At 32.3% G+C, this 51482-nt stretch carries 53 protein-coding genes and 1 pseudogene (1 of these 54 cut by a window edge); 21 read left to right on the plus strand and 33 right to left on the minus strand.

What is annotated here, in order from left to right:
• The 6 genes in view from ACQYZ7_RS07835 to ACQYZ7_RS07860 are tightly spaced (at most 29 nt apart) and all read left to right on the plus strand, a layout consistent with a single transcriptional unit that may run on beyond the window.
• Nucleotides 1-275, plus strand: the 3' end of a protein-coding gene (locus tag ACQYZ7_RS07835) for a hypothetical protein (RefSeq protein ID WP_430729214.1). It extends 907 nt beyond the left edge of the window; the window shows 275 of its 1182 coding nt (coding positions 908-1182); its start codon lies off the left edge, out of view; it ends in the stop codon at nucleotides 273-275.
• Nucleotides 272-628: a hypothetical protein gene (locus tag ACQYZ7_RS07840; RefSeq protein WP_430729215.1), complete on the plus strand. Its 357-nt coding sequence runs from the start codon at nucleotides 272-274 to the stop codon at nucleotides 626-628. Before ACQYZ7_RS07835 ends, ACQYZ7_RS07840 begins: the two co-directional genes overlap by 4 nt.
• Before the next feature lie 27 nt (nucleotides 629-655).
• Nucleotides 656-991, plus strand: a complete 336-nt coding sequence (locus ACQYZ7_RS07845; protein WP_430729216.1) for a hypothetical protein — start codon at nucleotides 656-658, stop codon at nucleotides 989-991.
• 29 nt (nucleotides 992-1020) lie between these two features.
• Complete coding sequence (locus tag ACQYZ7_RS07850) at nucleotides 1021-1353, plus strand: carboxypeptidase-like regulatory domain-containing protein (RefSeq protein WP_430729217.1); 333 nt, start codon at nucleotides 1021-1023, stop codon at nucleotides 1351-1353.
• Between the two features lie 28 nt (nucleotides 1354-1381).
• A complete protein-coding gene (locus ACQYZ7_RS07855; RefSeq protein ID WP_430729218.1) occupies nucleotides 1382-1705 on the plus strand; it encodes a carboxypeptidase-like regulatory domain-containing protein in 324 nt (107 codons plus the stop codon).
• Between the two features lie 23 nt (nucleotides 1706-1728).
• A complete protein-coding gene (locus ACQYZ7_RS07860) occupies nucleotides 1729-2157 on the plus strand; it encodes a hypothetical protein (protein WP_430729219.1) in 429 nt (142 codons plus the stop codon).
• A 636-nt stretch (nucleotides 2158-2793) separates the two neighbouring features.
• Here the strand turns inward: ACQYZ7_RS07860 and argH are convergent.
• The 9 genes from argH to ACQYZ7_RS07905 form a co-directional block, all read right to left on the minus strand.
• On the minus strand, nucleotides 2794-4065 hold the full coding sequence (argH, locus tag ACQYZ7_RS07865; RefSeq protein WP_430729220.1) for an argininosuccinate lyase: 1272 nt from the start codon (nucleotides 4063-4065) through the stop codon (nucleotides 2794-2796).
• A gap of 432 nt (nucleotides 4066-4497) precedes the next feature.
• Entirely contained in the window at nucleotides 4498-5571 is a 1074-nt protein-coding gene (locus tag ACQYZ7_RS07870) for a M20 family metallo-hydrolase (protein ID WP_430729221.1), read from the minus strand.
• Entirely contained in the window at nucleotides 5568-6347 is a 780-nt protein-coding gene (argB, locus tag ACQYZ7_RS07875) for an acetylglutamate kinase (RefSeq protein ID WP_430729222.1), read from the minus strand. The genes ACQYZ7_RS07870 and argB overlap by 4 nt, the downstream gene beginning before the upstream one ends.
• A 142-nt stretch (nucleotides 6348-6489) precedes the next feature.
• Nucleotides 6490-7428 carry an acetylornithine carbamoyltransferase gene (locus ACQYZ7_RS07880; RefSeq protein ID WP_430729223.1) on the minus strand — a complete coding sequence of 313 codons (939 nt, stop codon included), beginning with the start codon at nucleotides 7426-7428 and terminating at the stop codon, nucleotides 6490-6492.
• Nucleotides 7425-8552 carry an aspartate aminotransferase family protein gene (locus tag ACQYZ7_RS07885; protein WP_430729224.1) on the minus strand — a complete coding sequence of 376 codons (1128 nt, stop codon included), beginning with the start codon at nucleotides 8550-8552 and terminating at the stop codon, nucleotides 7425-7427. Before ACQYZ7_RS07885 ends, ACQYZ7_RS07880 begins: the two co-directional genes overlap by 4 nt.
• Nucleotides 8552-9349 (minus strand): pyrroline-5-carboxylate reductase, encoded by a 798-nt coding sequence (proC, locus tag ACQYZ7_RS07890; RefSeq protein WP_430729225.1) that lies wholly within the window; start codon nucleotides 9347-9349, stop codon nucleotides 8552-8554. The genes ACQYZ7_RS07885 and proC overlap by 1 nt, the downstream gene beginning before the upstream one ends.
• A gap of 56 nt (nucleotides 9350-9405) precedes the next feature.
• Nucleotides 9406-10383 carry an N-acetyl-gamma-glutamyl-phosphate reductase gene (gene argC, locus ACQYZ7_RS07895; protein WP_430729226.1) on the minus strand — a complete coding sequence of 326 codons (978 nt, stop codon included), beginning with the start codon at nucleotides 10381-10383 and terminating at the stop codon, nucleotides 9406-9408.
• Between the two features lie 158 nt (nucleotides 10384-10541).
• Complete coding sequence (gene argG / locus ACQYZ7_RS07900) at nucleotides 10542-11720, minus strand: argininosuccinate synthase (RefSeq protein ID WP_430729227.1); 1179 nt, start codon at nucleotides 11718-11720, stop codon at nucleotides 10542-10544.
• Complete coding sequence (locus ACQYZ7_RS07905; RefSeq protein ID WP_430729228.1) at nucleotides 11717-12328, minus strand: GNAT family N-acetyltransferase; 612 nt, start codon at nucleotides 12326-12328, stop codon at nucleotides 11717-11719. The genes argG and ACQYZ7_RS07905 overlap by 4 nt, the downstream gene beginning before the upstream one ends.
• A gap of 897 nt (nucleotides 12329-13225) precedes the next feature.
• Here ACQYZ7_RS07905 and ACQYZ7_RS07910 point away from each other — a divergent pair.
• From ACQYZ7_RS07910 to ilvA, 6 genes are read left to right on the plus strand one after another with little or no spacing between them, the layout of a single operon-like run.
• A complete protein-coding gene (locus ACQYZ7_RS07910) occupies nucleotides 13226-14113 on the plus strand; it encodes a branched-chain amino acid transaminase (RefSeq protein ID WP_430729229.1) in 888 nt (295 codons plus the stop codon).
• A gap of 1 nt (nucleotide 14114) precedes the next feature.
• On the plus strand, nucleotides 14115-15791 hold the full coding sequence (gene ilvD / locus ACQYZ7_RS07915) for a dihydroxy-acid dehydratase (protein WP_430729230.1): 1677 nt from the start codon (nucleotides 14115-14117) through the stop codon (nucleotides 15789-15791).
• A gap of 10 nt (nucleotides 15792-15801) precedes the next feature.
• On the plus strand, nucleotides 15802-17535 hold the full coding sequence (gene ilvB / locus ACQYZ7_RS07920; RefSeq protein ID WP_430729231.1) for a biosynthetic-type acetolactate synthase large subunit: 1734 nt from the start codon (nucleotides 15802-15804) through the stop codon (nucleotides 17533-17535).
• Between the two features lie 6 nt (nucleotides 17536-17541).
• Nucleotides 17542-18069, plus strand: coding sequence for an acetolactate synthase small subunit (gene ilvN, locus ACQYZ7_RS07925; RefSeq protein ID WP_430729232.1), 528 nt, complete (start codon nucleotides 17542-17544; stop codon nucleotides 18067-18069).
• A gap of 24 nt (nucleotides 18070-18093) precedes the next feature.
• Nucleotides 18094-19596, plus strand: a complete 1503-nt coding sequence (ilvC, locus tag ACQYZ7_RS07930) for a ketol-acid reductoisomerase (RefSeq protein ID WP_430729233.1) — start codon at nucleotides 18094-18096, stop codon at nucleotides 19594-19596.
• A 4-nt stretch (nucleotides 19597-19600) separates the two neighbouring features.
• Nucleotides 19601-20866, plus strand: coding sequence for a threonine ammonia-lyase IlvA (ilvA, locus tag ACQYZ7_RS07935; RefSeq protein ID WP_430729234.1), 1266 nt, complete (start codon nucleotides 19601-19603; stop codon nucleotides 20864-20866).
• 38 nt (nucleotides 20867-20904) lie between these two features.
• Here ilvA and ACQYZ7_RS07940 read toward each other — a convergent pair whose 3' ends face one another.
• On the minus strand, nucleotides 20905-21270 hold the full coding sequence (locus ACQYZ7_RS07940) for a YchJ family protein (RefSeq protein WP_430729235.1): 366 nt from the start codon (nucleotides 21268-21270) through the stop codon (nucleotides 20905-20907).
• Between the two features lie 162 nt (nucleotides 21271-21432).
• On the opposite strand from ACQYZ7_RS07940, the gene ACQYZ7_RS07945 reads away from it, so the two are divergent.
• From ACQYZ7_RS07945 to ACQYZ7_RS07965, 5 genes are read left to right on the plus strand one after another with little or no spacing between them, the layout of a single operon-like run.
• Nucleotides 21433-21837 carry a response regulator gene (locus tag ACQYZ7_RS07945; RefSeq protein WP_430729236.1) on the plus strand — a complete coding sequence of 135 codons (405 nt, stop codon included), beginning with the start codon at nucleotides 21433-21435 and terminating at the stop codon, nucleotides 21835-21837.
• A 3-nt stretch (nucleotides 21838-21840) separates the two neighbouring features.
• Nucleotides 21841-22380, plus strand: coding sequence for a heme NO-binding domain-containing protein (locus ACQYZ7_RS07950; RefSeq protein ID WP_430729237.1), 540 nt, complete (start codon nucleotides 21841-21843; stop codon nucleotides 22378-22380).
• Entirely contained in the window at nucleotides 22380-24098 is a 1719-nt protein-coding gene (locus ACQYZ7_RS07955; RefSeq protein WP_430729238.1) for an ATP-binding protein, read from the plus strand. The genes ACQYZ7_RS07950 and ACQYZ7_RS07955 overlap by 1 nt, the downstream gene beginning before the upstream one ends.
• Before the next feature lie 2 nt (nucleotides 24099-24100).
• Nucleotides 24101-24418 (plus strand): Hpt domain-containing protein, encoded by a 318-nt coding sequence (locus ACQYZ7_RS07960; RefSeq protein WP_430729239.1) that lies wholly within the window; start codon nucleotides 24101-24103, stop codon nucleotides 24416-24418.
• Between the two features lie 10 nt (nucleotides 24419-24428).
• The gene (locus ACQYZ7_RS07965; RefSeq protein ID WP_430729240.1) at nucleotides 24429-25139 is read left to right on the plus strand and encodes a LytR/AlgR family response regulator transcription factor; all 711 of its coding nucleotides are present in this window, start codon (nucleotides 24429-24431) and stop codon (nucleotides 25137-25139) included.
• Nucleotides 25140-25163: 24 nt separating this feature from the next.
• Here the strand turns inward: ACQYZ7_RS07965 and ACQYZ7_RS07970 are convergent, their stop codons facing one another.
• Nucleotides 25164-25523 (minus strand): hypothetical protein, encoded by a 360-nt coding sequence (locus tag ACQYZ7_RS07970; protein ID WP_430729241.1) that lies wholly within the window; start codon nucleotides 25521-25523, stop codon nucleotides 25164-25166.
• Between the two features lie 110 nt (nucleotides 25524-25633).
• On the opposite strand from ACQYZ7_RS07970, the gene ACQYZ7_RS07975 reads away from it, so the two are divergent.
• Both ACQYZ7_RS07975 and ACQYZ7_RS07980 read left to right on the plus strand, forming a co-directional pair.
• Complete coding sequence (locus ACQYZ7_RS07975) at nucleotides 25634-26536, plus strand: DnaJ C-terminal domain-containing protein (protein ID WP_430729242.1); 903 nt, start codon at nucleotides 25634-25636, stop codon at nucleotides 26534-26536.
• A 2-nt stretch (nucleotides 26537-26538) separates the two neighbouring features.
• The gene (locus tag ACQYZ7_RS07980; RefSeq protein WP_430729243.1) at nucleotides 26539-26829 is read left to right on the plus strand and encodes a chaperone modulator CbpM; all 291 of its coding nucleotides are present in this window, start codon (nucleotides 26539-26541) and stop codon (nucleotides 26827-26829) included.
• Nucleotides 26830-26834: 5 nt separating this feature from the next.
• Here the strand turns inward: ACQYZ7_RS07980 and ACQYZ7_RS07985 are convergent, their stop codons facing one another.
• The 14 genes from ACQYZ7_RS07985 to ACQYZ7_RS08050 form a co-directional block, all read right to left on the minus strand.
• Entirely contained in the window at nucleotides 26835-29210 is a 2376-nt protein-coding gene (locus ACQYZ7_RS07985; protein WP_430729244.1) for an FdhF/YdeP family oxidoreductase, read from the minus strand.
• A 130-nt stretch (nucleotides 29211-29340) separates the two neighbouring features.
• Nucleotides 29341-30237, minus strand: a complete 897-nt coding sequence (locus ACQYZ7_RS07990) for a hypothetical protein (protein WP_430729245.1) — start codon at nucleotides 30235-30237, stop codon at nucleotides 29341-29343.
• Between the two features lie 143 nt (nucleotides 30238-30380).
• Nucleotides 30381-30824 (minus strand): hypothetical protein, encoded by a 444-nt coding sequence (locus ACQYZ7_RS07995; protein WP_430729246.1) that lies wholly within the window; start codon nucleotides 30822-30824, stop codon nucleotides 30381-30383.
• Nucleotides 30824-31225, minus strand: coding sequence for a hypothetical protein (locus ACQYZ7_RS08000; protein WP_430729247.1), 402 nt, complete (start codon nucleotides 31223-31225; stop codon nucleotides 30824-30826). Before ACQYZ7_RS08000 ends, ACQYZ7_RS07995 begins: the two co-directional genes overlap by 1 nt.
• Nucleotides 31226-31437: 212 nt before the next feature.
• Nucleotides 31438-32433 (minus strand): metal-dependent hydrolase, encoded by a 996-nt coding sequence (locus ACQYZ7_RS08005; protein WP_430729248.1) that lies wholly within the window; start codon nucleotides 32431-32433, stop codon nucleotides 31438-31440.
• 24 nt (nucleotides 32434-32457) lie between these two features.
• Nucleotides 32458-33255, minus strand: a complete 798-nt coding sequence (locus ACQYZ7_RS08010; RefSeq protein WP_430729249.1) for a hypothetical protein — start codon at nucleotides 33253-33255, stop codon at nucleotides 32458-32460.
• A gap of 178 nt (nucleotides 33256-33433) precedes the next feature.
• Entirely contained in the window at nucleotides 33434-34066 is a 633-nt protein-coding gene (locus ACQYZ7_RS08015) for a hypothetical protein (RefSeq protein WP_430729250.1), read from the minus strand.
• A 145-nt stretch (nucleotides 34067-34211) separates the two neighbouring features.
• The gene (locus ACQYZ7_RS08020) at nucleotides 34212-34844 is read right to left on the minus strand and encodes a response regulator (protein ID WP_430729251.1); all 633 of its coding nucleotides are present in this window, start codon (nucleotides 34842-34844) and stop codon (nucleotides 34212-34214) included.
• Complete coding sequence (locus tag ACQYZ7_RS08025) at nucleotides 34834-36882, minus strand: tetratricopeptide repeat protein (RefSeq protein WP_430729252.1); 2049 nt, start codon at nucleotides 36880-36882, stop codon at nucleotides 34834-34836. Before ACQYZ7_RS08025 ends, ACQYZ7_RS08020 begins: the two co-directional genes overlap by 11 nt.
• Nucleotides 36883-36983: 101 nt before the next feature.
• Nucleotides 36984-37742: a hypothetical protein gene (locus tag ACQYZ7_RS08030; protein ID WP_430729253.1), complete on the minus strand. Its 759-nt coding sequence runs from the start codon at nucleotides 37740-37742 to the stop codon at nucleotides 36984-36986.
• A gap of 45 nt (nucleotides 37743-37787) precedes the next feature.
• Nucleotides 37788-38345 (minus strand): hypothetical protein, encoded by a 558-nt coding sequence (locus tag ACQYZ7_RS08035; protein WP_430729254.1) that lies wholly within the window; start codon nucleotides 38343-38345, stop codon nucleotides 37788-37790.
• Between the two features lie 36 nt (nucleotides 38346-38381).
• Nucleotides 38382-39089 carry a hypothetical protein gene (locus ACQYZ7_RS08040; RefSeq protein WP_430729255.1) on the minus strand — a complete coding sequence of 236 codons (708 nt, stop codon included), beginning with the start codon at nucleotides 39087-39089 and terminating at the stop codon, nucleotides 38382-38384.
• A gap of 80 nt (nucleotides 39090-39169) precedes the next feature.
• The gene (locus ACQYZ7_RS08045) at nucleotides 39170-39544 is read right to left on the minus strand and encodes a hypothetical protein (protein WP_430729256.1); all 375 of its coding nucleotides are present in this window, start codon (nucleotides 39542-39544) and stop codon (nucleotides 39170-39172) included.
• An 89-nt stretch (nucleotides 39545-39633) separates the two neighbouring features.
• Nucleotides 39634-40140 carry a hypothetical protein gene (locus ACQYZ7_RS08050; protein ID WP_430729257.1) on the minus strand — a complete coding sequence of 169 codons (507 nt, stop codon included), beginning with the start codon at nucleotides 40138-40140 and terminating at the stop codon, nucleotides 39634-39636.
• A gap of 149 nt (nucleotides 40141-40289) precedes the next feature.
• On the opposite strand from ACQYZ7_RS08050, the gene ACQYZ7_RS08055 reads away from it, so the two are divergent.
• On the plus strand, nucleotides 40290-41537 hold the full coding sequence (locus ACQYZ7_RS08055; RefSeq protein ID WP_430729258.1) for an IgaA/UmoB family intracellular growth attenuator: 1248 nt from the start codon (nucleotides 40290-40292) through the stop codon (nucleotides 41535-41537).
• A gap of 658 nt (nucleotides 41538-42195) precedes the next feature.
• On the opposite strand, the gene ACQYZ7_RS08060 is transcribed toward ACQYZ7_RS08055, so the two are convergent.
• The 8 genes from ACQYZ7_RS08060 to mnmE all read right to left on the minus strand — a co-directional run bounded on the left by ACQYZ7_RS08060 (nucleotide 42196) and on the right by mnmE (nucleotide 49912).
• Nucleotides 42196-42903, minus strand: coding sequence for a hypothetical protein (locus ACQYZ7_RS08060; RefSeq protein WP_430729259.1), 708 nt, complete (start codon nucleotides 42901-42903; stop codon nucleotides 42196-42198).
• A gap of 100 nt (nucleotides 42904-43003) precedes the next feature.
• Nucleotides 43004-43186, minus strand: coding sequence for a hypothetical protein (locus ACQYZ7_RS08065; protein WP_430729260.1), 183 nt, complete (start codon nucleotides 43184-43186; stop codon nucleotides 43004-43006).
• A gap of 22 nt (nucleotides 43187-43208) precedes the next feature.
• Complete coding sequence (locus ACQYZ7_RS08070; RefSeq protein WP_430729261.1) at nucleotides 43209-43871, minus strand: hypothetical protein; 663 nt, start codon at nucleotides 43869-43871, stop codon at nucleotides 43209-43211.
• 46 nt (nucleotides 43872-43917) lie between these two features.
• Complete coding sequence (locus ACQYZ7_RS08075) at nucleotides 43918-44655, minus strand: hypothetical protein (RefSeq protein ID WP_430729262.1); 738 nt, start codon at nucleotides 44653-44655, stop codon at nucleotides 43918-43920.
• A 144-nt stretch (nucleotides 44656-44799) separates the two neighbouring features.
• A complete protein-coding gene (locus ACQYZ7_RS08080; protein WP_430729263.1) occupies nucleotides 44800-45144 on the minus strand; it encodes a hypothetical protein in 345 nt (114 codons plus the stop codon).
• A gap of 10 nt (nucleotides 45145-45154) precedes the next feature.
• Nucleotides 45155-47848 (minus strand): toxin-antitoxin system YwqK family antitoxin, encoded by a 2694-nt coding sequence (locus ACQYZ7_RS08085; RefSeq protein ID WP_430729264.1) that lies wholly within the window; start codon nucleotides 47846-47848, stop codon nucleotides 45155-45157.
• A gap of 28 nt (nucleotides 47849-47876) precedes the next feature.
• Nucleotides 47877-48113: a hypothetical protein gene (locus tag ACQYZ7_RS08090; RefSeq protein ID WP_430729265.1), complete on the minus strand. Its 237-nt coding sequence runs from the start codon at nucleotides 48111-48113 to the stop codon at nucleotides 47877-47879.
• Nucleotides 48114-48517: 404 nt separating this feature from the next.
• On the minus strand, nucleotides 48518-49912 hold the full coding sequence (mnmE, locus tag ACQYZ7_RS08095) for a tRNA uridine-5-carboxymethylaminomethyl(34) synthesis GTPase MnmE (protein WP_430729266.1): 1395 nt from the start codon (nucleotides 49910-49912) through the stop codon (nucleotides 48518-48520).
• A 416-nt stretch (nucleotides 49913-50328) separates the two neighbouring features.
• Here mnmE and ACQYZ7_RS08100 point away from each other — a divergent pair.
• Nucleotides 50329-51482: pseudogene (locus ACQYZ7_RS08100) on the plus strand (hypothetical protein); the annotation flags it as partial.

A 51482-nucleotide genomic window follows, 5' to 3' on the forward strand; every position in this document is an offset into this window, starting at 1 on the left:
AGACATCTGCACATGAAATAGGACACACTATTTTAAAAGCATATGGAGGAACTTTTTATAGCTATGGTCATAAAGGAAGCGTAAATACTATTACTCAAAAACAAAAATCATCAGCCCCAGCTTACCCAGTTTCTGGAGAAATTGATATTATGCCATATTTGAAAAAGAATAAATATGGAGGAAAACGAAGACAACCTAACATATATAAAAGACTTGTAGCTTCAGAAAAAGATGTGTTAAGTTTACTTTGGTTAACTAAATTAAAATTGAAATGAGAAAGCTGTTTTTAATAATTTTATTGATTGTAATAACTCAATCTTGTTCAACAAAATATCACGGTTATGTTTATGATTTTGATAAAGAAACTCCTTTAAATAAAGTGAAAGTTTATTATAAAGATTCTACAGATTTTGTTCTTAGTAATAAAGAAGGATATTTTGAGGTAAAAAAAAGCGCTACAATAAAATACCTTCTCTTTGAAAAAGAAAATTATCGAAGATTTAGTTTAAGTACATTCGATAGACAAAATGAATTTATAAAAGAACAACCATTTGGAGATACTATCTATTTAATATCAAAAAATAGTAAACATAGAAGACCTCAAATAGCATTACCTATTAAAAACTAAAAAATGAGGCTTTGTTACTTACTAATAATGACGTTTATTTTAAACTCATGTTCATCAAGAATAGAAAGACCCGAAATTAAAGGAACACTATACGATTCTTTAACATACAAACCAATTAAAGGTGTATTAATACAGATTGATGATGAACAGATAAAGTCCGATAACCAAGGAAAGTTTACCATACAGAGAGTAAAGAAAAGAGTGATGTTTAATTTTGAAGGAGGGCGTGTTCCTTTATTTTATTCAATTGAATTAAAACATCCAAAATACAAGAGTATCAAAATTGAAAAAGGAACAAGAGGGAGTTTTGGAGAAGAAACAATATTGTATGATTCAATCTTCCTAAAACCACTTGAAAAGTAAGTGTATTCTACACATGTTATGCAGCTAAAATGAAAAACGTATTATTACTAACATTATTACTTTTAACAGTTTCTTGCAAACAAGAGCTATGTGATTGTTATCACGGCTATGTATTTGATGAAAATAAAAAGCCAATAGATAATGTAAAAGTTTATGAAGAAGCAGCGTTGTCAAATTCTACATACACAAATAAAGAAGGATATTTTAAACTAGATAGAGATTCATTTACAGCAAATTTAATTTTTAAAAAAGAAGGATTTGAAATAGATACTATAAGCCCTTATATAGAGTTTAGAGGGGGTGATAAAATAATCTTTATAACTAAAAAGTCAGACACTTTATTTATGAAGAGAAAAGAATAAAATGAGAAAACTTCTATTCATATTTTTCATGGCTTTATTACTATCCTGTAAAGAAAAAAGACTTTTTTATCACGGGGTTGTTTTAGATGAAAATAATGGACCTTTACCAAATGTAAAAGTAAAAGAATTGGACTTTAATAATTCAACATTATCTGATTCAAAAGGGTATTTCAAATTAAAAAAAGACATCAACTTTATCTCTAAATTATCCTTTTCCAAAAAAGGCTATAAAACTCAAAAGGTAAGAACAGTTTGGACTCATAGTGGTGAAGTAGTAGGGTACACATTTCTAAATAAAAAAGCAGATACTATAACTTTAAAGAAGAAAGCAATACTTCCTTTAGAAGACTAAGGTTAGGTTCTAATAAATAAAACATGGTAAAAATTTTCCTCATACTATTTGCACTAGGTTCTTTAATATTAATTCTTAGTTCTCGATTTAGAAAACAAAAGCTATATTTAAAAGTACTTATTTACCTCTCTTTTACTATTGTATCAGTTTTTACATTCTTTATAACAATTATATATTTATGGAATTCTAGCGAAGATTACCACCAACGAAGACATTTTATGGGGGTTTGGAATATACAAGTTTTAAGTACTACGGAAACACCGATAAAAAACGTTAAAGTAATTAACTTAAGAGAACCAACAGATACAATTATATCAGATATTGATGGAACTGTAAATCTATATGAGTTTAGAGAAGGCTTGGTAGTACTTCAGGCAGAAGGTTATATTCCAGACACTATAAATGTAGCTGAAATGCCAAGTACAAAGGTGTATTTAAATAAGTTAAAATAAGTATCTTTTTATCAAGAAAAAGAATATAAAAATCCTTTTTATCGTTATCAATCTCAATGACGTAAACCTATATAATAGTATACCGTCATCTCAACGATAGCGAGGAATCTCACTCCAAAGTATTACCCTTATTCTTTTATTATAATCACTGTCAGTTCGAGTGATTTTTATTGAGTGATAACGAAGTAAAAATTGTATCGAGAACTATTCGAATAGTTCTAAACTTAGAACTCCAAACAAAAAGATTACCATCCTTTATTCATAATGACTATATGTTTTATGACCTTCAAGAAAATCTTTGAAAATCAAGACAGCAGCGATGGATGTAAGATAAAAAGCTGTTTGAGCAATAGCGAGTTCTTTTTATCAGTGGAAGATGTCGTAGTATTTTCTCACGATTTTATTGTAAGTCTTGATTTTTGTTTCTTTTTATCAAGAAAAAGAATACCAACTATAATCTTAAGAATGTTTGTTGCTCTTTTTAATAAGATTTAGCTACGCTGAACCTTACGGTTTCTCTTTATCGTTCGGAATGACGATTGTTTTTTAGTATTTACCACTAACCACTAACCACTAACCACTAACCACTAACCACTAACCACTAACCACTAACCACTAACCATTAACCATTAACCACTAACCAAGCTTCTCACGTATTTTATCCAAACACAAATTATCTATACTACCTACATGCGTATGTTTTTTAGAAGTATCAGGTGTATATGTACCGTTGACAACTTCGCCACCAATTTTTTGGTAAGCCTCTCTAAAACTCATTCCATTTTCAACCAAAGTATTCATATTATCTACCGTAAATAAGTATTTATACTTTTCATCCTGTAGGTTAATATCCTTCACAATAACTTGCTGAATAGCATAATTAAAAATATCCAACACATCTTTTAGCTCCTCAAAAGCATTGATGATATTTTCTTTCAATAACTGATAATCTCTATGATATCCACTCGGTAAATTGTTAGTAATTAACAAGGTTTCGGTATACAACGCTTGAATTTTATTACACTTACCTCTAATGAGTTCAAACACATCAGGATTCTTTTTATGAGGCATAATACTACTACCTGTAGTTAATTCATCAGGAAAAGAAATAAAATCAAAATTCTGACTCATGTATAGGCAGATATCCATCGCAAAACGAGCTAAGGTGTTACTCACGCTTCCCAATGCCATCGTAAGTGTACGCTCACTTTTTCCTCTACTCATTTGTGCTGCTACCACATTATATTTTAAGGTCGAAAAACCTAGTTCTTTTGTGGTCAATTCTCTATCAATAGGAAATGAGCTGCCATATCCAGCCGCAGAACCTAACGGATTTTGATCTACCGTTTTTAGCGCTGCATCCACCATGTACAAATCGTCAATTAATAATTCAGCATAAGCAGAAAACCATAACCCGAATGAAGAAGGCATTGCCACTTGTAAGTGGGTGTACCCAGGTAATAACTTGGTTTTATGTTCTTCCGCCAACTGTAGTAATGTATTGAAAAGTGTTTTCGTTTTATCAGAAATCAACTGTAAATTGTCTTTATAATACAACTGTAACGCCACTAATACTTGGTCGTTTCTTGAACGTGCTGTGTGTATCTTTTTACCAACCTCACCATACATGTTGGTTAATTCAAACTCAATTTTAGAATGTACATCTTCAAACTGAGCGTCAATTACAAAAGTGCCGTCTGTTAGTTGTTGTTCTAACGTTTGTATACCGGTGGTTACTTGCGCTAATTCTTCCGAAGTAATAATACCGATGGAAGCCAGCATTTTTGCATGCGCTAGTGATGCTTGTAAATCATACGGTGCAATATGTATATCTATTTCTCTGTCGTTCCCAACAGTGAAATGTTCTATTTTTTTATCGATGGATAATCCTTTGTCCCAAAGTTTCATGTTTTTATGTTTTTTAATTAGTACTGAGTATTGAGAAGTTAGTATTGAGTGTTAAACACTATAACTAACAAAATTCTCATTGTTTGTTTGTCACCTCGAACGTATGTGAGAGGTCTCAAACTTATGAGTTACTCTTTTTAATGAGATTTAGCTACGCTGAACCTTACGGTTTCTCTCTATCGTTCGGAATGACGGTTGTTTTTAGAGCCAAGAGAATAGACCGCTTCGCTGTTAGAGTAAAGACTTGTTTATAGGTCTTTGTTCTATTCTCTTTTTTCTATATTCTTTTTATCATCTAGTGTCACTTCGAGTAAAATTATTGAAATGAAATAAAAATAATTTTGTATCGAGAAGTTTTCGAATAGTTCTCGATACAATTTTTACTTCGCTATCACTCAATAAAAATCACTTGAACTGACATGTGTATAGTAGCTAATTCTTAACTCCTTTTAATACTTTCTCTAATAATTGAATATACAACTCAATCCCTTCCTCAATTTCTTGAAGGTAAATAAACTCATCAGCGGTGTGTGAGCGGGTGCTATCACCAGGGCCTAATTTTAAGGACGGACAACTCAACACAGCTTGGTCAGATAGGGTAGGAGAACCATAGGTTTTTCTTCCTAAAGCCAACCCTGCTTGTACCAATGGATGCTCTTTTGGTATTGACGATGAATTTAAATTCAAACTTCTTGGTTGTATTTTACAAGGTGCGTTTTGCTGTAAATAATCGCTAACTTCTTGATTGGTGTATTTATCGTTTACACGAACATCTACCACTAATTTTACTTCGGAAGGAACAGCGTTGTGCTGTTTCCCCGCATTAATTTGCGTTACAGTTAACTTAACTTCACCCAAGGTTTCAGAAGTTTTTTCAAACGACACTTCTTTAAGCCACTGTAATACTTCAATGGTGTTATAAATAGCATTATCGTGGTTCGGATGTGCTGCATGACTCGGTGTACCTACAATCTCAGCATCAAAAACGACCAAGCCTTTTTCGGCAATAGCTAATTGCATTAGGGTAGGTTCTCCCACAATGGCTACATCAATATTCGGTAAGGTTTTTAATAATCCGTTTAAACCGTTAGGGCCGCTGCTTTCTTCTTCAGCAGTTCCTGCAAATACTAAATTATATTCTAACTTTTCTTTTTGGTAGAAATAGGTATAGGTTGCTAAAAGTGAAACCAAACAGCCACCAGCATCGTTACTTCCTAATCCGTAGAATTTTCCTTCTTCCACAATCGCTTTAAACGGATCTTTGGTATAGCCGTTATTAGGTTTTACGGTATCGTGGTGAGAGTTTAGTAACAGCGTAGGTTTGCTATCATCAAAATGTTTGTTTACCGACCATACATTGTTCTGTGTTCTGGTATACGGAATATCAAATTCTTGAAACCAGTTTTCTAATAGTAGGGCAGTAGCATCTTCCTCCGAAGAAAAAGAAGGGGTTTCTATTAAGTTTTTTAATAGGCTGATAGCTTTTGTAGTGAGTCTTTGTATCATGATAGTTGTAATGAGGTGTGTTTGTTTTTTGAGTTGAATACCATAGCTGTATTGCCTATGTGTACTTTTTGAACGTTATTTTTTAGGGCGTGAAAGCAGTTGTCTAGTTTAGGAAGCATTCCTTCAAAAATGACTCCGTCAGTTTTTAGTTGAACATAGGTTTCTAACGTGATTTGTTCAATAACAGAAGTATCATCAGAAACATCACTTAATACTCCTGGTTTTTCAAAACAGTAGTACAATTCTGTATTAAAATCAGTAGATAACCCTATAGCTAATTCAGCAGCAATAGTATCGGCATTGGTGTTGAGTAATTGTCCGTTTGCATCGTGCGTAATTGCACAAAACACTGGAGTTACTTCGTTATTAATTAATACCGTTACTACTTGCGGATTTACGGTAACAACGTCGCCAGCAAATCCGTAATCTATAGGTTCAGCAGGACGTTTGGTTGATACAATGGTGTTTCCGTCAGCCCCTGTAAATCCTACAGTATTTGCATTGTTTGCTTGTAATTGCGCAACAATTTGCTTGTTAATTTTACCTGCATATACCATAGTAATTAAATCTAAAGTTTGCGTATCGGTTACACGTCTGCCATCAATCATCGTTACAGGAATATTCAATTGTTTAGCCAATTCAGAAGCTAATTTTCCACCACCGTGTACTAATACTTTAGGTCCTTTTAACTGAGCGAAATCAGCTAAGAAGCTATGTAGGGCTGTCTCATCATTAATAATGTTTCCGCCTATTTTAACAATCTTTATGGTTTTCATTTGTCAATTATCTTTTAATTTAATGTCACGTCGAGTGATTTTTCGTACTGAAAGGAAGAAAAATTGTATCGAGACGTTTTCAAGTAGTTCTCGATACATTTCCCTGTGGTCGACACTCGAACTGATAAGTCAAAATTTAAATTCAACTTAAATGAGTTAAAATCTCTTTTAATACTATTTGCGCAGCATAGGTTCTGTTGTTGGCTTGTTCAATAACAAGAGAATTGTCACCATCTAAAACAGCGTCTTCTGCTACTACATTTCTTCTAATAGGCAAACAGTGCATAAACTTAGCATTGCCTAGTTTTTCTTTGGTAACCATCCAGTTTGGGTCTTCATTTAGTATGTTACCATACTCATTAAAAGAACTCCAGTTTTTGGCATAGATAAAGTCGGCATTTTCAAAAGCTTTCTCTTGATCGTATTCTATAGGGAATCCTTTCGTAATTTCAGAATCTAACTCGTACCCTTCAGGATGCGTTATAACAAACTCTACATCCATGTTATGCATGAGGTGTACAAAAGCATTGGCAACCGAATGTGGTAAAGCTTTCGGGTGTGGAGCCCAAGACAACACAACTTTAGGTTTGTCAACTTTTTTAGTTTCCGTAATAGTAATCGCATCTGCGAAGGCTTGCAACGGATGGTCAGTAGCGCTTTCCATATTAATAACAGGTACCGTAGCGTATTTTACAAAACTGTTGAGTACAATTTCAGAGGTGTCTTTTTCTTTGTCTTTCAACGTTGGAAAAGCTCTTACCGCAATCATATCAGCATATTGAGAAATTACCATGGCAGCTTCTTTAATATGCTCTGAAGTGCTTAAATTCATCACAGTACCATCTTCAAACTCCATATTCCAAGCATTGGTAATGTTTAACACGCTTACCTCCATACCTAAATTTTTAGCTGCTTTTTCGGTGCTTAACCTTGTACGTAAACTAGCATTGAAAAAAAGCATGACTAAGGTTTTATGTTGTCCTAAATCATTAAACTGATAGGGATTTTCTTTTAATTGAATTGCCTTTTGAATGGTATCTGAAAGGTTTTTAATGTCTTTTAGGCTGGTGTATTTTTTCATGACAGTTCCTTTTTTAAAGCTTCAAAAAACATATTAATATGTTGCTTTTGAATGGTTAATGGGGGAAGAATTCTTAATAAGTTAGGATTCTTAGCGCTCCCTGTGAAAATGTGATGTTTGAATATTAGGTTCTTTCTTAGCTCAGTAATAGGAAAATCGAATTCTAACCCTAACATTAAACCTCTTCCTTTTACAGTTGTTATCTGCGGAATAGAAGCTGCTTGTTCCATAAAATACGCAGCAATTTGCTGTGCATTTTCCATCAGATGCTCTTTTTTAATGGTTTCAATAACTGCTAAGGAAGCAGCACAGGCTAAGTGATTTCCGCCAAATGTAGTTCCTAGTAAACCGTAAGAAGCCTCAATACTTGGATGGATTAAGATTCCCCCAATAGGGAATCCATTCCCCATTCCTTTTGCCATAGAAATGATATGCGGAGTAATGCCGTGTTTTTGAAAAGCAAAGAAATCACCCGTTCTACCAAATCCGCACTGAATTTCATCAGCAATAAGTAAGGTGTTGTATTGCTTGCATAGTTTTTCTAACCCTTGGTAAAAAGTAGTTGATGCTTCGTCCAATCCACCAATACCTTGAATAGGTTCTATAATAATAGCACAAACATCGTTGCCTTGTAAAGCTTTTTCAACACTTGCTAAATCCTCAAACTCTAAAAAGATAACTTCTTGCTGCGCATTGATAGGCGCTACAATCTTAGGATTGTCGGTTGCTGCTACCGCAGCAGAAGTACGTCCGTGAAACGAATTTTTAAAAGCAATTACTTTTTTCTTATCGGTATGAAAAGACGCTAGTTTTAAGGCATTTTCATTGGCTTCAGCTCCCGAATTACATAAGAATAACTGATAATCTTTACAACCCGATATATTTTCTAGTTGTGAAGCTAATTCCACTTGTAAAGGATTCTGAATAGCGTTGCTATAAAACCCTAGTTTGCTTACTTGCTCGCTAATGTTTTTTACATAGGCAGGGTGTGAGTGCCCGATAGAAATTACGGCATGACCTCCGTATAAATCTAAATACTCTGTGCCATTATCGTCGTATACATATACATCGTTGGCGGTTACTGGGGTTATATCAAATAGAGGATATACGTTAAATAAACTCATTATGGTGTCGTTTTTATGGTGTTAATTTTATTAAAAGAGGCAACCATTCCTTGTATAAGAGCCGCGCTTAATCCTTTGTGTTCCATTTCGTTCAAACCTTCAATGGTACAGCCTTTTGGAGTGGTAACTTTATCGATTTCTTCTTCAGGATGATTTTGGGTAGCTATGAGTAGGTTGGCAGCACCTTCACTAGTATGCATAGCGAGTTCTTGTGCTTCTTTCGCATCAAAACCTAATTGAATAGCGGCTTGTGTAGTTGCCCGTATTAAACGCATCCAGAAAGCAATTCCACTAGCACATATTACGGTGGCTGCTTGCATTTGATCTTCAGGAATAATCATTGAAGTTCCTAGTTGATTAAAAATCGTTGTAGCAATTTCTAATTGCTCTTTTTCTTCAGTATTAGAAGATAAACAGGTCATTGATTTCCCAACGGCAATAGCAGTATTTGGCATGGCTCTGATGATAAAAGTATCAGTCCCGATGAGGCTTTCTATTTTTTGAATAGAAAAACCAGCAACTGTAGAAATCACAATATGATTGTCCGATAACAACGGAGCAGTTTCTTTTAAAAGAGCTTCTAAATGTGTTGGTTGTACAGCAAAAATTAATACATCAGATGCTGTGATTGCTTCCTTGTTATTAGAACTAATGAAAATGTTGGGTACCTCTTTAAATTCATTAAGTTCTTCAATGTTTCTCTTGGTTAAGAAAAGTTGAGAAAACGAATTGTTTTGTGTCAATCCTTTAGCGATTGATTTTCCTAAGTTACCTGTTCCTAAAATTGCTATTTTCATCTGTAAAGCTTTGATTATTTGTGTTGTTGTTTCTTTTATTTATCTCTTTGTGAGGGTTAGAAATAAGTTGCTTTTAACTGTAAACCCGTATCTTCTTTAAACCCAGACATCAGGTTCATGTTTTGGACTGCTTGCCCAGAAGCTCCTTTTAATAAATTATCTATAATGCTTGTTGTCAGTAGTTTATCTCCATGTTTATGCAAATGAATTAAACACTTATTGGTGTTTACTACCTGTTTTAAGTGTAGTTCATTATCAGCTATGTGTGTAAAAACAGCACCTTTATAGTAGTCTGAATACAGTTGTTGAGCTTCTTTTAAACTCCCTTCAAAATGAGTATATAGAGAAGCGTAAATACCTCTGGAAAAATCTCCTCTGTTAGGAAGAAATAATACTTCTGAATCAAAACTAGATTGAAGCGTATGCAAGGTCTGATTGATTTCTCCTAAATGCTGATGTGTAAAAGGTTTGTAGTAAGAAAAATTGTTATCTCTCCATGTAAAATGAGTAGTTGCTGATAGTGAAGTTCCTGCACCAGTAGCGCCAGTAACTGCATTGACATGTACATCGTTTTGTAATAAACCTGCATCTGCCAGTGGAAGCAATCCTAATTGAATAGCCGTAGCAAAACAACCTGGATTTGCAATATAAGAAGCGTTTTGTATTGTTTCTTTTTGAAATTCAGGCAAACCATACACAAACTTTTTTCCTTGAAAAGTACTGTTTGCTTCCAATCTGAAATCATTTCCTAAATCAATAATTTTTGTATGACTAGAAAAGGTATGTGCTTCTAAAAACTTTTTAGAGTTTCCATGTCCTAAACATAAGAATAATACATCTACTAAAGCATTTATTTTATTGGTGAATGTTAAATCGGTACTCCCCACTAAATCCTGATGGATATTCGCTATTTTGTTACCCGCATTTGAGGTACTATACACAAAATTGATAGTAGTTTCAGGATGCTGTAGTAAAAGTCTTATTAACTCACCAGCTGTGTATCCTGCACCACCTATAATTCCTACTTGTATCATATTGTTTGTTGTTTTAAATAGTATAATCAGTTTCCATTTATAAGATCATCACGTCGTTATCACTCCTCATGATGACGGTTTTGTCATTGCGAGTCTTTCGACTGTCGCTCAAGACAGGCTCAAGCGTGGCAATCTGTTCATTGTTTACTGATAACTGTCTATTGATTCACTTGTTGATATATTTTATTCTGATTTCCTAAGAGCTTGATAAAACCTTTGGCTTCTTCAGCGGTCCAACCCTTGTTAAGCTCTCCGTAACTTCCAAATTTGGCGTTCATTAAATCGTGTGGAGAAGCAATTCCGTCCAGTGTAAAATGATACGGTTTTAGTGTTACAAAAACATCACCCGTAACTTTTGATTGACTGCTTTCTAAGAAAGCTTCCATGTCTCTCATCACAGGATCTAAATACTGACCTTCATGCAAGTGCATCCCATAAAAACTAGCCAAATATTCTTTGTGCTGTAATTGCCATTTGGTTAAGGTGTGTTTTTCTAACAAATGATGTGCTTTAATGGTAATTAACGCAGCAGCAGCTTCAAAGCCAACTCTTCCTTTAATTCCTACAATGGTGTCACCTACATGAATATCTCTTCCAATCCCAAATTTTGAAGCTATAGTATTTAGTTCTTCTATATTTTGTACAGGGGGCTTTTTGTCGTCATTAATAGCAACGAGTTCGCCTTTAACAAAAGAAAGTTTTACCTGTTCTGGTGTTGTTTTGGTCACTTGTGAAGGGTAGGCGTATTCAGGTAACGGTTGCTCAGAGGTTAAGGTTTCTTCACCACCAACACTAGTTCCCCACAAACCTTTATTTACAGAGTATTTAGCCTTTTCCCACGAGAGGTCTATTCCATTATTCTTTAAATACTCGATTTCTTCCTGTCTCGAAAGCTGTAAATCTCTAATAGGAGTAATGATTTCTATTTCTGGAGCTATCGTTTGGAAAATCATATCAAATCTTACCTGATCGTTTCCTGCACCTGTACTACCATGAGCAATACAGTCAGCACCAATACTTTTGGCATAGTTTACAATTTCAATAGCTTGTACAATTCTTTCAGCACTTACAGAAAGGGGATAGGTGTTGTTTTTTAATACATTTCCAAAGATTAAATACTTTACTACCTTATGGTAAAAATCATCAACAGCATTAATGTTTTTATAGGTAGCTACTCCCATTGTATAGGCGTTTTCTTCAATTTTCTTAATTTCTCCGGAAGAAAACCCACCGGTATTCACACTAACAGCATGAACCTCGTATCCTTGTTTTGATAAGCTTACCGCGCAGTAGGAAGTATCTAAACCTCCACTGTATGCAATTACTAATTTTTTCATTTTTTGTCTTTTTTTAGGAAGATGCTCTCCTTAATTCTTTTAAGTCTTTGAAAGACTTTTCCTTTTATTTTTATGTTTTGAGATTTTTTGTTAGGATCGTATAACATACCAGTACACAAACACATTTTTTGCTGTGTACGTTGTAAAACGTCATAGTTTTTGCAGGTTTGACAACCATTCCAAAAAGATTGATCTTCTGTAAGTTCAGAAAAAGTTACAGGCTTATAACCCAATTCGCTATTGAGCTTCATAACCGCTAATCCCGTAGTAATACTAAATATTTTAGCATCAGGAAATTTAGCTCTAGAGTGCTCAAAAACTACTTTTTTAATTTGTTTGGCTAAGCCAATACCTCTATAATCAGGATGAACAATTAACCCTGAATTTGCTACAAATTTGCCATGGCTCCAGGCTTCGATATAACAAAAGCCAGCAAACTTATCATCATCTAAAGCGATAACAGCGTTACCATTTTCTAGTTTTGTAATAATATATTCTGGTTTTCTTTTAGCAATTCCTGTGCCTCTAACCAGAGCAGCTTCGTCAATAGTTTGACAAATAATTTCGGCATACTTACTATGCGATTGATCAGCAATAACAACTCTCATTGAAATTGATTTTAGATAAACATTTTGTTATAAATCGGTGGTTTGAAAAGAAGAACCGGACGCACCTAGGTTCCCAAATGAAGTGATACCCTTACGGGCGACGTCGGATAAAAATAGGTCGTACTACAACTGCGTTATTGAAAACAATAACAAGAGTTAGTAACGATATAAAAATGTAAATGATAGAAATCAAAAGGTGAAAAATAAAATTATACAATACTCAGTTTAGGGCAAAGGAAGACTAGCGTCGGTTGAAAGACCGCACTAAAAAACTGGGTATATTATTGTATATTTTATTCGTTTGCATGATGGCACAAATCTATAAAATAAATTTTGATTAATGCTGTATAAAAAATAAAAAGTTTTATAAATGTAAGTAATACAGAAGGTTAGTGAGTGTTTTTTCTAGAAAGGAAATAAAAAAGTCAAAAAAATATTAGGATAACTAAAAAATAATTTCAAATATTTGTGGCAACAGATGAAAAAACAAATTTTAAATATCATTTCTATTATCGTCATTGTGATTATTTCACAAGGATAAGGAAGCGGTATTTAATAGTTTAAAAATATAAATTATAAAAAGGCTTCCTAAATTTAGGAAGCCTTTTTTAGTTACAAAAAACATGAATCAATTTTTTAACATAGTGGTAATTATTATTGTCATTATTAGCTCTCCACCGAGTTGATACAGATAGTTTTTGCCTATAAGAAAGCCTGTGTCTAACTCTAGATACAGGCTTTTTTTATACCTGTGAATATCATAATGAACTCATGTTAAATGTTTGATTATTATGGTTTTATGTGTTTTTGTAAGTGAATGAAAATCATCAAAACCTTAAAGATTAGAAAGTAAAGTAAAAAGCGAAAAATAATTTTGAACAGTAAAAACAACCAAAAATGTACTATAACGAGGAAACAGTAATTTTTTACAACGGACAGTTTATCAAAGCTAAAGATGCTAGCGCCAATTTGTATAGCCAAAGTTTACACTACGGAAACGGGGTTTTCGAAGGAATAAGAGCTTACAATACAACCGAAGGAGCTAGAGTCTTTAAGTCGTATGAGCACTACAAAAGACTAAAGTTTGGCGCAGAAGTAATGAATATTCAATTGGATTATTCAGAAGAAGAATTAACACGAATTACTTACGAACTATTAGAACGTAATGGATTGAAAGATGCATACATCCGTCCGTTAGTCACTACTGGAGCCGATATGAGTTTACTAACCTCTAAAGAGACAAACCTAGTTATCCAATGCTGGGAATGGGGAAAATATATGGGAGATAAATTACTACGCGTAAAAACTTCATCGTTTCAACGCCCGAATCCAAAATCATGTTTTGTAGAAGCAAAAGTAACAGGGCACTACACTAATTCAATATTATCAACCAACGAAGCAAAAAACAAAGGGTATGATGAAGCACTATTATTAGATATGAATGGTAATGTAGCTGAATGTTCAGGAGCCAATGTTTTTATGGAGAAAGGTGGAAAATTGTATACACCACCAAGAGGTCATATTATGGCAGGAATTACACGTACTACGGTTATCGATTTATGTAAGGAAGAAGGAATTTCTGTTGAAGAAAAGCACTTTACGCTAGAAGAATTAAAACAGGCAGATGCTTGCTTTTTTACAGGAACAGCAGCAGAAGTAGTTGGATTACAATCGTTGGACGATTATCAATTTCCATTAGCATGGGAAAAATCACAAGGATATCAATTAATGAAATTATACAAAGACGAAGTATTAGGCTTACGTCAAAAAAGAAAAGCAAGTTAACATGGAGCTAAACAAATTTAGTAAACAAGTAACACAAGACGATACACAACCAGCGGCCCAAGCAATGCTACATGCTATAGGGTTGTCAAAATCAGATTTAGAAAAACCGTTGATAGGAATTGCAAGTACAGGATATGAAGGAAACCCGTGTAACATGCATCTAAACGATTTAGCGAAATTAGTAAAAGAAGGAACAGAAAAAGCTGATTTAGTTGGATTGATATTTAATACTATTGGTGTTTCTGATGGGATCTCTATGGGTACTCCAGGAATGCGCTATTCACTACCATCTCGCGATGTAATTGCCGATTCTATGGAAACCGTAGTGCAAGCAATGTCGTATGACGGACTAATAACCGTGGTAGGATGTGATAAAAACATGCCAGGAGCTTTAATGGCAATGTTACGATTAAATCGACCCTCAGTTTTAGTGTATGGAGGAACCATAGCATCAGGGTGTCATGAAGGGAAAAAGTTAGATGTAGTATCAGCTTTTGAAGCATGGGGAGAGAAAGTGGCAGGAACAATTACTAAAAAAGAATATGAAAGTGTCATCGAAAAAGCATGTCCAGGAGCAGGTGCTTGTGGAGGAATGTATACTGCAAATACTATGGCATCAGCTATTGAGGCTTTGGGTATGAGTTTACCTTACAATTCATCCAACCCAGCAATCAGTAATGATAAAGAACAAGAATGCGTTAAGGCAGGTGAAGCACTTCGTGTTTTACTAGAAAAAGACATCAAACCATCGGATATCGTAACTAAAAAATCGTTAGAAAATGCAGTACGATTGGTAACTGTTATGGGAGGTTCTACTAATGCTGTATTACATTTTTTGGCGATAGCTAAAGCGGCAGATGTAAAGTTTACCTTAGAAGATTTTCAACGTATTTCTGATGAAACTCCATTTTTAGCAGATTTAAAACCTAGTGGAAAATATTTAATGGAAGATGTACATAAAGTAGGAGGCACACCAGCAGTTTTAAAGTATCTACTAGAAAAAGGGTTGTTGCATGGAGACTGTTTAACTGTAACAGGAAAAACATTAGCTGAAAACTTAACAGAAGTTCCAAGTTTAGTAAACGGACAAGAAGTAATCAAGTCAACCGAAAATCCAATAAAAGCTACAGGGCATTTACGAATGTTGTATGGAAACTTAGCAAGAGAAGGTTCCGTAGCAAAAATAACGGGGAAGGAGGGTTTATATTTTTCAGGAAGAGCAAAGGTTTTTGAAGGAGAATATGCAGCAAATGACGGGATTCGAGACGGAAAAGTAGAAAAAGGCGATGTTGTAGTAATCCGCTATGAAGGTCCGAAAGGAGGCCCAGGGATGCCAGAAATGTTAAAACCCACAGCCGCAATTATGGGAGCAGGATTAGGGAAAGAAGTTGCGTTGATTACAGACGGTCGTTTTTCAGGAGGAACTCACGGATTTGTAGTAGGGCATATTACACCAGAAGCACAAGAAGGCGGTGTAATTGCTTTGGTAAAAGATGGAGATACGATAACCATCAATGCAGAAACAAATACAATTAATGTAGAAGTTTCGGAAGATGAATTAACAAAGAGAAAAAAAGAATGGAAAGCTCCACCATTAAAAGTGAAAAGAGGAGTATTATACAAATACGCAAAAACCGTAGCATCTGCTTCTAACGGATGTGTAACTGACGAATTTTAACCCTTGTACTATGGAAATAAAAACTAAGAAATTAACAGAAGAGGCAATAACATCAAAAGTAACCATTACAGGTGCAGAAGCTGTAGTTAAATGTTTATTAGAAGAAGGAGTCGATTTATTGTATGGGTATCCAGGAGGAGCCATCATGCCTGTATATGATGAGTTGTATAAATACCAAGACAAATTACACCATGTATTAACACGCCATGAGCAAGGAGCCACGCATGCAGCACAAGGATATGCAAGAGCAACCGGTAAGGTTGGAGTGGCAATAGCAACTTCAGGTCCAGGAGCAACAAATTTAATAACGGGTATTGCCGATGCGCAAATAGATTCTACACCTATGGTTTGTATTACAGGACAAGTAGGAGCACATTTATTAGGATCTGATGCTTTTCAAGAAACGGATATTGTAGGTATTTCAACTCCTGTTACAAAGTGGAATTATCAGGTAACTAAAGCAAGTGAAATACCAGAGGTGATAGCTAAAGCATTTTATATCGCTCGCTCAGGAAGACCGGGTCCTGTTTTGGTCGATATTACCAAAAACGCACAATTTGAAGAATTTGATTTTTCTTATGAAAAATGTACTTCGGTTCGTAGTTATCGACCTGTTCCAACGATGGATATACAAAGTGTAAAAGCAGCTGTAGAGTTAATTAATAATGCAGAAAAGCCATTTGTAATTTGGGGACAAGGAGTAATTCTAGGAGAAGCAGAAGAAGAATTTAAAGCTTTTATAGAAAAAGCAGGAATTCCTTCAGCAAGTACTTTGTTAGGCTTGTCTGCTTTACCAACCAAACATCCGTTACATGTAGGAATGGTAGGAATGCACGGTAATTATAGTCCGAATAAATTAACGAATGAATGTGATGTGTTAATTGCCATCGGAATGCGTTTTGACGATCGTGTTACAGGTGATTTAAGCCGTTATGCAAAACAGGCTAAAGTGATTCATTTTGAAATAGATCCTGCTGAAGTTGATAAAAATGTAAAAACGGATGTAGCTGTTTTAGGAAATGTAAAAGAAACCTTGGCGGCGACACTTTCTCTTTTAGAAGAAAACTCTCACAAAGAATGGTTACAAGAGTTTAGAAATCTGGATGCTGTAGAGTTTGATAATGTTATAAAAAGTGACCTGTTTCCAACGAAAGAAGGATTAACAATGGGAGAAGTTATCAAACAAATAAACGAAGCTACAGAAGGGAAAGCTATTGTGGTTACGGATGTAGGACAGCATCAAATGATAGCGAGTCGTTATGCAGAATTCAATCAAACTAAAAGTAATATTACTTCAGGAGGACTAGGAACTATGGGGTTTGCTTTACCTGCTGCTATTGGTGCTAAAATGGGTATGCCAGAACGTGAAGTAGTTGCTGTTATTGGTGATGGAGGTTACCAAATGACCATACAAGAACTTGGAACGATTTTACAAACTAAAGCAGCTGTTAAAATTGTAGTGCTAAATAATGAATTCTTGGGCATGGTACGACAATGGCAACAGTTGTTTTTTGACAAGCGATATGCTTCTACAGTAATGACGAATCCTGATTTTGTAGCAATTGCTAAAGGCTATCATATGGCTGCTAATAAGGTGACAAAACGTGAAGAGTTAGCCAATGCTGTACAAGAAATGATACAGAGTAAAGAAGCTTACTTCTTAGAGGTTTGTGTAGAAAAAGAAGATAATGTATTTCCAATGATTCCAACTGGAGCATCGGTATCAGAAGTTCGATTAAAATAATATAACATGAGCACAAAAAACACCTATACAATTTCGATCTATACAGAAAATAATGTTGGACTTCTGAATAGAATATCAGCCATATTCCTGCGAAGACACCTGAATATAGAAAGCGTTAATGTATCAAAGTCAGAGATTAAAAGTGTATCCAGATTTACACTTTTGGTAAAAGTTACTGAAGAACAAATCAAAAAAATCATAGGTCAGATAGAAAAACAAGTAGAAGTAATTAAAGCTTTTTATCATACCGACGAAGAAACGGTTTATCAAGAATCATGCTTGTTTAAACTAAGTACAGACTTATTGACCGATAATGATGAAATTCAAACTATTATCAATCAAAGTAAATCAAGAGTCATTAACGTAAACAAAAACTTTTTTGTTCTTGAAAAGTCAGGAAGTAAAGAAGAGGTAGAAGAACTCTATCACATTTTAGATAAACACGGCATTAAGCAATTTGTCCGCTCGGGAAGAATAGCAATAACTAAAGAAGAAATGCCAGTATCAAAATTATTACAATTAATAACAGCATAAACAAACAACACAAATACAACAGAAATGAAAAATTATTTCAACCAATTATCATTAAGAGAACAATTAGAACAGCTAGGAAAATGTAGATTTATGAATGCTGATGAATTTTCAGAAGGAACAACAGCATTAGAAGGTAAAAAAGTGGTAATTGTAGGATGTGGAGCACAAGGATTAAACCAAGGATTAAACATGCGAGATTCAGGGTTAGATATTTCATACGCATTGCGAGAAGCAGCGATTAAAGAACAGCGTCAATCGTATAAAAATGCAACTGAACATGGTTTTGTAGTAGGAACTTACGAAGAATTGATTCCAACAGCCGATTTGGTATGTAACTTAACCCCAGATAAACAACATACGCAAGTAGTAAAGGCAGTGATGCCATTAATGAAATCAGGGGCAACCTTATCGTATTCTCACGGATTTAATATTGTTGAAGAAGGTATGCAAGTACGTAAGGATTTAACGGTAATTATGGTCGCACCTAAATGTCCAGGAACAGAAGTTAGGGAAGAATACAAACGTGGATTTGGAGTCCCAACATTAATTGCAGTACATCCAGAGAATGATCCAGAAAATAAAGGGTTAGCACAAGCTAAAGCTTATGCATTCGCCACCGGAGGGCATAAAGCAGGGGTATTAGAATCGTCATTTGTGGCTGAGGTAAAATCAGACTTAATGGGAGAGCAAACTATTTTATGTGGTGTGTTACAAACAGGGTCAATCTTATCGTTCAACAAAATGGTAGAAGAAGGTATCGAACCAGCATATGCGTCTAAACTAATTCAATATGGATGGGAAACGATTACCGAAGCTCTAAAACACGGAGGAATTACTAATATGATGGATCGTTTGTCGAATCCTGCAAAAATTAAAGCGTACCAACTTTCTGAAGATTTAAAAGAAGTGTTAGCCCCGTTGTTTAATAAACACATGGACGATATTATGTCAGGACATTTTTCAAAAACGATGATGGAAGATTGGGCAAACGACGATGTGAATTTATTGACATGGCGAGCGGCTACAGGAGAAACTCAGTTTGAAAAAACAGCAGCTACTTCTGAAGAAGTTTCAGAACAAATCTATTTTGATAAAGGAACTCTGTTAGTTGCTTTTGTAAAGGCAGGAGTTGAGTTAGCGTTTGAAACGATGGTCAAGTCAGGAATTATTTCGGCATCTGCTTATTACGAATCGTTACACGAATTGCCACTAATTGCAAATACTGTTGCTCGTAAGAAATTATTCGAAATGAATAGAATTATTTCTGATACTGCCGAATATGGATGTTACCTATTCGATCATGCTGCAAAGCCATTGTTAACTGATTTTATGAAGTCGGTAAGTACAAAGGTTATCGGAAAAGAGTACAGTACCACAAATGAAGTAGATAACCTTAAATTAATTAAAATTAACAAGGCAATTCGAAATCATCCTATTGAAAAAGTAGGAGCAGAGTTGCGTGAAGCAATGACTGCGATGAAAGTAATAAAAACAAGCGTCAGCCAAGAAGAACCCGTTTTAGCGTAACACTATGGAAGTTCAAAAAGAAACTTATTTTCCTAAATTAGAAGATATACAGCAAGCTGCTACGACTTTACAAGAAGTCGTGGCAGTTACTCCGCTACAAGAAAACTTCAATTTATCTAAACAGTTCAATGCAACTATTTTTTTAAAAAGAGAAGATCTACAACAAGTTCGCTCGTACAAAATTAGAGGGGCTTATAACAAAATTAGTTCTTTAACAAAAGAGGAGTTAGTGAATGGAATTGTGTGTGCTAGTGCAGGAAATCATGCACAAGGTGTTGCTTTGGCGTGTAGAAAAAAAGAAATCTACGGAACTATTTATATGCCAGCCCCAACACCAAAACAAAAAGTAGAACAAGTAAAAATGTTTGGGGGTGATTTTGTAGATATTCAATTGATAGGAGATACGTTTGATGATGCTTATAAAGCAGCAAAATTGCTATCTGATAGTTTACAAAAAACATTTGTGCATCCGTTTGATGATGAAAAAATTATAGAAGGACAGGCAACTGTTGGACTAGAAATTTTAGAACAATCACAGCAATCTATTGATTATGTTTTTGTCCCTGTTGGTGGTGGTGGATTGGCGTCTGGCTTGTCGAGTGTTTTTAAGTTGTTATCACCAAACACAAAAGTGATTGGAGTTGAACCTGCTGGAGCACCATCTATGAAAAGGTCTTTAGAGGAAAATAACAATATTAAACTTGATAGCATAGACAAGTTTGTGGATGGAGCAGCTGTGCAACAAGTAGGAGCGTTGACTTATAAAATCTGTCAAGAAAATTTAGCGGATATGATAACGGTTCCTGAGGGAAAAGTATGTCAGACAATTTTAGAAATGTACAACAAAGAAGCTATCGTTGTGGAGCCTGCGGGAGCATTAACGTTGAGTGCATTAGATTTTTACAAGGAAGATTTAAAAGGTAAAAATGTAGTATGCGTTATTAGTGGGAGTAATAATGATATAACTCGTACAGCAGAAATAAAAGAACGTGCCTTGTTGTATGGTGGATTTAAACATTATTTTATTGTTCGTTTTCCACAACGTGCTGGAGCTTTAAAAGAATTTGTTGCTGAGGTATTAGGAGAGAATGACGACATCACTTTTTTCGAATATTCAAAAAAGACCAATAGAGAAAATGGACCTGCAGTTGTGGGAATAGAGTTGGAGAAAAAAGAAGATTTACAACCGTTAATTCGCAGAATGAAAGAACGAAGTTTTTATGGTGAATACCTGAATGACAAACCTAATTTATTTGAGTTCTTAGTGTAATATTAATGAAACAGTCTAAAATGACATTTTAGACTGTTTCATTTTTGACCAAGATATACCCAATGGTCATTTTCTTTACAAAAAACAGAATTTTCATGGATTACATCGATGCTTCTATTTTCCATAAAAAAAGCTTTAAACTCAACCGTGGTTTCTGTAGTATTAATAATTTCTAGCTTTAACCAATCAACAGATTTTGTCCATGCTAAAATTTCTTTCTTTTCACGTTTAGAAGGTCTGGTACTACTATGATGACTTTTTTGTAAGTAGTCGATGTTAGCTAACACAAAAGCACTGTATCTTGAGCGCATTAAAACTTCGGCTGAGGTAACCGAATGAATATTTTGATGTGCTTTTTGGCAACAATTTGCATACTTTTTATTTGGTGTGCAAGGACATTGCATAAATTAATTTTTTTGTTTCAAAAGTAGTTTTAAAAAAGTATAAAACCTATCCGTCTATAGCAAAGTGCATTTCGTCTATAGATAAATAGTTCTTTATCAAAGAAAAAAAACATAACTTTAAATTTAAATTATTTTTATAAAGTTAGTTTATAATCTAAAGCTTTGAATAAAAAAATAAAAATACTTTTAATAGAAGATGATAAGATAGAGGTGCTTAAGTTTAATAGAGCTATTACTCCTGTTTTAGAAAATCATATAATTACACAAGCTAATAATGGAAAAGAAGCCTTATCTTTATTGGAAAAAGATTTACCAAATGTAATTTTATTAGATTTGAATATGCCTGATACTAACGGGATTGAGTTTTTATCTATTTTAAAAAACGATGAAAAGTTAAAACATATTCCTACCATAGTACTAACAACATCAGATAATGATAAAGACATTACAGAGTGTTATAGATTGGGAATAGCAGGGTATGTTTTAAAACCATTAAAGTATCAAGATTATGAAAGAAAAATAGGGACGATAATAGAATATTGGAGTCTTAATGAATTTAAAAGATAAAGTATGAAAGGAATTGTTTTTACGGAGTTCTTGGATTTAGTTGAAGATAAGTTTGGTATCGAAATGGTGGACAAAATTATTGAACAATCTGAGCTAGACTCTGGAGGGGTGTACACAGCTATTGGTACATACAAATTTTCTGAGATGCTACAATTACTAGAGAGTTTGAGTAATAACACAGGAGTTTCAACAGATGATTTGTTGTTAGTCTATGCAGAACATTTCTTTTCAGTTATAGAAGACAATTATCCAGGGCTTTTAGCTACATATAATGATCCTATAGAGATGCTGTCATCTATTGAAGATCATATTCATGTAGAAGTAAAAAAGATTTATCCAGATGCAGAGTTACCAACATTTCTAGTTGAAGAGAGAAGTGAAAACTCACTTGTAATGTTGTATAAATCCAGTAGGGCAATGCACCACTTTGGATTAGGTTTAATGAATAAAACATTTGAACACTTTAATAGTTCAGCAGAAATTGTTTTAGAAAAAATAAAAAGTGACGGAACAGAAGTAAGGTTTATCATCAATAAAAATTAGTGGGTATAAAAGAAATAGAAATACTACAAAGAGCGCTAGAAAGACAAAAAAAAGCTAGAAAACAAGCAGAGAAAATACTAGAAGAAAAATCGTTAGAATTATTTAATATTTCTCAAGAGCTAAAGGTAGTTAATGAACAATTAGAAGACCTTTTAGATGAGAAAGATTCGCAATTAAAAGGAATTTTTGAAAATATTAATGATGCTTATCTAGTAATGGATATTCATGGCAATGTGTTAAAAATGAATGATGTTGCTGTAGAATATTTTGGTTTTGATGTAAATAAAGAAGAAGTTAATATTGTAAGTCTTATTTATCCTGAAGATTATGAATATGCGATGAATTCTTATGCACAATTATTAAAAAACGGATATTTCACGAATTATATAGCTAGGGTGATAACTAGGAGAGAAGAGATAAAGTGGGTAAACATTAACTCAAGTGTAGTTTTTGATAAAAATAATACTCCTATTGCTGCTCAAGGAATTATTAGAGATATTACTAACCAAAGGAAAGAACGACAGGTAATTGAGGTTATAAGTAATACAGCTAAATCAATTTTAGGGAAAGAAGATATTTACGAAATTGCGTGGGAAATATCAAATAACGTTGCAAACTATTTAAATACTGACGATTGTGTTGTTTATTTAGTGAATGAAAAGAAAAAACAATTAGAATTAATAGCTTCTTTTGATAAAAGAGAAAGAGAAAACAAAAAAATCTATGACAAAATGCGACTACCTTTTGGAAAAGGTATTGTAGGAAGTGTTGCAAAGTCAGGTATTTCAGAAGTTATAAATAATACCAGTTTAGATGGTAGATATGTAGTTTATCACACACCAAAATTATCAGAATTAACAGTACCTATAACTAATGAGAATAAAGTGATAGGAGTTATAAATGCAGAACACTTAGAGAACAATTACTTTACAGAAGAGCATTTAAAAACGATAGAAGGTATTGCAGATTTAGTATCTCTTCAGTTAAAAAGTGCAATAAATATTAGAAAGCGTAAAAAAGTAGAAAAGAAAAACGCTGATTTATTAAAAAAGGTAGCAAAAAGTAATCAAGAGCTTGAGGAGTATGCACATATAGTTTCCCACGATTTAAAGTCGCCTATAAGAAGTATTCATGCGTTAACTAGTTGGATTAAAATTGATAATGAAGGAGTTTTTGATGAAGCAAGCCTTCAAAACTTTGAACATATTGAAAACACCTTAGAAAAGATGGAACAGCTAATTACTGATGTGTTAGAGTATTCAAGTATTGTTAATGAAATAAAGGAAGATGACAATGTAGATTTAAATTCTTTAATTGAAGAAATAAAGAAAGTAATATACTTACCCAAAAACATATCAATAAAAGTTTTACATAAATTACCCACTATAAAAGGAGACAAAACAAAGTTTCAACAATTATTTCAAAACCTGATAAGTAACTCAATTAAGTTTAATGATAAAGAAAATGGAATTATTGAAATTGATGTAAAGGATCAAAACTCATTATATGAATTTTCAATTAAAGATAATGGAATAGGTATTGAGAAGAAACATTATGATAAAATCTTTAAAATTTTTCAATCATTAAAAAATACTAAAGACTCTACAGGTATTGGTTTATCTATCGTAAAAAAAATTGTAAATTTTTACCAAGGAGAAATATGGTTAGAATCTGAAATAAATAAAGGAACAACTTTCTTTTTTACAATAAAAAAGTAACAATGGAACAACCAAACTTATCGTATATAATTGCACTTTCGAAAGGAGATAACGAGTTTAAGAAACAAGTTATAGTAGTTTTAAAAGAAGAGCTTTCAGGAGAAATAGAAAACTATTTTTTGCACATTAAAAATAGAGAATTCAAGAAAACTAAAGAAATTGTTCATAGAATTAAACATAAAATGAGTATTTTAGGCTTAGAAAAAAGCTATAAAATAACCAATGACTTTGAAAATAATCTTGCAGACAATAGTATAGAAAACAAAGAATATTTTGAAAATGTACTGCCTGTAATGCTTGATTTTTTAAAGGAAATTTAAAAGATTACTTATGAACTGTATTGTTGTTGATGACGAATTAATGTCAAGAATGATTCTTAAAAAAGTGTGCGAACAAGTTGGAGGATTAAAACTTGTTGGAGAGTTTTCGAATGCAATACAAGCAATAAAATTTTTAAATAACAATAAAGTAGATGCTATCTTTTTGGATATCCATATGCCAAATTTTACAGGGATTGACCTTGTTCAAACATTAAAAAATCCTCCTAAAATTGTTCTTACAACTTCTGATAGAAATTTTGCTGTGGAAGCTTTTGAATATGATTTTGTTGTAGATTATATAGTAAAACCAATAGAGTTAAAACGGTTTAAAAAATCTGTAGAAAAAATTATTGCAGCAAGAGCAAAAGAAAGTAATACAAAACCAGTAAAGAAAAATCAACCTACTGATGTAAATACATTATATGTAAATATTGATAGAAGATTAGTAAAAATAGACATATCAAGTATTTATGTTGTAGAAGCTAATGGTGATTACATTAAAGTTAAAACGGAGGAAAAAAACTACGTAGTTCATAGCCCTTTAAAAAAGATCGAAGAAAAATTACCTTCAGAATCATTCTTAAAAGTACACAGATCGTATATTATTAACACCAATAAAATTATAGATATTGAAGATAATAGTGTGCTTATAAAACAAGATGTAATTCCTGTAAGCAGGTCTAATAGAAATGAGTTAAAAAGGCGATTAAACTTATTGTAATAGGTTTAAGAGTTAAACTAGAAATTAATTAACTAACTCATCTTGTTCCTGAACTCTAAAACAACGTTCTTCTCCAAGAAATAGTGGATTTCCGTGCTTTTCTGACCAAAACCCATCTAAAATATTTTTAGAAAGACAAGAGTATACAACAACACCTTTATAGATAGTATTATCATCACTATTATAATTAAAGTTGATAATAAGAATGTTGTTTTTAAAGAAGCCAGTTCCAACTTGTTCTTGTTCATCGTTAATAAGCCACTTGGCTATAATTCTACTATTTTCATCAAGAGTTAAAGAAAGAGTTCCTTTATAGGTATTTTCACTTTCATCTTGGTTACTACCAATAATATTGTATGTTCCTACTAAATCTTCTACTATCATTCAATCTTCAAATAAGGATACAAAAATACATTAAAAAGGTGTAGAGTTAAAGCATTGGTTTTTTGCAATTAAATTTCGTAATTTTAGTGTGTTAGGTCAATTTAATCGATATGGAATTTATAGATTATTACAAGGTTTTGGGAATAGATAAAAAAGCGACTGCTGCAGATATAAAAAAGGCCTATCGGAAGTTAGCTAGAAAATATCACCCAGATACAAACCCTAATGACGAAGAAGCTAAAAAGAAGTTTCAGCAAATAAATGAAGCAAACGAGGTTTTAAGTAACCCTGAGAATCGTAAAAAGTATGATGAGTATGGGGAAAACTGGCAACATGCTGAAGCGTATGAGGAGGCCAAAAAACAGCAAGGTTATCAAAGTGGATTTGGTGGCGGAGGTTCTTATCAGCAATATTCATCCTCAGGTTTTGAAGGAACCGATTTTTCTGACTTTTTTAACTCTGCTTTTGGTGGAGGGGGAAGGTCAGAAAGAGGATCATCGAAATTTAGAGGACAAGATTTTAACGCTTCATTACAATTAAACTTAAGAGATGTTTATACTTCGCAAAAACAAGTATTAACTGTAAATGGAAAAAAAATACGAATAACGATTCCTGCTGGAGTAGAAAATGGTCAAACAATTAAAATAAAAGGGCATGGAGGCGAAGGTATAAATGGAGGCCCTAAAGGAGATTTATATATCACTTTTGATATTAAACCTGATATTAATTTTAAACGTGATGGAGCTAATTTATATACAGAACAAACTATTGATTTATATACCGCAGTATTGGGTGGAGATGTAGTGATTAATACTTTTGTTGATAAAGCTAAATTAAAAGTAAAAGCAGGAACCCAAAATGGAACCAAAATTCGATTGAAAGGAAAAGGATTTACGAAGTATAAAAAAGAAGGTCAGTTTGGAGATTTATATGTTACTTACAAAATAGAGATTCCAACCAATTTAACAGATGAACAACGAGAGTTATTTACAAAACTTTCTAAATTGAAATAAATATGAGCAATACAGAACTAATAAGTGTACAAAAAGTTATTGTTCATCACAATTTAGATGAACAATTTATAGAAAGTATTGAATCTTTTCAACTCATGGAGTTTGTAGTAAAAGATTCCAATAGATACTTATATACAGAACAGTTACCTATTTTAGAGAAAATAATCAGATTACACTACGATTTAGAGGTCAATATGCAGGGTATAGATGTAATTAATAATATGCTTGATAGAATGGATTCTATGCATAAAACAATTAAGCAATTAGAAAATAAATTAAAACTATACGAATAAATTTTTTATGAATTGGATTTCTTATGAAGAACTCCATTTATTTTATCATAGATATTCGGATTGTGTTTTTTAATTTTAATTTTAATATGTTTTGAAGCTGGCATATTACTTCCTTTTACGGTATTATGGATTGAAACAAGTACGTTAGTTTCAGGAAAATAAGTAACCGTGTTTTTTTCAGGGATAGGATACTCAACAATAATAAATAACGGAGCGATACGCTCTGTATCATTATCATAATTGTATAAATCTACTTTATCACCAGGTGTAAGTCCTGCTTTTTCAATATCCTTTTTATTCATGAAAATTACACGACGTTCATTATAAATTCCGCGGTAACGATCATTTAATCCATAAATAGTAGTATTGAATTGATCGTGAGTTCTTACTGTGGCCATTAAATACTCATCATCAGCTAATGTGTTTTGTGGTAATGTGGTTATAGAAAATGGAGCACGATCTCCAAACTCTTTTGTTTTAAAGTTCCCTTCACGAGCCGCATTAGGTAAGTAAAATCCACCTTTTTGTTTTACACGAACATTGTAGTTGTCAAAACCAGGAATACATTTTTCTATATCATTTCTTACAACATCGTAACTATTCATATATTGATCCCAATCAACCACACTTTTATCTCCTAAAGTAGCTTTTGCCATACGACACACAATATGAGTTTCGTTGATAAGTTTGTCAGATATTGGTTTTAATACTCCTTTAGACCACTCTACAATTCCCATGGCATTTTCAGCACTTGTATACTGATGCTCACCATTAACGATATCAATTTCACTTTTCGAAATAGTAGGTAAAATTAAAGCCTCTTTTCCATGAATCAAATGGGTTCGGTTTAACTTAGTTGAAACAGAAACAGACAAATCAAGCTGTCTCATTCCATTTGCAGTATATGTGGTGTCAGGAGTTGCTGATAAGAAATTTCCACCCATGCTAAAATGGACTTTAACTTTTCCTTCATTCATAGCCTTTATGGTATTCACAACATCATAACCATTATTTCTTGGTGGATTAAAGCCGAAAACCTCTTGTAATTTATCAAGTTGCTCTACAGAAGGACTGTGGTTAATAAGCATCGTTCTATTTCCTTGTACATTACTATGTCCACGTACAGGGCAAGAACCTGCTCCGGGCTTACCAATACTTCCTTTTAAGAATAACAGGTTTAGAACTTCTTTTAAAATATCAACACCGTTAGGTTGTTGCGTAAGTCCCATTCCCCAGCAAATAATAATTCGGTTTTTATGAGCTAGCATTTCTGCAGCTTTTTGAATATCTTCTTTTAAAACACCAGATGCATTTGCTAATTCATCTAAATCATAGCTTTCAATTTGCTTAATTAAATCTTCATAACCAACTGTTTTATTTTTGATAAATTCTTGATCGAAAACTTTACCAGGAGTTTCTTTTTCAAAATGTAATAGTAATTGTTCAATTGCTTTTAAGAGAGCTAAATCTCCATTAATTTTAACAGGAAGATGTAAATCGGCAAGTTGGATCCCTTTTCCTAAAATACCACTTATTTTTTGAGGGTCTCGGAACCCCATTAAACCAGCTTCGGGAAGAGGGTTAACAGCAATAATTTTAGCTCCGTTTTTTTTTCCTTTTTCTAAAGCACTTAACATTCGTGGAGAGTTCGTTCCTGGATTTTGACCAATAATCATAATGATATCGGTATCGTAGAAGTCTTTTAAAGTAGCAGTTCCTTTTCCTATACCCGTAACTGAGGCCAAGGTAAAACCAGAGGTTTCATGACACATATTAGAACAATCAGGGAAGTTGTTAGTTCCAAATTCACGTACAAAAAGTTGATATGCAAAAGAAGCTTCGTTACTTGTTCTTCCAGAGGTGTAAAAAGCAGCATTATCTGGAGACTCTAACCTATTTAAGTGTTCGGAAATTTTTGCAAAAGCATTGTCCCAGCTAATAGGTTCGTAATGTGTACCATTTTTAGGTAGGTACATAGGCTCAGAAAGTCTACCTAAATGTCCAATTTCATAATCAGTTAATTGAGAAAGCTCATAAATAGAATTTTGTTTAAAAAAACCTGAAGTAATTCTTTTACTGGTAGCTTCTTCAGCTATAGCTTTTGCACCATTTTCACAATATTCAGCAATAGGTGATCGCTCATCATCAGGATCAGGCCAACCACAACTAGGACAATCAAAACCATCAAACTGATTCATTTTAAACAAAGCTTTTCCTCCTCTAACTAAAGCTTTATCGTTTATTAAACTCTTTATAGCGTTTGTAACTCCAGGAATTCCTGCAGCCCAATCTTTTGGTTTACCAGTTCTTAAGCTTAATAATTTGTACGGAGGTTCAGCAGAAGGTTGTTTATCGGCTTGTTTATTAGGTTTGTTATCCATTGTTTTTCTATAATCTTTAAGAGATATAAAATTAAGAAAAAAAACGAAGTGATATTATCTTAGAATTATTGTTTTTAGCAAAAGTAATTTAAGTTAAATAATTAGGAGATATTATCATAGCAAGATTTTATTAATTACAACTTGTGTTAAATTCTTGGTAATCAGATTTAGAAAACGTGGGGATATTTTGGCCATTATGTATCTTAATACAGAATAAGCTAGGATTTGCATTAACAGTTAAGCGATTCAAATTAACCAACCCACTTATATCGAGTGATGTAAGTAAATTACTGGAACAATATAATACTTCAATATTACTGTTAGATTTCAAGTTTATATTTTTAAGCTTGTTATCAGATAAAGCTAAAACTTCTAAAGCTTTATTAGCGGAAAAATCTACTTCTAAAATCTTATTACTTTGTGCTAAAATGGTGTTTAAGTTTACTGCTTTTTTAACATCTAAAGACACTAGAAAATTATCTCTAACATTTAAGGTTTCTAAATTAGGGTTGTCAATACTTAACGTTTCTAATGAATTATAGTATAGACTTAATGATTTTAGATTAGTAGCATTTTTTAACCCTGTAATAGCTCTTAATTCATTTACATCAAGGTCTAACTTGATTAATTCTGTATTGTTACTCAAATCAATATTTTTAAGGTAATTACCAGCAAGCACCAAAGTATCTAACTGTTTATTAAATCTCAAGTCTATTGTGGTTAAATTGTTTCCTGTTGCATGTAATTTTTTTAGGTTAGTAAATCCTTCAATACCTGTTAGATTTGTAATTATACCATCATTAGATGAGTTTAAATCGAGGCTGATAACTCCTAATGCGTCACTTTTTAATAGTTGTTGGTTGATAATGCCATCAGAATCTATACCCAGATTGATTAGTTTAGTCTCAAATTGTGCATCTGGAATGTTTAAATATTTTTGCTCTTCGATATTATCATCACTTGAACATGAAATAAATAGGGAACATGATATAAGAATAAAGCTTAATGGTTTTAAATAACGTTTCATAGGTAAGATTTTATTTTTTTTTGAGACAACAAAATTCGCAAATAAACTGCTTTAAAAAATTAATTTAACTTAATTTTTTAAGTCTTATTAATTATAAACCAAATAAGATTATAAGTCTTTGTTTTTTAGTGGTAAAACTGTATTTAAGAATACGTTTTAGATACTTTCTTAAGTAAAACCTTTTTCTTTTTTGAAGCTTTTGAAAGCCTGATAAGGTTGTTTAGTCCAATAATAACTAAGATAGAAATACAAGCGGCAGTTCCTAATGCTCCTCCATAACCATTGAAGAAAGTAGGGCTAACCGTATAAATAAAACCAAAAACAATTCCTGCGAAAATAATTGAAGTATAATTACGGGTAAGTTTGCTAGAGGTCATACCAACAAAAGAAGCTCCAAAAAATACCCAAGGGATTTGTTGTGTTAAGTTTTGAGGAAATATCTCAGGAAAAAGATAGAGTAAACCAGAAACAACAAGAGTTAGTAGAGCAGAAGCTCTTACGGGACCTTGTTTATACTTTGTACTGACTAAAAAAGTTAAAAAAGCTCCAAATATGCTTGTTAAGTAAATTGGTAAAATAGTAAGCATTATGAAAGAATTAAAAGTAATAGAGATGATATAACTACACTACCAAAAGCTACAGTACCTAATTTACCACCAACTCCTAGAAAAAGGTTTTTAGAAAACATATAAAAAATACCCGCTATACTACCAGCAATGACTATAAAGTTATAATCAATAGCAATATGTTTTTGAGACATTCCTACAAAGCAACCACAATACATTGCATTGGGAATATTTTGTAAAACCTTTGATTTTTTATTAAGGTTAGGCGAGAATGAAGCGAGAGTACCTATTAAAGCAGCAGCCAAAACAGAACTCAAATTAGTAAAGAGGTGTAAATAACTAGTAAGTAGCGCACCAGTTATAACAAATACCATAACATAAAAAGGTTCAAAGTCAATCTCTTTAACTTTAAAGAATTTCATATAATTATAAACTATAAGTATGGTAAAAAGTGTTGTTAATGACAGTACTGTAAAAACGTTTTTATGTTCTAGCAGCAATGCAGTAATAAATGCTAATTGAGTAAGAACTAAAAAAATGATTGAAAAAAAGTGAAAATATTTTTGTCTCAAACCTGAGTAATTCTGCTTTATAATAGAGCTACAAATTTACGACATATACAGCGATTACTCAATTAATTTCCTTGAATTCTAATCCAAAGATCTTTTAATAATTGTTTTGCTTCTTCACGATTTCTAGGTACTTCATTTATAATAGTTTTACCTTGTTTTTCAGCTATTTCAAAGCTAAAAGCAAATTGTTGAAAATTAGGAGCTACGCTTAACAACCCAAAACGAAGATCATTTAAGTATATAACATTATTTTTTTTAGAAACAGTATACCATCCTTTAGTTATTTTGATAAGTCGTTTCACTGAAATATCATTTTTATAATCACCTAACAAATGATGATTCTTAGGGTAGGAGTAAAATTTAATAGGCTTAGTATCAAAAAAAGAATAATACCCTATTAAGTATGCATCTTCTGTTTCTACATTTGCTGACCATAAAACGGTATTAAAAGGAGTGGGCTTTGTTTCAATTTCTTTATAACCTATTTTTTGTTCTTTTAAGGCATGTGTAAATTTAGTATAGGTAATCCCTTTAATAATGATAGTAATTGCCATATAAGAACTACTCACAATAAGTCCTAAGTTATTGTACTTTCTTCTTTTTTTAGATCCTTTTTGCTGAAACATTGCCATCAACAGAAATATTAAAAAAGGAAGTGTATATAAAGGGTCAATTACAAAAATATTTTTAAAAGCTAATCGTATATCAAGAGGCCAAAAAAGCTGAGTTCCCCAAGTAGTATGTGCATCGAGAATTGGATGTGTTAAAAATCCCCAAAACATAAGTTGTGCCCATTCTTTAGCGGAGGCATTTTTTTCATATAAAGAAATAAGCCAACCAAAAATCCACCCGAAAACAATTGCAAAAAAGACAGAATGCGTAAAACCTCTGTGTACTTCAAGTGCAGTAACTATATCAAATAATTTACCAATGTAAACATCTAAATCAGGGATAGTACCTGCAATAGCTCCATAAAGCATTGCTTTGTTTCCGACCTTTTTTCCTAATACAGCCTCTCCAACGGCTGCACCAAGAACAATTTGCGTGAGTGAATCCATTTAGCAAAAATACTTATAAAACTGCTAGTAAACAGCGTTGTAATATTCATCAATCCACTCCGTAGGATATTTACTGTATAAGTTGTTAAGGAGTAGTTTATTTGCTTCAGAAGTATTAAAATCTTTATAAAAACTACCAAGAATCCAGACTGTTTTTCTAGGTAAGTTTTTGTTATGATATTCTAAAAGAACTTGTTTAGAGGTTTCAGATGAATCAATTAACAATAAAACTAATGCTCCAGCAGTTTCAAAATTAAACTGATTAAAGAAAGGAATCATTTTTTGAGCTCTTTTTAAAAGTATAGGGTTTTCCAAAAAACTTTTTGCTTTTAATTTTCTTCGTAAGCTAGGATAACTGGTATAAGAATTAACCTTAGTAACAAATTTTAAAGTTTCTAAAAATTCGGTATACTTTGTGTTGTAGAGATTTTCTATATCATTAGGAGTGCTAACACCAAAAAGAAAAAACACTTTACTAGGTTTTAAAACATTAATATTATAACCTTTTCCAATTGATGACAATGCTTTTTCAACTCCTTTCAAGAAAAGAGGGTAGTTGTTTTCTTTTACTTTTATAATATTACCTAATCTAGATGAGTGAAAACAGGCATCAATTATTTTTTGTTTTTCAATTCCTTTTAGAGCTTTTGTTAAGGTAGCATTGATATCATAATGACGAGCTGGGTAAAATTTACCTTGAAACTCATGTTGTAAAGCTTCGTTTTCACTTTCAATAAAAAGGTCTATAATTTTACTAGTCGTAAGTTTTCCTATAGTTTGATATTTTTTTTCTTGTGATTGTATTCTTATATCTCTTTCCATGTGTGTGAGATGTATTTATGATTGTTAAAGATTAGACAAGCAGACTACACCATATGGCCTTTTAAGGTAAAGGCCAATCTTTATTTTTTTTCAGAATAAAGATAATCATATTATGTGGGCTTGTAAACTGTTTTTAAGAGATTATTTTTCTAATTATCTCTTAAGTTGTTGAAGTTTTTTAATGAAAAATAATAGCAGCTTTGTTGCGAATACTATGTTTTGCTGCATCAAATAATTCACACCAAACTAACTTTTCTCTCCAAAAATCATTTTCCTCGTTAATTGATTTATTAACTTCATTAATATTTACAATTTTATCCTCTTCGTCTAGCTGAATATTAAGTTTGTTAGCTATATACTTTAATTCATTAAGCAGTGAATAAGAGGAGCCAATCATTGTGCCTTGAACAGGAATATCATCTGTAGCAAAAACAATATCAACAAATTTTACTGGAACATAAAATCCATCAGAGTCTGAATGACATAAAAGATGACAGGTTAATAATGATGTATGATCTTCTACAAGTGAATCTTCAGAAGGGTGGGCGTCTGGACTAAATGGAGTAGGAGACCAGTCTTCATATTCTGCACAATAAGCATAGAAACGTCTTAGATGGTGAATATATTCATAAGGAAATCCGCCTATTTCAAGAGGTTTAGATTCTAATTCTTCTGGTTCTTTATAAGGTGTAATACCATCTAACTCAAGTAACTTATTAATGTTTTTGAAAACAGAAGTGTAATGTTCAAAAGCTTCTTCATCTATCTCTTTAAAGCTAGCAAGTGCTCCACTAGTAACGTATAGTCCCATTTTTAGTTATAGTTTATAATTCATTGTAAAATTATAAACCTATGTAAGTAGATAGAAATCTGTTTTATAAACGTAGTAAACCGTTATAAATTCGAAGTGAAGAACTATTTTAAAAAAGGGTTAGATAAGAAAGTAAAATTAAAATCTATAATAACCCTAAATAAATAGCATGTTTTGTAAGCCCTGCAAGGTTTTTAGCATCTAATTTTAATAACAAATTTTTTCGATAGGTTTCAACTGTGTGTTTGCTTATAAAGAGTTTTTCAGCAATTTCTTTAGTTGTATATTCTCGTGCTATCAATTCTAAAACTTCTAGCTCTCTTGAACTTAATGGTGTTTCTTTGGTTTCTTGTACTGTAAACAAACTTTTTTTATAAGTGTTAAGTATTGTATGAGAAAAATAATTTTCACCTGCTAAAATAGTTTTTACCGCTTTTAGTAATTCGGCTTTTGAGGCATTTTTTTGCACATAACCATAAACACCGTTTTGTTTTAATTGATGAAACATATTTGAATTATTATGCATACTTACCATAAGCATCTTTATGTGAGGAAAGTCATTTTTTATACAACGGCTCAATGCGATGCCATCCATTTCAGGCATGGATATATCTGAAATAATTAAATCTATAGCGTTTGTAGATTTTAAATATTTCAGTACTGTTTTAGGTTTGTCAGTTTTTAAAACAATATCAACTGTAGGTATGTCTTCAAAAATGCTAATCAAGCCATCTATAAACATTTTATGATCATCAACTATAATTATTTTATGTGTCATGAGGTTGGGATTTTATAGGTATAACAATGTTTACAAGTGTGCCGTGGTTTGGTTTTGAGTCTATTGTCGTTGTTCCTTTTAATAAGTTTATGCGTTCTTTTATATTGTGAATGCCAATACCTTTCATTTCTTCATTATAAACAAACCCTTTGCCGTTATCTTCAAATAGAAGGTTAATTATATCCGTATGTGCGTTTAATTGAATTTCAATTATAGATGCTTCAGCATGTTTTATAACATTATTTATTAACTCTTGTAGTATTTTATATAAATGTGTTTGTATAGTGTTATTTGCTTTGTTGATGAGTGATTCATTAAAAAATGATGTTTCTATTTTCAAGTGTGTTGAAGCGGCTATTTTTTGTCGGTAGTTTTTAATAAGCTGTGTAAATTGTTGATTGGCTATTTTTTTTGAAAGCAAATCATGAGAAATGTGACGTACCTGATTATAGGTTTCGTCTAGGTGATCGATAATACTTGATAGTTTAGGCTCTTTTGAAGACAAGTGGTCTAACTGTAGTTTAATTCCGGCTAGACTTCCGCCAACAGCGTCGTGTAACTCTTGAGCTATACGTTTTCGTTCCTTTTCTTGTCCTTCTATAGAGGCTTTAATATTTTTTAACTCTTGTTCTTTTTTAAGATTAGATATTTGCTTGACGTTTAATTCTTTTTGGTTTTTAGCTAATTCTTTTTGGGTTTTTAATTTTTGATAATATACCAACAATAATATGCTTAAAGGAATGCTAAAAATAACAAACCCTATAAGATAGGCATTTTTTAATTGCTGTGATTTACTAGCTTCAGTCTTGGCAAGCTCTCTACTTTGTTTTAATAAAATAATTTTACTTTCGTTTTCGCCGCGATCTTTTTGTAATTGAAGAATGGTATTTTGATTTTGTGATGCTTCAAGCTCTTTTTCTAGATTTAGTGTTTTTAAGGTTTTTTCTTTTTGAGAAATTTCTAATTCATTTTTTTTCTTTTGAAGTCTTAAAAGTGCAATTTCTTGTTGTTTCTTTTTGGTTTCATAAGCTATTTTTAATTCTTCAAATTGCTTGTTTTTTTTTGTGTTAAAGAGACTGTCTTTAACTGTTGCTACTTTTTTTAAGTACAAGATGCTTTTTTCATAATCGCCAACGTTTTCATATACTAAAGCATAGGTGTTATATAAATTCAACTGATAGTTTAGAGAAGGCTCTTTTTTTAAAAAAGTGGCTGCTTTATCTAAATACGGTATTGCTTTTAAGCCTTGTTTTGTTTTATTATAGGCAATTGCTAAATGTAATAATGACGATGTAGTTAGTAATTGTGCTCCTAAATTTTTAGAAAGTGTAATGGCTTTTTCATAATATTCAATAGCTTTATTGTAATTTTCAGCTTCAAAAAATAAATTAGCATACCCTATATAAATGTGACATAGAGCAACTTGATTATTGTGTTCAAAAGCCATTTTTTTTGCTTTGTCATACTGTAGTCTTGCTTTGTTTTTTCGGTTTGTTTTTGAGTATACTTCCCCTAGGTTTAGATGTACTCCCAACTTTAAATCTGGGGTCAAATATGCATCTACCGTTTTTTTTAAATAATTTTCAGCTTCATAATAATTTTCTCTTTCTAGCAGCAAAACACCTATTTGGTGTAATATTAGGGCACTACTTTTTTTAGAATATTTTTCAGAGAATTTTAATGCTTTTTGATAATTTTTCATAGCAAGTAAATGCTTTCCTTTACTTTTATATACATCGCCTAGAGCACGGTAATTGTTTGCGTGAAACCTAACTCTTTTTGTACTGTCACAACGGTTTATGAGTGGGATATTTTTTAGTAAAATCGATGCGGCTTTGGTAAAGTGTCCCTGACTATTTAAAGCTACAGCCTTTGCATATTTGACTTGGATGAGCATTGGTAAAGGAGGATTTAATAAAGCTGCGGAATCTAGTGCTTTTATGCCTTCTTGGTAGTTTTGTTTTTGATCAATAAGAGTTAGCCCTTTTTGAAACCACTGTGTTGCTGTTGTAGGTTGTTGAGACCAGCATAGTTGCATAAGCAAAAACGCTAGTATGGATAAGTGGATATTTTTAAATTGTTGTAACACGAAATACAAGTGTTTTTTGTAGTAAAAAAGCTAATATAAATGAATTATTTTTATTCACAGAGAGGTATGCGATCTCGATCTCTAACGGGCTTTATGACATAAACACTTCCTTCAAGACACATCAGTGTTTGCCGCTCGTTGTTACTAAATGTTATTGGGTATAGTGTTATATTCGTGTTGTTGGTAGCTGTTCTAAAATAAATGTAGGTATTATCAAGCCATATTTTAAGATATTGATGCCCGCTCCATGTTCGTTCTGTTTTAGGACCCGTTGGGTGTAAGGCAAAAACTTGTAATGGGTTTAAACTATTTAGATGGAGTTTGTCTTTAGATTCATATACTTTTTTTATGAGTGGCTTTGAGGTGTTTTCAAAATAATCCTTTAAAGGATGAATGGCTACGGCATGTTTTCTTATAGAATCACGAAAGTTTTTTTGAGGATTAACTTGTGAAAGAATGACTGTACCGTTTCTAGAAACAATTACATCGGTTGGTGGATATATATCAGAAAATTTAGACTGGCTTAAATTATTGATTTTATATTGATTAGTTTTGTCTTGAAGTCCATTGGCAGCAAACACGAATTGCTCGTTTAAGGTATCTAGCATCACATAAGAAACGTCATTTTTATTAAAATAACCACCGCCTTTAGTTATTTGTGATAAATAGTTAGATTTAAATACGAGTTCTATAGTATAATCTCTAGTGTTAATTTGCTCCTCTAAAAGCGGGTATTTTATATTGTATAGCTTTGCAATTAACTGATTTCCTAAATAATAAAGTAAGGGACTTAAAACAATTAGGAGCAAGATATGTCTTTTTTTGTAAGCCATGATATGAGTGTTTGGTGACTATTATTTGAGTTTACAACAGTCATTCTGTGAGCTTGTTGATGTGTTACTTTCCATACTTTCAATTAAACTTAAAATTTCTAAATTATTTTCATCGGTAAGTTTTCCGTAGAAATGTTTTTCTTGCCCTTTAGTATCAGATTGATAGAGCAGTGTTTTTCGGTCAAGACGTTTTAATTTATTAAAGGGTAGTTTCTTGTTAGTTGTTGAAATGAAGTTTATCACAGGTTTATTTTCTACCCACACGATGTTATAAATCTTATTTGTAATATTGTTTTTTATATATCCAGTGCCATTTTTGTTTAGATGTAGTGTTATTTGGGGTGTTATCCCTTTTAAATAGTAATAGGTTGTATAGGTAATTTGCTTTTCGGCAGCTTGTATTTTACGTTTTAACTCATTTTCTTTATGTATTTGTTTTTTGAAAATTTCATATTGTTTTTTAGGTATTTTGGTTTGTGAAATTTGCAATTTAGGTAATCCTGCTTCTTGATTATTATGCCTTTCCATTTGAGATGTGTTATTGCAAGAAGCAAGCAATGCAACATAAAGTAGTATCATATGTAAACGACCTGTTTTCAAAAGATATATATGTTTTTAATAAAAACTTTGAGCTGCCAGCCGGCCTCTTCTAAAATGACCTAAAAAAAAGCTATCATCACTTTTTAGTGTGTCTTCAAAATGTTTCAAAGGCGTCACCTCTAGTCCTAATTGCAAATATTCTGTGAGGGTTATGCTTCGTGGCAATGTTCTAATCAACCGGATTAAAATTTTGTTTTTGTCAGGGTTATAATTTAGTATGGCAAAACTATATAAGGTAAAATGATTGGTTTTATGTAGTGGTTGGTTGAGTATTTTTAAACTCTTAACAACCGATTTACACGCTTTAAGCTTTTGCATATCAATGTTTTTTAAAGTGTTGATGTATGCGTCGTTTTTTAGTGCATTAAGCAATGACGTTTCATCAACAAGATCTAAAATACTATAGGGTTTTTGCGTTTTTAAATTTAGTGTTTGTATAATGCTATTTTGAACGCTATACCCACCATGAGGAAAGGCATAGGTGTTTTTTTCATAAGATAAAATAGAGCCTACCAACGATAAGGGCGTGTAAAATATGTCGAAAGAAGTATCGCCATCTTCTTTTTGTAAACGGTCTAATTCTTTGTTAGTATTATAAATAATAGTGTTTTTATAGACCGCTTTTTGATAGGTAAGCGATATGAAACCTGATTTATAAAGCGTCGTGTCTTTAGGTGTTTTTTGAGCATAAGTCTGTAAAAAAGCAGCCCAAAGGCATACCATAACTAACTGTGTTTTGAGTTTAAAAGTGAGCATAAAAAAACAGATGTTAGTTATTCATAATATAAATGCATGGCCATGGCTCAGGTTTTATTTTTAGTGGCATGTAACGCTTTACTCAAGGCGTTTACTTTCTTACTATCATAATGAAACATCATGGAAAGTTCAATAGAGAGGCGCAGGCATTCTGTATCTTCTTCCTTATACAGAGAAAACGACTTTGAGTCGAATTTAAAGTGTTCCATACCTAAATCGGTGCTTGTTTTTTGTATCTGATTTATATAGTTTTGAAATATATCGCCTACATTTTCGTTTTCTGTTATTAAACGCGATGTGTTTATTGACATACGTGCAAGTTCTTTTTCTTTAGAAACCCTAAAACTGTTTTGACTATACGTTGCTTTAATAGTTACTATAGATAGCAACCAAATACATACTATTTTGTGATGTGTTTTCATACGATTGTTTTTTTCAAAAGTATGATGCTTTTTAAGCTTAAAAATCCCTGTTTTCAGGGGTTTTCATTTTTTTTAGGAAATTATCACTATTATTCATTAATGGCTTGTTTGGCGCTGTCAATAAGTAACTTGTAATCAAGAATCGCTTTTTTATGAGTGCTAAACACGCGTGTTCCTGCTTCTTTTGTGATTTTTTTTTGCTGTTCCCAGTTTAGAATGTCGTGCGTAACTTTATAGGCGTTGTTCAGTTTTTTGTAATTTAATCCAGTAGGTGTTTCTGCAAAATTATCTTCGGTTTCTATAATTTTAATAGGAGTATTGTTTGTTAAATACACAGTAGTTTGTATTCTACCGTAAGAAACTCCTATTTCTTCAACTATTTTGGAAATTTTGCGCCTCTTATGCCAGATTTTTAAATGGTAACCACCATCTAAAGTCGTTTTTATTTGTTTTAATTGATTTTGTTCGGTTAGAGTGAATGTTGTATCGGCTTCTATTTGCAGTATGTTATTAGAAATTTCTTCTAGGGTTACGTTTTGAGCAAACGTGCTTACACATGCTATAAGTAGGAGGGTAGTGATTGTTTTTCTTATCATTTAAAGTTTTTATACATCGTAAAAAATGATTGATACAAATTTAGATTTTAGTTAAAAAGAAAATATCCCTTTTTTCAGGGATTCTAGTTATGAAAAATGAATAGACATTTGACATCGTTTTACAATACAACTCATAATTTACTACCCAAATGAACACACTTTACATAATCTTTGTTTTTGCAGCACTATTTTATTCGCTTTACAATGCCATAATTTATCAAAAAAGAAGAAATAAAGACAACAAAACCGCCAAAAAAGCTATAAATACACTTATGTATCACCGCGAGCTTACCGAAAAGGAGTGTGCGTTACTAGACGATTTGCAAACACAAAAAAAATATAAAAAAACACATAAGCGTCTAGATAATAAGGTATATTTATTAAAAGGTAAGTTTGATCGTCATGGTATAAAAACTCGCCACAATACTATATGGCATAATTTAATTGGAGGGCTAGAAGTAACTTTAGATGATCGAGGGTTTGATTATTTGAAGGAATATAATACTGCTGAAGTGATTAAAACCGATAAACTTCCAGTAGTTATAAGTTTAAACGAGAGTTTTTCTCTTTTAAACTATATAATTACTGAAAAACAAATAGAAAAAGGAGAAGTAGGGAAGATTGCAGGAAGTGATGTTGAGCTTATTCATAATCGTAAGCAAACAAGTCATGAAGTTCAAGCTGTTGAAAAAGCATGGAAAGGTACTATAGGTGCTTTTCTAATGATTCCAGCCTTGTTCTTCATGGCACTCACAGCACTTTGGGACGTTTATAGCATCTACGGAGCGATTCCAGGAGGGCTTCTATTTGTAGTAGCGTTTTACTTTCTTTGGCGTAAACCAAAGTTATCAAAACCGGATGATGTGCGTACGCTAAAAGGCGTTGTTACCTATTCTGCAACAGTAGATGCCTCTCAAAATGTACAACAAGTAAAACCCTTTATGGGAACTACAGAATTGAAATTTGAAAATAGGTATTGGCTCCCGTTTATGTTAGCTGATGGAAAAGATGATGATGATACACTTGTTGAAGTAGATGTTACTAAAGATGGCAGGTTAATGCGTTTTGGAACTTATTTATCACTAGAAACTGAAGAAAAGAAGTATCCATCTCTACCTTGGTATCGTCATGTTATTATGACGGTAACTGCAATTATGGCGCTTATTATAAGCTTGCTTTCAGTGCAGGAATTAACTAACAACATAAGACCTAGTGCAGAGTATTATTTAGCTATTCTTAAACAATTGTACTTGTATGCGCCCGCAATATTTATGGTTTTAAACCTCATCTTAATAATTATCCATGCGCCATTAGCATACAAAAGTTATCACTATAACAAGCAACGAAACATGAACATCCAGAAATACTATGAAAATCTAATTCCTCTTACAGAATAACACCAGTCTAAACCTATTTTATTTTTTAAAACATTGATTGTTATGGGGTTATGTCCGTTCGCTTTTTTTAGTATAAGAATAAAGGCACATATAATTAATTGCAAATCAATAAAATATATAACTGCATGAATATTCTCAAGCCAATAGACTCTAATAGACATAAGTAAGCTAATCATTTGCATTTCTGTTATAAAAAATTCTCCTATTGCTGATATATGGCGGATCAAATTATAATCAATAATATAGAGGCACTTTATTAAAAGACAAATAAATAACAAATTCCAACTCATTTTTATAAGCATATAGAACATAATTAAAATAATAGGTGTTATGATGTCCCCTAATAATAGTACAAAATCATAGGGCCTAAAGGGGGGATTCATAGTTTGAACCAAATGCGATAATATAGTAGTAGTTGGCGTCAATATAAAGAGCATGCAACGAAAACAGACCTAAAGTAATCGTCACAAATGCTATAATTTTTTAGGGCGTATTAACAGGGTTTAGAAACGATTGTATTTGTTTTCTGCGAGCTCTTGCTTTTTGAATTTGCTTTTTTCGTGAAGTATGGTTACAAGTTTGCTATTAGAATATGTCTTGTATAGGCTTTGTAATTCACTCATAGCAGTTTCATTTTATGTAAACACATACAAAGTTTTTATTTAAAACTTTTTGGACGACGATTTATTTGTAGGTCGTTACTAGTGGCATTTTTCCATTGTTTGATGTCTAACCCTAAAACAGTATTAATTTGTTTTAGTTTTTCAAGACCTTCAAGTTGGTTGTCTTTTTTGCACGGAAAACCAAATTCAAATACTAATTGACCTTGTTGATAAAACCCAAAAAGATAGGTTTTATAGCCACAGCTTACCCAATAAACAGCGGCTTTATACTTGGTATTTTTTTCATATGAAAATGTTTCAGACAAACTAGCTGTATAAACTTCATTAGAGGCATTGACACCAGAAAATATAATATTACCACGTTCACTATAATAGTTTTTTAAAAACAATTCGGTTGGCTGGTATAACAGCATACCATACATAAACGATTCGCCCCAAAGCGTGTCTTTAAAAACTACAGCTTCTTCTTGATATACATTGGCGTGCTCTTTGCTGGTATCTTTTTTAAAATCTTTAAACTTTCCCATAAATGGAAACACTTGTTCAAGATTGGTAAATACATAGCTGTCATCATTATTATCAATAACCCATTCGTTATTAAAGGGCGCTTTTTGTAGCCAACCTTTTAAGTTTTTATTGGTAAGGTTTGCAACATCGTCATCCCATTCTAAAGGCTTTTTTGTGTTGCAAGACATGAAAGTGATTGTTATTGTAAATAGTAGTATGATGGTTTTAGTGTTCATATATTTTATGTGATTAATTGATTGTGTTTGGTATGTTTTGTAGTATAGTTTTTTTAATATCAGCTCTATCGGTTTTATGAAATTCTTTTTAATGAAAGCTTTATTTTTTTGAATTATAGTAGTGGTCATGGCGATATTGTTCATACCTTTTATGCGGGTGTGGGCTTAGTTTGGTTTCTAAAATATTGCTTCTAATCCATTGAGTATTTGTTTTGTCTAAATAAGCTCTAGAAGTAATGGTATAGTTATTTGTTTTTGTTGATATAATTCGTGTTCTTCCCATGAATCATTGGTGTTCAGTTGAATTACAGTGTCTTATTTTTTTTAGTTGTGTTTGATATAAAGTCTCCTTCGGCATAGTTAAATGTTTGGTTCAAGACCATTGTTAAATAATCAGGGCTCATGTACATTTTTAACTCTTGAATAGGGTCTCCATGCCGTAAGTCTACTTTGTTTTTGTAATCTTCCCAAGAAATTTTTCCCGATAAAAGTTTAAAATTACCATCTGAAGTTCTTTCAAACAAAAATTGATTCCCTTTAAGTTTCTTATAGTGTTTTAATACCTTGTTTAGTTGTTCTTGCTTTTCTTTTTCAAAAGTAATTACACCAAAAGAGTTGCTAACATATCTTGTAGTATCCACACGGGTATTGTAAACAAATGAGCAAATAGGAGCAGGTACTTGTATCGTAAAGTCTTTTAATTCAACAACGTACTTATCTTCTTCGTTTTTTGAAATCTTAAGCTCTAATTCATGATTGATTACAGACGGGTTTCGGGAGGTAATATATGTATCTCCATCACCTTCTTTTCTTTGTGTGGAAAGGTTATAGGTTCCATTTATTTTATTGGGTTGCGTTATTAAAACTGTATGCTTCGTTTCGCTGCTTTTATTATTACCATCTTTACAAGCTATTAATGTTGCGAAAAATAGTAGAACAAATAAAAATTGACTATTGTGATTTTTCATTGTGAATAAATTTAATATCGATGATTATTTTTTTTGATGTAAGCTTTTATTCTGAGCAATTCCCGTTTAAGATATCTTCAGATGTTGGGTTATAACTATTGAGCCTAGCTCTAAAATTATATGATGGATTATTATTTTGTTCTACAAAGCTTGTCAAGGCACAGAAGTTAGAAAGCGAATTGTTTGAAACAAGATCAATAACAGATGAACTTGTAAGGCTGTTAATACCTGTAAGACTTTTTAAGTTAATATTATTTAGAACCAAGAATTCTGATACTTCAGTTAAATTTTCTAACCCTGACAAATCAATTAAGCCCTTATTATCATTTATAAAAAACTGCCCTTTAATTGTTGTTAACCCATTTAAACTAACTAATGAAGTTAAGTTGTCATTATTTTTAATAATAAAGTTTTCTGATACTAGAAATAAATTTTCAAGACCAGATAAAGAAGATAGTTCAAAATTATTTTTAATCTCTATAAATCCTATTTTCCGAATATTTTCTAAACCATCTAAAGACTTTAAGTTATGATTGTTATTTATTAAAATACCATTTACTTCTTCTAAGTTAGCTAACGGCTTTAAATCTTCAACTTTATTGGTGTATTTTATAATTAAATTACCATTTATAGTTTTTAATGCTTTTGTTTTTGGGGTGTTTAAATCTTCTAAAGATCGGATTTCAAGATCACCATCTAAATGAGAGTTTATGTTTTTTGTTGAGTCGTCATCACTACACGCTAATAGTGTAATTGAGATTAAAAAAAAGGTAAGTCTTTTCATTTTTAACTGGTTTATATTACCAATCAAAAATAAAAGTACTATGTTAGATCCATTTCCCTGAAAACAGGGATATTTATATATTATATAAATTTTTTTAGAAATGTATTGTAATAAGGACATTATACCAATTTTCACTATACTCACCTAAACCATCAGTGTATTGTTTAATTGATTATCGCCTTTTTTTATGAAATTTAGAACAAATGCGTCATCATTTATTTCTTCTTCTCCCCAGTCATAATCGTTTAATTGATACCATTCTAAAAATTTATTCAGGCAAGAAAATCTTGGCATTAAGATACCTTCATCATGTAATATTTCACAAACAATGGGTTCTTGATGTTCTTTTCCAAACGCCCAATACAAGCCAAAATAATCACCATTGCCAAAGTTAGCTTCCTTAAATTTATAAAAACCGTTAGGAGGGAAAGGGCCTGTTTCGTTATCTTCAATTAAGTTGATTTTATCTATGTTTTTAGGGGGTTTCATGCTAGTGAATTTATTTTATTTTTTTGTGAAAACTATAGATTAAGAGTACGCTAGATCTAGGTGCTAAATCAAAACGTTTTAATGATAAAAGCTGTTGTTCGTTATAGTCTTTATAAAGTGAAGGCTTAATTGCTGTATGTGAAATTAACTGTAAGTCTTGGTTATATATTTTAATTGACACAGTGCTATCTTGCTTACTTAATAAAAAATATTTTTCTGATTCAAATCTAGTCATACCACTTAACCAAACCTCACCTGTTTGTAAATCACCATCTTTAAAAACGGCAATATGTTTGGGTTTGTTGTTGTGGTATTTAATGACTTCTCCATGCAACTGATCATATTTTTCTGAATATGAAAGCAATTTATTGTCTTTTAAATCATAAACAGTAACCTCTTTTGTTGCTTTATCTTTATGATTGATAATGGTTTTAATAGTTTGGTAGGTATTATTATGCGTTTTTACATCTGTATGATTTGTTTCTTTAACGATATTCCCGTTTACATAAACCTTTTCATCGTTAAATCTATTAACAGTAACACCTTCAAATGGCTTGTCGTTTTTATAGAGTAGGCGATAGGTTTTATTGGTTTTTTCATTATAGCTTGTTGCATAGCCTTCTCGTTTTCCGTTTTTGTATAACACCTTTGAAATTTCTTTGCCTACTTTGTTGTATTTAATGGTGTAGCCGTCACGCACCCCCTGTTTATAGTTTTCTTCTTTTTGCTGAATATTTTTTGATCCATAAGACGTTCTAACGCCTCCCCATGTAATGAATGCGCCGTGTTTTTCGCCGTTTTCATAATGGCCTTGTTTGCGAATGGTTTTTTCATCACCTGTATAGTCTATGTAAATGCCGTGTTTTTTACCTTCTTTAAATTCGAATTTTTTATGAGTGTGATAATTGAAGACCGTACCAGACCACGGGTTTCCATTTTTAAATAGGGCTTTACCTATAACAGTACCTTTTTTTGAGTAAAATGTTGATTCGCCATTGGCGATAACATCTTGGCGAAGTACATTTATATATGTTTTTAAGCTTCTGTCATACACTCGCTGATACCGTTTTCCAGCAATAAATTGTCCGTTTTTTTGAGTGCTAACTTCTTTAATATCGTCAGAGTTGTCATAAAACTCATAAAACGTACCTGTTTTGGTTTGATAGTTGAATTCTGAAATTTGCTTGCCATTTTTATTATAAAAGATGCCTTTTTCTTTTTTACCGGTAGCAGGATTAAAAAACAATTCATATTGTTTGTTACCGTTGCTAAAATAAAACGTGTGCTTTAGGGGTTCTTCGTTATTATCATAGAGTATATGCTGCTTAAAACACTTATCCTTTATATAATCAAAAGTTGTTTTTTGTATTTTTTTATAGTTTTTAAAGGTGATTTCATTTGTTATTCTCTGTTTGTGGTCATGCATTACCAAAGTCCCTTCAATAGGCAATGGTGTGTATTCGCCAGTTTCTAGCCTGTCTGGAAAGTACTTCCCTTTTTTTAAACCTACTTTTAAGGTTGCTATGGGATTACCAAGGGTATCGTGGTAGGTAATTACAGAATCTTTTAGTGTAGAGAATAGTTTTCTAGAGTTTATATAAGGGATGGTTGCCTTTATAGGAAAGCTATTTTTATAGGTGATAATTTGATTGTATTTATTACGAATGGTACCATTTAATTCGTTGTCTTTTTTGGTAAATTCACCAATTTTTTTGCCAGTATCAGAATAGCTGATGGTTTTAACAACCTCGAAATCGTCATAAAAATTTTCACGTATTAATACGCCACCATTATATTCTTCGTCTTTTATAAGATACTCACTATCGTACGTTTCAATTTTTTCAATTGTTTTTCCGTCAGGATAGAATGTATAGCGTTTTCCGTTATAATAAAGCAACTTGTTTAACTCACCTTCATATTGCAGTTTGCCCATGACTTTGCCTTTTTCATCATAATAGGTTTTAACTTTTTGAATGGTGTCAAAACTGCTGCGTTTTTGACCGTTAGGGTAGTAGGCTTGGGTGTACAAAGGGTACCCCTCCTTGATGGTAGTGATTTCTTTAGGGCGCACGGGGTTGCTATAATAACTAACAGTAACACCATACTCGTTGCCATTTCTTGGTAGATAATAGGTGCCTATTAGCTTACCATTAGTATCGTAATACATTTTTTTATGGATACGCCCTTTTTTATAGTAATATACTTCACGCGCCCCGTTTTTATCGGTGTCGTAACGTATTTCTTTTATGTGATGGTTGTCTTTATAAGTAATCTCACGAATATTGTAAATACAATAATCATCTGCGCTAGCTTCGTTAATGTATTCTACTCCAGAGATGACCTTTTGAGCAGGCTTATCATCACATTCGACATATTTATAATAGGTGCTCACACCGTTTAGCTTATTATCTTTATAGGTTTCCGTTTGCATAACGTTACCGTCATGTCTGTACCAAGTAGCAGCTCCTTCTAGATGTAGGGCATCTTTAAACTTTGAAAGCCCTGTCATTTGTAAGTTACCGTTTATATAGTAGTCATTTATTCGGTATAAGTTCCTTTTTTCTTTTTTTACGAGTGGTCTGTAAAAGTGGGCTTTATCTTTTGTGGTTTTGTCCCAACCGCCATCAAACCATAAGGTATCTTGTTGTGCAAAAGTCGTGGCAGTAAAAAGTGTTATTAGTAGTGTTATTATAGGTAATTTCATATATGTAGATTCAAAATAAATAATTAGTTTAATATTGCGATGTTATTAGCGTATAGGCTACGGGTAAAAATATAAGCTCGTCACCAGTAGTATCAATTATCAATACTTTTTGTTGGTGTTTTTTAAACAATATATTTAGGTAACTATACACAACAGTTTTATCAGGTTCTTGGTCATATTCGTCATCATTATAGGGTATTTCTTCTTGATGAAAGAACTTGTATATATCTAGTGCATCAAAATAATTAAAAGCATAATCGTTCACATAAATCAATTTTAACGCTTCAAGTTTTTCTGTTATAAAAAATGGCTTCTAACTCACTCATTAAATCTGAGGTAAGCTGTGACTTAAAAAGAAGTTTACAAATGCTATTTAGCGAATTTAAGTGTTCGTTTTTAGTATTCATTAAATCAACTATTTAATTTAAAAAACAAAGATGAAAGAAATAATTGATTTGTACATCCCTGTTTACAGGGAGATGATTGAGTTATTAATTTTAAAAAATGAATAAGGGCATACTTTTTTAAAAACTTATTTGTTCGGTATATGTTTTTTGTTTACTCTATTTTAATGAGTATTACAACAAATTTAAGCAAGAAGTTTTGTGTTAATTAACGCATAATTCATAGAATTATGCGTTAATCTGTATATCACTACACAATAAATGGTTACTTCCCGATACAGAAATTCCCGAAAATATGTCCTAAAATATCTTTGTCTACATCATATTCACCAGTAATATTACCTAGGTGTCGCAAACATTCGCGAATATCAATAGCAAATAAATCAGAAGAAATATCTAATTCAATACCACTCTTAACTGAGTTGATACTTTCTAAAGCTAAAGTTAGAGCTTCGAAGTGGCGAGAGTTAGTTACAATAGTTTCATTATTACTCAAAGCACCAGTATTTACCAATGAAATAAGTTCTTGTTTTAATTCATCAACACCAATGTTTTGTTTAGCAGAAAGTAAAATTAAATTTTCGATTTCTGACTGCAAAATAGAGGAGTCATGACAAGACAAGGTATCAATTTTATTGGCAATAACTAATAAACGTTTGTTAGGAAAACGCTTTTTTATAATTTCAATTTCCTCTAAAAACAACTCTTTTGAGTGTGTATATTTATTAGAGTCGATTAAGAAGATGATTAGTTGTGCATTTTCTGCTTTTTCGTATGTTTTTTTTATACCAATACTTTCAATAACATCTTCGGTTTCTCTAATTCCAGCAGTATCAATAAAACGAAAAACAACACCATCTATAATTAGCTCGTCTTCAATAGCATCACGAGTTGTACCAGCAATATCAGATACAATAGCCTTTTCTTCGTTAAGTAAAGCATTTAATAAAGTAGATTTTCCAACGTTTGGTTCACCGATAATAGCAACAGGAATTCCATTTTTCATAGCATTCCCAAAGGCAAAGGAATCTATTAAACGTTTTAAAACAGCTGATATTTTTGCTACCAATTCTTTAAACTTGGTTCTATCCGCAAACTCTACATCTTCACCAGAAAAATCAAGTTCTAATTCAATTAAAGCAGCAAAATCAAGTAGTTGTCCTCTTAACTCTTTAAGTTCGTTGGTAATTCCCCCACGCATCTGTTGAATTGCCATTTGATGGGAAGCAGCAGAATTAGAAGCAATTACATCGGCCACAGCCTCCGCTTGCGATAAATCCATTTTACCATTTAAAAAAGCACGCATAGTAAACTCACCATTATCGGCCATTCGACAACCATTTTGTAAGAAAAGCTGAATGATTTCTTGTTGAATAAAACTAGAACCATGACACGAAATTTCTACTACATCTTCACCAGTATAAGAGTGCGGATTTTTAAAAATAGATACTAAAACTTGATCAATAACCACTCCATTATTTACAATATGACCTAAGTGTAGGGTATGAGATTTTTGATTTAATAATGATTTATTTTTCTTTATTGAGGTGAAAAATGAATCTACAATTTTTATCGATTTTTCTCCAGAAAGTCTAATAACAGCAATAGCACCAACCCCTGCTGGTGTTGCTAAAGCAATAATTGTATCGTTTTGTATCATACTGCAAAATTACCTAATTAAAAAGGAAGTATTATAAAATACAATGAAGATATTTTTCCCTACGTGAGTGTAGGGGAAAACCCCCTTTTTTAACATTTCATTTTTTAAAATTAAAAATAAACGTTACTTTTGATGTAACAGTTTTTAGAACTTAAAAAACGTTAACCTTTCGAAAATAATATTATTTTCCTTATAAATATTATTTTTTATCCTCACAGAATTTTATTGAATACCTCATGCGCTTGTTTTCATAAACAAGAGTGTTTTATTTATCCCTTTTACCTCTCCCATATTAGATGTTTATATCCCTTTTGCTCATCCCCATAAAGTAGGTTTTAGTTTAAGGCTAGAGTCTTGGTTAATATATTGTTTTCCAATGTTTTTAGAGAACAAAGAATAATTTTAAAAGTTAAGGTATGGGAATGAAAATGACTCATTTAAAAAAACTAATATTTATTGTTTTGCTGTTGTGCGGAGGTCTAGTATTTTCACAGACAACAGTTAATATGGAAGCTCCATGTGATATTTCTGGTTGTGGCGCTCAAGACGTTGAAATAGGAAGTGTTTATATAGGAGATATTAATGGAGATCCAATAACCACATGTACTGTAGGGCAACAACTTTCAGGTGTATATTTATATGTAGATATTTCAAAAGCTGCAAGTAAAATAGACTTATATATGCAATTTTACTTGATGAATGGAACCGATCAAATAGATAAAGACGGAAATGTTTATGTAGGTAGCGATAAAATTAGTGTAGGAATACCAGGATCAATTAGTCCAGGAATTTATCAGATGTTTGAATTGGTAAATTATACTTGTGGTGAAGAGCTAACGTTAACAGATGTATATCTTTCATGGCAAACACCAGGAAGTACTTCAGGACCAGGATGTGCTACGCAAAAGTCAAAATGTTCAGGAGAAAATTTACCACCTATTGATGTACAAACACCAATAGCACCAGATTTTACATTTGAACATAATTGTGGGAGTGGAGGTTTTCAAGGAATAGCATATACAAACACATCAACAGGAGGAGATGGAGTAATAACTTATGAATGGAATTTTGGAACAGATTCTTCACCATCAATGGCAACAACAGAAGGTCCTCATAATGTTAGCTATAGTAGTGGAGGCTCTAAAATTGTAACACTAGTTGTTACAGATGAAGATGGAGATACAAATTCAATAACAAAAAATATTACGATAGACAGTACTCCCACAGCAGCTATTGTAGGAACAGATATTAAATGTAATGGCACAAATGATGGAGAAGGTGATTTAACAGTAACAGCAGGTAAAGCTCCTTACACGTATTTATGGAGTACCGGAGCCACTACAGAAGATGTAAATGATTTAGGAGTAGGGACACACAGTGTTATTGTTACTGATGCGAATAGCTGTGTAGCAGTAGCTGAAGTAACTATTGCAGAACCATCAGTATTGTCACTTTCTTTGTTAGGAAGTGATTTAAGCTGTGGAGGAAGTGACGGAGCTATTGATTTAACAGTATCAGGAGGAACGACAGATTATACTTATTTATGGAATACAGGAGCCACTACAGAAGA

This window comes from Tenacibaculum sp. SDUM215027, from assembly GCF_050566205.1.
Taxonomy (GTDB): Bacteria; Bacteroidota; Bacteroidia; order Flavobacteriales; family Flavobacteriaceae; genus Polaribacter.

Bases quoted from the DNA above. Each gene is read 5' to 3' on its own strand.
- ACQYZ7_RS07840 (WP_430729215.1), top strand. From the start codon at position 272: ATGAGAAAGCTGTTTTTAATAATTTTATTGATTGTAATAACTCAATCT.
- ACQYZ7_RS07845 (WP_430729216.1), top strand. From the start codon at position 656: ATGACGTTTATTTTAAACTCATGTTCATCAAGAATAGAAAGACCCGAA.
- ACQYZ7_RS07850 (WP_430729217.1), top strand. From the start codon at position 1,021: ATGAAAAACGTATTATTACTAACATTATTACTTTTAACAGTTTCTTGC.
- ACQYZ7_RS07855 (WP_430729218.1), top strand. From the start codon at position 1,382: ATGGCTTTATTACTATCCTGTAAAGAAAAAAGACTTTTTTATCACGGG.
- ACQYZ7_RS07860 (WP_430729219.1), top strand. From the start codon at position 1,729: ATGGTAAAAATTTTCCTCATACTATTTGCACTAGGTTCTTTAATATTA.
- argH (WP_430729220.1), bottom strand. From the start codon at position 4,065: ATGAAACTTTGGGACAAAGGATTATCCATCGATAAAAAAATAGAACAT.
- ACQYZ7_RS07870 (WP_430729221.1), bottom strand. From the start codon at position 5,571: ATGATACAAAGACTCACTACAAAAGCTATCAGCCTATTAAAAAACTTA.
- argB (WP_430729222.1), bottom strand. From the start codon at position 6,347: ATGAAAACCATAAAGATTGTTAAAATAGGCGGAAACATTATTAATGAT.
- ACQYZ7_RS07880 (WP_430729223.1), bottom strand. From the start codon at position 7,428: ATGAAAAAATACACCAGCCTAAAAGACATTAAAAACCTTTCAGATACC.
- ACQYZ7_RS07885 (WP_430729224.1), bottom strand. From the start codon at position 8,552: ATGAGTTTATTTAACGTATATCCTCTATTTGATATAACCCCAGTAACC.
- proC (WP_430729225.1), bottom strand. From the start codon at position 9,349: ATGAAAATAGCAATTTTAGGAACAGGTAACTTAGGAAAATCAATCGCT.
- argC (WP_430729226.1), bottom strand. From the start codon at position 10,383: ATGATACAAGTAGGAATTATAGGTGGTGCAGGATACACAGCTGGTGAG.
- argG (WP_430729227.1), bottom strand. From the start codon at position 11,720: ATGAAAAAATTAGTAATTGCATACAGTGGAGGTTTAGATACTTCCTAC.
- ACQYZ7_RS07905 (WP_430729228.1), bottom strand. From the start codon at position 12,328: ATGAGAGTTGTTATTGCTGATCAATCGCATAGTAAGTATGCCGAAATT.
- ACQYZ7_RS07910 (WP_430729229.1), top strand. From the start codon at position 13,226: ATGTACTATAACGAGGAAACAGTAATTTTTTACAACGGACAGTTTATC.
- ilvD (WP_430729230.1), top strand. From the start codon at position 14,115: ATGGAGCTAAACAAATTTAGTAAACAAGTAACACAAGACGATACACAA.
- ilvB (WP_430729231.1), top strand. From the start codon at position 15,802: ATGGAAATAAAAACTAAGAAATTAACAGAAGAGGCAATAACATCAAAA.
- ilvN (WP_430729232.1), top strand. From the start codon at position 17,542: ATGAGCACAAAAAACACCTATACAATTTCGATCTATACAGAAAATAAT.
- ilvC (WP_430729233.1), top strand. From the start codon at position 18,094: ATGAAAAATTATTTCAACCAATTATCATTAAGAGAACAATTAGAACAG.
- ilvA (WP_430729234.1), top strand. From the start codon at position 19,601: ATGGAAGTTCAAAAAGAAACTTATTTTCCTAAATTAGAAGATATACAG.
- ACQYZ7_RS07940 (WP_430729235.1), bottom strand. From the start codon at position 21,270: ATGCAATGTCCTTGCACACCAAATAAAAAGTATGCAAATTGTTGCCAA.
- ACQYZ7_RS07950 (WP_430729237.1), top strand. From the start codon at position 21,841: ATGAAAGGAATTGTTTTTACGGAGTTCTTGGATTTAGTTGAAGATAAG.
- ACQYZ7_RS07960 (WP_430729239.1), top strand. From the start codon at position 24,101: ATGGAACAACCAAACTTATCGTATATAATTGCACTTTCGAAAGGAGAT.
- ACQYZ7_RS07965 (WP_430729240.1), top strand. From the start codon at position 24,429: ATGAACTGTATTGTTGTTGATGACGAATTAATGTCAAGAATGATTCTT.
- ACQYZ7_RS07970 (WP_430729241.1), bottom strand. From the start codon at position 25,523: ATGATAGTAGAAGATTTAGTAGGAACATACAATATTATTGGTAGTAAC.
- ACQYZ7_RS07975 (WP_430729242.1), top strand. From the start codon at position 25,634: ATGGAATTTATAGATTATTACAAGGTTTTGGGAATAGATAAAAAAGCG.
- ACQYZ7_RS07980 (WP_430729243.1), top strand. From the start codon at position 26,539: ATGAGCAATACAGAACTAATAAGTGTACAAAAAGTTATTGTTCATCAC.
- ACQYZ7_RS07985 (WP_430729244.1), bottom strand. From the start codon at position 29,210: ATGGATAACAAACCTAATAAACAAGCCGATAAACAACCTTCTGCTGAA.
- ACQYZ7_RS07990 (WP_430729245.1), bottom strand. From the start codon at position 30,237: ATGAAACGTTATTTAAAACCATTAAGCTTTATTCTTATATCATGTTCC.
- ACQYZ7_RS07995 (WP_430729246.1), bottom strand. From the start codon at position 30,824: ATGCTTACTATTTTACCAATTTACTTAACAAGCATATTTGGAGCTTTT.
- ACQYZ7_RS08000 (WP_430729247.1), bottom strand. From the start codon at position 31,225: ATGAAATTCTTTAAAGTTAAAGAGATTGACTTTGAACCTTTTTATGTT.
- ACQYZ7_RS08005 (WP_430729248.1), bottom strand. From the start codon at position 32,433: ATGGATTCACTCACGCAAATTGTTCTTGGTGCAGCCGTTGGAGAGGCT.
- ACQYZ7_RS08010 (WP_430729249.1), bottom strand. From the start codon at position 33,255: ATGGAAAGAGATATAAGAATACAATCACAAGAAAAAAAATATCAAACT.
- ACQYZ7_RS08015 (WP_430729250.1), bottom strand. From the start codon at position 34,066: ATGGGACTATACGTTACTAGTGGAGCACTTGCTAGCTTTAAAGAGATA.
- ACQYZ7_RS08020 (WP_430729251.1), bottom strand. From the start codon at position 34,844: ATGACACATAAAATAATTATAGTTGATGATCATAAAATGTTTATAGAT.
- ACQYZ7_RS08025 (WP_430729252.1), bottom strand. From the start codon at position 36,882: ATGCAACTATGCTGGTCTCAACAACCTACAACAGCAACACAGTGGTTT.
- ACQYZ7_RS08035 (WP_430729254.1), bottom strand. From the start codon at position 38,345: ATGATACTACTTTATGTTGCATTGCTTGCTTCTTGCAATAACACATCT.
- ACQYZ7_RS08040 (WP_430729255.1), bottom strand. From the start codon at position 39,089: ATGGTATGCCTTTGGGCTGCTTTTTTACAGACTTATGCTCAAAAAACA.
- ACQYZ7_RS08045 (WP_430729256.1), bottom strand. From the start codon at position 39,544: ATGAAAACACATCACAAAATAGTATGTATTTGGTTGCTATCTATAGTA.
- ACQYZ7_RS08050 (WP_430729257.1), bottom strand. From the start codon at position 40,140: ATGATAAGAAAAACAATCACTACCCTCCTACTTATAGCATGTGTAAGC.
- ACQYZ7_RS08055 (WP_430729258.1), top strand. From the start codon at position 40,290: ATGAACACACTTTACATAATCTTTGTTTTTGCAGCACTATTTTATTCG.
- ACQYZ7_RS08060 (WP_430729259.1), bottom strand. From the start codon at position 42,903: ATGAACACTAAAACCATCATACTACTATTTACAATAACAATCACTTTC.
- ACQYZ7_RS08065 (WP_430729260.1), bottom strand. From the start codon at position 43,186: ATGGGAAGAACACGAATTATATCAACAAAAACAAATAACTATACCATT.
- ACQYZ7_RS08070 (WP_430729261.1), bottom strand. From the start codon at position 43,871: ATGAAAAATCACAATAGTCAATTTTTATTTGTTCTACTATTTTTCGCA.
- ACQYZ7_RS08075 (WP_430729262.1), bottom strand. From the start codon at position 44,655: ATGAAAAGACTTACCTTTTTTTTAATCTCAATTACACTATTAGCGTGT.
- ACQYZ7_RS08080 (WP_430729263.1), bottom strand. From the start codon at position 45,144: ATGAAACCCCCTAAAAACATAGATAAAATCAACTTAATTGAAGATAAC.
- ACQYZ7_RS08085 (WP_430729264.1), bottom strand. From the start codon at position 47,848: ATGAAATTACCTATAATAACACTACTAATAACACTTTTTACTGCCACG.
- mnmE (WP_430729266.1), bottom strand. From the start codon at position 49,912: ATGATACAAAACGATACAATTATTGCTTTAGCAACACCAGCAGGGGTT.